Origin of the sequence: Delftia sp. Cs1-4 (assembly GCF_000214395.1) — a bacterium.
In the GTDB taxonomy this organism is placed as follows: Bacteria; Pseudomonadota; Gammaproteobacteria; order Burkholderiales; family Burkholderiaceae_C; genus Comamonas; species Comamonas acidovorans.
In genome coordinates, this window is the sequence record NC_015563.1 from 6484517 (window position 1) to 6540990 (window position 56474).

At 67.9% G+C, this 56474-nt stretch carries 50 protein-coding genes (2 of these 50 running past the window's edge); 28 read left to right on the top strand and 22 right to left on the bottom strand.

Annotated features, from left to right (window positions below; translation table 11 throughout):
- The 8 genes from trpC to DELCS14_RS28540 all read right to left on the bottom strand — a co-directional run.
- Positions 1–258, bottom strand: partial view of an indole-3-glycerol phosphate synthase TrpC gene (trpC, locus tag DELCS14_RS28505; RefSeq protein WP_013804670.1) — the 5' portion only. It extends 546 nt beyond the left edge of the window; only the first 258 of its 804 coding nucleotides appear in the window; its start codon is at positions 256–258; its stop codon lies off the left edge, out of view.
- A gap of 50 nt (positions 259–308) precedes the next feature.
- On the bottom strand, positions 309–1343 hold the full coding sequence (gene trpD / locus DELCS14_RS28510; RefSeq protein ID WP_013804671.1) for an anthranilate phosphoribosyltransferase: 1035 nt from the start codon (positions 1341–1343) through the stop codon (positions 309–311).
- A gap of 29 nt (positions 1344–1372) precedes the next feature.
- The gene (locus tag DELCS14_RS28515) at positions 1373–1960 is read right to left on the bottom strand and encodes an aminodeoxychorismate/anthranilate synthase component II (RefSeq protein WP_013804672.1); all 588 of its coding nucleotides are present in this window, start codon (positions 1958–1960) and stop codon (positions 1373–1375) included.
- Positions 1961–2358: 398 nt separating this feature from the next.
- Positions 2359–2982 (bottom strand): hypothetical protein, encoded by a 624-nt coding sequence (locus DELCS14_RS28520; RefSeq protein WP_013804673.1) that lies wholly within the window; start codon positions 2980–2982, stop codon positions 2359–2361.
- Between the two features lie 28 nt (positions 2983–3010).
- Entirely contained in the window at positions 3011–4621 is a 1611-nt protein-coding gene (locus DELCS14_RS28525; protein WP_013804674.1) for a VWA domain-containing protein, read from the bottom strand.
- Between the two features lie 2 nt (positions 4622–4623).
- Complete coding sequence (locus DELCS14_RS28530; RefSeq protein ID WP_013804675.1) at positions 4624–5868, bottom strand: toxic anion resistance protein; 1245 nt, start codon at positions 5866–5868, stop codon at positions 4624–4626.
- Between the two features lie 22 nt (positions 5869–5890).
- A complete protein-coding gene (locus DELCS14_RS28535; protein ID WP_013804676.1) occupies positions 5891–7003 on the bottom strand; it encodes a hypothetical protein in 1113 nt (370 codons plus the stop codon).
- 167 nt (positions 7004–7170) lie between these two features.
- A complete protein-coding gene (locus DELCS14_RS28540) occupies positions 7171–8667 on the bottom strand; it encodes a hypothetical protein (protein WP_043796514.1) in 1497 nt (498 codons plus the stop codon).
- 379 nt (positions 8668–9046) lie between these two features.
- On the opposite strand from DELCS14_RS28540, the gene DELCS14_RS30935 reads away from it, so the two are divergent.
- The 10 genes from DELCS14_RS30935 to DELCS14_RS28585 all read left to right on the top strand — a co-directional run bounded on the left by DELCS14_RS30935 (position 9047) and on the right by DELCS14_RS28585 (position 22367).
- Positions 9047–9211, top strand: a complete 165-nt coding sequence (locus DELCS14_RS30935) for a hypothetical protein (RefSeq protein ID WP_157158325.1) — start codon at positions 9047–9049, stop codon at positions 9209–9211.
- 15 nt (positions 9212–9226) lie between these two features.
- The gene (gene fabI / locus DELCS14_RS28545; RefSeq protein ID WP_013804678.1) at positions 9227–9994 is read left to right on the top strand and encodes an enoyl-ACP reductase FabI; all 768 of its coding nucleotides are present in this window, start codon (positions 9227–9229) and stop codon (positions 9992–9994) included.
- 33 nt (positions 9995–10027) lie between these two features.
- On the top strand, positions 10028–11503 hold the full coding sequence (locus DELCS14_RS28550) for an efflux transporter outer membrane subunit (protein ID WP_013804679.1): 1476 nt from the start codon (positions 10028–10030) through the stop codon (positions 11501–11503).
- 17 nt (positions 11504–11520) lie between these two features.
- Complete coding sequence (locus DELCS14_RS28555) at positions 11521–12612, top strand: HlyD family efflux transporter periplasmic adaptor subunit (protein ID WP_013804680.1); 1092 nt, start codon at positions 11521–11523, stop codon at positions 12610–12612.
- Positions 12609–15365: a ribosome-associated ATPase/putative transporter RbbA gene (rbbA, locus tag DELCS14_RS28560; protein WP_013804681.1), complete on the top strand. Its 2757-nt coding sequence runs from the start codon at positions 12609–12611 to the stop codon at positions 15363–15365. The genes DELCS14_RS28555 and rbbA overlap by 4 nt, the downstream gene beginning before the upstream one ends.
- Before the next feature lies 1 nt (position 15366).
- The gene (locus DELCS14_RS28565; protein ID WP_012202690.1) at positions 15367–16497 is read left to right on the top strand and encodes an ABC transporter permease; all 1131 of its coding nucleotides are present in this window, start codon (positions 15367–15369) and stop codon (positions 16495–16497) included.
- Positions 16498–16550: 53 nt separating this feature from the next.
- Positions 16551–17060, top strand: a complete 510-nt coding sequence (locus DELCS14_RS28570) for a hypothetical protein (protein ID WP_013804682.1) — start codon at positions 16551–16553, stop codon at positions 17058–17060.
- Between the two features lie 137 nt (positions 17061–17197).
- Positions 17198–19681 (top strand): DUF3141 domain-containing protein, encoded by a 2484-nt coding sequence (locus DELCS14_RS28575; RefSeq protein ID WP_013804683.1) that lies wholly within the window; start codon positions 17198–17200, stop codon positions 19679–19681.
- On the top strand, positions 19678–21138 hold the full coding sequence (locus DELCS14_RS28580) for a bifunctional enoyl-CoA hydratase/phosphate acetyltransferase (RefSeq protein ID WP_013804684.1): 1461 nt from the start codon (positions 19678–19680) through the stop codon (positions 21136–21138). The genes DELCS14_RS28575 and DELCS14_RS28580 overlap by 4 nt, the downstream gene beginning before the upstream one ends.
- Positions 21135–22367: an acetate/propionate family kinase gene (locus DELCS14_RS28585; RefSeq protein ID WP_013804685.1), complete on the top strand. Its 1233-nt coding sequence runs from the start codon at positions 21135–21137 to the stop codon at positions 22365–22367. Before DELCS14_RS28580 ends, DELCS14_RS28585 begins: the two co-directional genes overlap by 4 nt.
- Here the strand turns inward: DELCS14_RS28585 and DELCS14_RS28590 are convergent.
- Complete coding sequence (locus DELCS14_RS28590) at positions 22364–22714, bottom strand: chorismate mutase (protein ID WP_013804686.1); 351 nt, start codon at positions 22712–22714, stop codon at positions 22364–22366. The genes DELCS14_RS28585 and DELCS14_RS28590 overlap by 4 nt on opposite strands.
- Positions 22711–24210, bottom strand: a complete 1500-nt coding sequence (trpE, locus tag DELCS14_RS28595; RefSeq protein ID WP_013804687.1) for an anthranilate synthase component I — start codon at positions 24208–24210, stop codon at positions 22711–22713. Before trpE ends, DELCS14_RS28590 begins: the two co-directional genes overlap by 4 nt.
- 357 nt (positions 24211–24567) lie before the next feature.
- Between trpE and DELCS14_RS28600 the strand changes: the two genes are divergently transcribed.
- From DELCS14_RS28600 to DELCS14_RS28615, 4 genes are all read left to right on the top strand, one after another.
- Positions 24568–24963 carry a hypothetical protein gene (locus DELCS14_RS28600; protein WP_013804688.1) on the top strand — a complete coding sequence of 132 codons (396 nt, stop codon included), beginning with the start codon at positions 24568–24570 and terminating at the stop codon, positions 24961–24963.
- A complete protein-coding gene (locus DELCS14_RS28605) occupies positions 24960–25409 on the top strand; it encodes a hypothetical protein (RefSeq protein ID WP_012202682.1) in 450 nt (149 codons plus the stop codon). Before DELCS14_RS28600 ends, DELCS14_RS28605 begins: the two co-directional genes overlap by 4 nt.
- Positions 25409–26389, top strand: coding sequence for a CBASS cGAMP-activated phospholipase (locus DELCS14_RS28610; protein WP_013804689.1), 981 nt, complete (start codon positions 25409–25411; stop codon positions 26387–26389). Before DELCS14_RS28605 ends, DELCS14_RS28610 begins: the two co-directional genes overlap by 1 nt.
- A 501-nt stretch (positions 26390–26890) precedes the next feature.
- Positions 26891–27487 (top strand): chalcone isomerase family protein, encoded by a 597-nt coding sequence (locus tag DELCS14_RS28615; protein ID WP_013804690.1) that lies wholly within the window; start codon positions 26891–26893, stop codon positions 27485–27487.
- On the opposite strand, the gene DELCS14_RS28620 is transcribed toward DELCS14_RS28615, so the two are convergent.
- The 7 genes from DELCS14_RS28620 to DELCS14_RS28655 all read right to left on the bottom strand — a co-directional run bounded on the left by DELCS14_RS28620 (position 27462) and on the right by DELCS14_RS28655 (position 34251).
- Positions 27462–28877 carry an ATP-binding protein gene (locus DELCS14_RS28620; RefSeq protein WP_013804691.1) on the bottom strand — a complete coding sequence of 472 codons (1416 nt, stop codon included), beginning with the start codon at positions 28875–28877 and terminating at the stop codon, positions 27462–27464. The two genes, DELCS14_RS28615 and DELCS14_RS28620, sit on opposite strands and share 26 nt — an antisense overlap.
- The gene (locus DELCS14_RS28625; protein ID WP_013804692.1) at positions 28846–29532 is read right to left on the bottom strand and encodes a response regulator transcription factor; all 687 of its coding nucleotides are present in this window, start codon (positions 29530–29532) and stop codon (positions 28846–28848) included. Before DELCS14_RS28625 ends, DELCS14_RS28620 begins: the two co-directional genes overlap by 32 nt.
- Positions 29510–30010 (bottom strand): hypothetical protein, encoded by a 501-nt coding sequence (locus tag DELCS14_RS28630; protein ID WP_013804693.1) that lies wholly within the window; start codon positions 30008–30010, stop codon positions 29510–29512. Before DELCS14_RS28630 ends, DELCS14_RS28625 begins: the two co-directional genes overlap by 23 nt.
- A gap of 170 nt (positions 30011–30180) precedes the next feature.
- Positions 30181–30873 carry a hypothetical protein gene (locus tag DELCS14_RS28635; RefSeq protein ID WP_013804694.1) on the bottom strand — a complete coding sequence of 231 codons (693 nt, stop codon included), beginning with the start codon at positions 30871–30873 and terminating at the stop codon, positions 30181–30183.
- Between the two features lie 243 nt (positions 30874–31116).
- Positions 31117–32412, bottom strand: a complete 1296-nt coding sequence (gene speE, locus DELCS14_RS28640) for a polyamine aminopropyltransferase (RefSeq protein WP_013804695.1) — start codon at positions 32410–32412, stop codon at positions 31117–31119.
- A gap of 146 nt (positions 32413–32558) precedes the next feature.
- Entirely contained in the window at positions 32559–33236 is a 678-nt protein-coding gene (locus DELCS14_RS28645; protein ID WP_013804696.1) for a phosphoglycolate phosphatase, read from the bottom strand.
- 538 nt (positions 33237–33774) lie between these two features.
- Entirely contained in the window at positions 33775–34251 is a 477-nt protein-coding gene (locus DELCS14_RS28655) for a chemotaxis protein CheW (RefSeq protein ID WP_013804697.1), read from the bottom strand.
- A gap of 333 nt (positions 34252–34584) precedes the next feature.
- Here DELCS14_RS28655 and DELCS14_RS28660 point away from each other — a divergent pair, with 333 nt between their 5' ends.
- The 6 genes from DELCS14_RS28660 to DELCS14_RS28685 all read left to right on the top strand — a co-directional run bounded on the left by DELCS14_RS28660 (position 34585) and on the right by DELCS14_RS28685 (position 42397).
- A complete protein-coding gene (locus tag DELCS14_RS28660; protein ID WP_013804698.1) occupies positions 34585–36282 on the top strand; it encodes a methyl-accepting chemotaxis protein in 1698 nt (565 codons plus the stop codon).
- 74 nt (positions 36283–36356) lie between these two features.
- Positions 36357–37592 (top strand): HD-GYP domain-containing protein, encoded by a 1236-nt coding sequence (locus DELCS14_RS28665; protein ID WP_013804699.1) that lies wholly within the window; start codon positions 36357–36359, stop codon positions 37590–37592.
- Positions 37593–37860: 268 nt separating this feature from the next.
- On the top strand, positions 37861–38232 hold the full coding sequence (locus tag DELCS14_RS28670) for a response regulator (RefSeq protein WP_043796517.1): 372 nt from the start codon (positions 37861–37863) through the stop codon (positions 38230–38232).
- Entirely contained in the window at positions 38232–38996 is a 765-nt protein-coding gene (locus DELCS14_RS28675; RefSeq protein ID WP_013804701.1) for an HD domain-containing phosphohydrolase, read from the top strand. The genes DELCS14_RS28670 and DELCS14_RS28675 overlap by 1 nt, the downstream gene beginning before the upstream one ends.
- Before the next feature lie 9 nt (positions 38997–39005).
- Positions 39006–39845, top strand: a complete 840-nt coding sequence (locus tag DELCS14_RS28680; protein ID WP_013804702.1) for an ABC transporter substrate-binding protein — start codon at positions 39006–39008, stop codon at positions 39843–39845.
- Between the two features lie 26 nt (positions 39846–39871).
- Positions 39872–42397 carry an ATP-binding protein gene (locus tag DELCS14_RS28685; protein ID WP_013804703.1) on the top strand — a complete coding sequence of 842 codons (2526 nt, stop codon included), beginning with the start codon at positions 39872–39874 and terminating at the stop codon, positions 42395–42397.
- 32 nt (positions 42398–42429) lie between these two features.
- Here DELCS14_RS28685 and DELCS14_RS28690 read toward each other — a convergent pair whose 3' ends face one another.
- Positions 42430–45033: an EAL domain-containing protein gene (locus tag DELCS14_RS28690; protein ID WP_013804704.1), complete on the bottom strand. Its 2604-nt coding sequence runs from the start codon at positions 45031–45033 to the stop codon at positions 42430–42432.
- A gap of 243 nt (positions 45034–45276) precedes the next feature.
- Positions 45277–46191: a LysR substrate-binding domain-containing protein gene (locus DELCS14_RS28695; RefSeq protein ID WP_013804705.1), complete on the bottom strand. Its 915-nt coding sequence runs from the start codon at positions 46189–46191 to the stop codon at positions 45277–45279.
- Positions 46192–46373: 182 nt separating this feature from the next.
- On the opposite strand from DELCS14_RS28695, the gene DELCS14_RS28700 reads away from it, so the two are divergent.
- From DELCS14_RS28700 to DELCS14_RS28725, 6 genes are all read left to right on the top strand, one after another.
- On the top strand, positions 46374–47123 hold the full coding sequence (locus tag DELCS14_RS28700; RefSeq protein ID WP_013804706.1) for an SDR family NAD(P)-dependent oxidoreductase: 750 nt from the start codon (positions 46374–46376) through the stop codon (positions 47121–47123).
- 64 nt (positions 47124–47187) lie between these two features.
- Positions 47188–48189, top strand: coding sequence for a TRAP transporter substrate-binding protein (locus DELCS14_RS28705; protein WP_013804707.1), 1002 nt, complete (start codon positions 47188–47190; stop codon positions 48187–48189).
- A 17-nt stretch (positions 48190–48206) separates the two neighbouring features.
- Positions 48207–48761 carry a TRAP transporter small permease gene (locus tag DELCS14_RS28710; protein ID WP_013804708.1) on the top strand — a complete coding sequence of 185 codons (555 nt, stop codon included), beginning with the start codon at positions 48207–48209 and terminating at the stop codon, positions 48759–48761.
- A 13-nt stretch (positions 48762–48774) separates the two neighbouring features.
- The gene (locus DELCS14_RS28715; RefSeq protein WP_013804709.1) at positions 48775–50034 is read left to right on the top strand and encodes a TRAP transporter large permease subunit; all 1260 of its coding nucleotides are present in this window, start codon (positions 48775–48777) and stop codon (positions 50032–50034) included.
- A 33-nt stretch (positions 50035–50067) separates the two neighbouring features.
- Positions 50068–50928: a transketolase gene (locus tag DELCS14_RS28720; protein ID WP_013804710.1), complete on the top strand. Its 861-nt coding sequence runs from the start codon at positions 50068–50070 to the stop codon at positions 50926–50928.
- Positions 50925–51932, top strand: a complete 1008-nt coding sequence (locus DELCS14_RS28725) for a transketolase C-terminal domain-containing protein (RefSeq protein ID WP_013804711.1) — start codon at positions 50925–50927, stop codon at positions 51930–51932. Before DELCS14_RS28720 ends, DELCS14_RS28725 begins: the two co-directional genes overlap by 4 nt.
- A gap of 43 nt (positions 51933–51975) precedes the next feature.
- Here DELCS14_RS28725 and DELCS14_RS28730 read toward each other — a convergent pair whose 3' ends face one another.
- Positions 51976–52668: a winged helix-turn-helix domain-containing protein gene (locus DELCS14_RS28730; protein ID WP_012202658.1), complete on the bottom strand. Its 693-nt coding sequence runs from the start codon at positions 52666–52668 to the stop codon at positions 51976–51978.
- Between the two features lie 33 nt (positions 52669–52701).
- Positions 52702–54120 carry a hypothetical protein gene (locus tag DELCS14_RS28735; RefSeq protein WP_228676831.1) on the bottom strand — a complete coding sequence of 473 codons (1419 nt, stop codon included), beginning with the start codon at positions 54118–54120 and terminating at the stop codon, positions 52702–52704.
- A gap of 482 nt (positions 54121–54602) precedes the next feature.
- Here DELCS14_RS28735 and DELCS14_RS28740 point away from each other — a divergent pair, with 482 nt between their 5' ends.
- Positions 54603–55649, top strand: coding sequence for a porin (locus tag DELCS14_RS28740; RefSeq protein WP_013804713.1), 1047 nt, complete (start codon positions 54603–54605; stop codon positions 55647–55649).
- A gap of 159 nt (positions 55650–55808) precedes the next feature.
- Positions 55809–56135, top strand: coding sequence for a CzcE family metal-binding protein (locus DELCS14_RS28745; protein WP_013804714.1), 327 nt, complete (start codon positions 55809–55811; stop codon positions 56133–56135).
- A gap of 66 nt (positions 56136–56201) precedes the next feature.
- Here DELCS14_RS28745 and rpe read toward each other — a convergent pair whose 3' ends face one another.
- Positions 56202–56474 carry the end of a ribulose-phosphate 3-epimerase gene (rpe, locus tag DELCS14_RS28750; RefSeq protein ID WP_012202654.1) on the bottom strand. 411 nt of this gene lie beyond the right edge of the window, so only the last 273 of its 684 coding nucleotides appear in the window; its start codon lies off the right edge, out of view; it ends in the stop codon at positions 56202–56204.

The following is a 56474-nucleotide window of genomic DNA, read 5'->3' on the forward strand; positions in this document are numbered from 1 at the left end:
GCCATCGGCATAGCTTTGCGCGATGTCGGCGGGGATGAAGTCCTCGCGGATCACGCCCTTGCTGGGGCTGGCCTTCTTGATCTCGGCGATCACGCCGGCATGGCTGGCGGCGATCTTGGCGCGCAGCGCGCCCACGAAGTCGCGCGTGAGCACGCGGCTTTCGGCGTCGCGGCGCATGTCCGCGAAGGGCATGCGCTTCTGGGCGGCGGCCACTTCCTGCACTTTCACGTCGCAGATTTGCTTGAGGATGTCGGACACGTTGCTTTCCTTGGTTTCTTGTATTCGGTGGTCGATGGGGGCTGCGCGGCTCAGGCCGTCAGCCGGGCCGTGTAGGCCACGAGTTCGTTGAGCTTGGCCAGGGCAGCGCCGCTGTCCAGCGCCGCCTGGGCGCGGGCCATGCCGTCCTCGATGCTGGAGGCCACGTTGGCCGCATACAGGGCGGCACCCGCGTTCAGGCAGACGATGTCGCGCGCGGCACTCTTTTCGCCATGGAGCACGCCCAGCAGCATGGCCTTGGATTCCTCGGGATTGTCCACCTTGAAGGCGCGCGTGCCCACCATGCGCAGGCCGAAGTCCTCGGGATGGATCTCGTACTCGCGCACCACGCCGTCCTTGAGCTCGCCCACCAGGGTGCCCGCGCCCAGGCTGATCTCGTCCAGGCCGTCGCGGCCATAGACCACGATGGCGTGCTCGGCGCCCAGGCGCTGCAGCGCGCGCACCTGGATGCCGACCAGGTCCTCGTGGAACACGCCCATGAGGATGTTGGGCGCGCTGGCCGGATTGGTCAGCGGGCCCAGGATGTTGAAGATGGTGCGCACGCCCAGCTCCTTGCGCACGGGCGCCACGTTCTTCATGGCCGGGTGGTGGTTGGGCGCGAACATGAAGCCGATGCCCACGTCGGCGATGCTGCGCGCGATCTGCTCGGGGCTGAGCTGGATGTTGACGCCCAGCGCCTCCATGGCGTCGGCGCTGCCGCTCTTGCTGCTGACGCTGCGCCCGCCGTGCTTGCTGACCTTGCCGCCCGCCGCCGCGATCACGAAGATGGAGCAGGTGGAGATGTTGAAGGTGTTGGCGCCGTCGCCGCCCGTGCCCACGATGTCCACCAGGTGGCGCTTGTCCTCCACATGGACCTTGTTGGAGAACTCGCGCATCACCTCGGCCGCGGCCGTGATCTCGCCGATGGTCTCCTTCTTCACGCGCAGGCCGGTGACGATGGCGGCCGTCATCACGGGCGACAGCTCGCCGCGCATGATCAGGCGCATCAGGTGCAGCATCTCGTCGTGGAAGATTTCGCGGTGCTCGATGGTGCGCTGCAGCGCTTCCTGGGGGGTGATCTGGGTCATTGCGGTGTCTCGGTTGGGTGCCGGCCTGCTCAGGCCTTCTGTTCCAGGAAATTCTTGAGCATGGCGTGGCCATACTCGGTGAGGATGCTCTCGGGGTGAAATTGCACGCCCTCGATGGCCAGGCTGGTGTGGCGCACGCCCTGGATCTCGCCGTCCTCGCTGGTGGCCGTGATCTCCAGGCATTCGGGCAGGCTGGAGCGAGCAATGGCCAGCGAGTGGTAGCGGTTGACCGTGAACTGCTCGGGCAGGTCGGCGAACACGCCCTTGCGGTCGGTGGTGATGACGCTGGTCTTTCCATGCATCTGCTGGCCCGCGCGCACGATGTCGCCGCCGAAGGCCGCGCCAATGCTCTGGTGGCCCAGGCACACGCCCAGGATGGGCAGGCGGCCTGCAAAGTGCTGGATGGCCGCCACGGAAATGCCGGCCTCGGCCGGCGAGCAGGGGCCGGGCGAGATCACCAGGCGGTCGATCTTCTCGCGCTCGACCAGGGCGATCACCTCGTCCAGCGTGGCCTCGTCATTGCGCACCACGGTGACATCGGCACCCAGCTCGCCGAAGTACTGGACGATGTTGTAGGTGAAGCTGTCGTAGTTGTCGATCATCAGCAGTCTGGTCATACCGGCTCCTGGGTCTCAAAGGGAAAAACGGGTGGCGCGGGCATGCCGCAGCGAAGGCTGGCGCGGGAATGCGCGCAATGCTGCCTGGGTCTGGAAGGGGGAATCTGAGGGCATCTGGGCAATCTCCTGGGTTCTGGGAGCCGCCGTGCCGGGGAGCCATCTGCTGGGTGAGCCTTGCTGCCGTCACGGCGGCAAGGCGCGGTACGCAACCGCAACGACGTGCCGCTTCCTTATTGGAAGCGCCACCACTGTGCAACGATGATCGAAACGGGCGTACCGTTCATGGCTGTCTTGGATCGAGAGTTCAGGTGTCTGGAAGACGGGAATGCAGCAGGCTGCATGGCGGAGCATGCTAACACAGGGTCCGCGCAGCGTGGCGGGACGACCCTGCGGCCGCCTCACTTCAGGAAATCCGGCTGGTCGAACTTCTGCTTCAAAAAGCGCCCGTTGGCCAGCAGCGCCTGCGCATCGCTGGCCGCCACATGGGCCACCACCTGCTGCATCTGCCCGGCCAGCAGCGCCAGCTGCTCGGTCAGCAGTTGCCTGGCCGTCTTGCCGTCCTGCACGGGCTGGGTGACACGGAACAGCGGCGGCAGCGCCGCATAGTGCGACAGCGTGGCGGGCAGGTACTGCAGCACCGTCTCGCGCACGGTGAACAGGCCGTCGTTGAAGACCGGGCCGGCCTCGGCCAGCGAGGGCAGCACCTCGTGCACCGAGCCGCGCACGCTGTCCAGGTGCTTTTGCATCTCGGGCGTGAGCATCGGGCGGGCCTTTTGCACCAGCTCGTCGATGCGTTCGCGGATGTCCTCGGCGCTCCAGTGCTGCTGCAGCGCCCGCTCGAAGCTGGCGCCCGCGGGCTGCAGGGCCCAGCCCAGCAGCAGGCCCGCGACGTACAGCCCCAGCGTGATCCAGCCCCAGCCGCCGCCGATCACGCCCGCGAACAGCAGCACCGGCCCCAGCAGGGCCAGCGCCAGGCCGGCGAGGTTGCCGTTGCCGTAGAAGAAAAGCTGCAGGCGGCGCATCAGGCGGGTCCGATCGGTGGCGGCGCTGTCACTGGTAGCCCCGGATTTCCTTGAACACCAGCGGCAGCCCGCTCTTGCCGGTGTTGCGCGCATCGAAGGCGCGCCCGCCCGTCAGCGCGGCCAGGGCCTGCATTTCGCCGGACTGCGCCTCGCCAAAGATGATGGGAAAGACGCGCACCAGCGGCGCGCCGCCGTCGCGCGCCATGCGCTGCTCGCGCTCGAATGCGGCCCAGTCGCGGCCGGCCGTGTTGGCGCCATCGGTCAGCAGCACGATGCTGACGAAGCGCTCGGGATCGGCCCGCAGTTCCTGGCGTGCCTGCTGCTGCGCCAGCGTGAGCGCGTCATAGATGGCCGTGCCGCCGTCGGCCACCAGGCTGTCGGCATAGGCCAGCACCTGGGCGCTTGCGGCCTGCAGGTCGCCCGCCGCAAACTGCACGCGCGCGGGCTGGCCGACCAGGCCCGAGAACGGAATCAGCAGCACGCGCTCGCGCGCCTGGAAGGCGGCATAGCGCTGGCTGGCGGCCGAGGCCTCGGCGCCGGACAGCAGCTTGAGCGCCTCCTTCATCTGCGCCAGCCGCGCACCCTTCATGGAGCCGCTCACGTCCAGCACGAAGATGCTGGTGGCCGGGCGGCGCAGATCGCTCTGGTAGGCCGAGAGCACGGCATCGATCACCTCCAGCCGGTTCGGAAAGCTCAGCTCCACCACGGGCGCCGTGGGCAGCACCGGGCTGGCCTGCGCCTCGGGGCTGGCGGGGCGCAGCTGGGCCTGGCGCAGCGGCTGGCCCTGGAAGGCGGGGGCCTTGAACTGGGCGACCAGCCGGTCATAGTCTGCGCGCCGCGCAGCGTTGAGCAGCATCAGCGGATAGTCGGCCGAGATCACGCCGTCGCGCGGGTAGACCAGGGTGAGCCGGTCGGCGGCGGGCAGCTTCTCGTTCAGGCGCAGGATCACGGCCTCGTAGTTGACCAGCGCATCGACGGCGCCGGGCTCGCGCTCGAAGGCCTCGGCCAGCCAGCCGGAGCTGCCTGCCGTGAGCTTCTGGCCCGACAGAAAATCCTTGAGCACCTTGGCGTTGACCTCCCTGGCGTCCAGGTCCTCGGTCTTGCCGGCCACGGCCGAGGCCACGGCGAACAGCGCGCTCATGCCGGTGTTGGAGCTGGCCGGATTGGTCATGCCGTAGCGCAGCCGGCCCTGGACGGCAGCGCGTGCGATGTCGGCCCAGGTGGGCGGTGCCTTGTCCCAGCCCAGCTTTTGCAGCACGGGGGCCTTCACGCCCAGGGCCACGCGCGAGTAGAAAAGCTTTTCGCGCGCCAGCGGCTTGTTCGCCAGCGCCAGCGCGGGATAGGCGCCATTGGGCGGCAGGATGGCGTCGTACTGCTCGCCCGCATTGATGCGCTCGACCATCTCCAGCGTGCCCGCATAGCTGAGCTTGAGCGGCACGCCCGCCGCCGTGGCGGCCTGCTCCAGCGCGGGCGCCACGTCCTTGAGCTCGGAGCCGGCCAGCACGGTGAATGCACCCTGGGGACCGGCGGACGGATCGGACTTGGCGGCGGCCTGCGGCGCGGGTTCGGGCGACTTGCCGCAGCCGGCCAGGGCCAGCGCAAGGCCCAGCAGCCACCAGGCCGCCAGGCGCCGGAACATGCTCACAGCACCACCTCGCCGGCGGGCGCCTGCAGCGCCTCGCGCACGTCCTCGCGGCGGCTCTTTTCCAGATAGGCGCGGGACTTGTCCACCTCCTGCGACAGCGTGTCCACCGTGGTCTGCATGGAGGCCAGGGCCTTGACCTTGAAGTCGGCCATGGCGTCCATGGTCTGGTAGATGTTGCCGAAGGCCTGCTGCAGTTTGGCGATGTCGATGGTGCTTCTGGCCGCCTGCTCGTGGATCTTCCCGCTTTGCTCGCGCAGCAGCTCGCTGGTGCCGGCGATCAGGTTGCCCGTGGTGGTGTTCAGCGCCGTGATCTGGTCCAGCACCAGTTTCTGGTTGGCCAGCGCCTGCGCCACGATGACGGCCGTGCGCAGGGCAGAGACCGTGGTGGTGGTCGCGCGGTCCACGCCCTTGGCCAGTTCGAGGTTGTTCTTGCGCACCAGGTCCAGTGCCAGGTAGCCCTGCACGTTCACCGCCATCTGGATGAGCAGGTCGGTGACCTTCTGGCGTGCGTAGAACAGCATGTCCTCGCGCACCACGCGCGCCTTTTCCGGGTCGCTGGCGTCCAGCTGCGCCGCCTTGGCCTCCAGCGCCGCGTCCAGCTTCTTGCCGATGTGGATGTATTTCTCCAGCCGCTCCATCAGGCCCCACAGGTTGGCCTTTTCCTGCTCGATGGCGGCGTTGTCGCGCAGCAGCTCGTCCTTGCCGCGCTTGAGGCTGTCGATGATGGCGTTCAGGTGGCTCTGGCTGGACTGGAATTTGTCGAAGTAGTCCACCAGCCTGTTGCCCATGGGGATCAAGCCCAGCAGCTTGCGCGGCTTGAACAGGTCGTCCTGGCGCGAGGGGTCCAGCGCCTCCACCTGGCGGCGCAGGTCGATCAGGCCCTGGCCGATCTGGCTGCCCTGGTCGAACAGGCCGTTGTTCAGCGTCTTGACGGGACGCTCCAGCATGCGGTTGGAGACGGCGGCAGCGGCCTGCACCTCCTTGTTGCCCATGCCGTGGATGCGCTCGACCGCGCCCTTGAAGGCGGGCGACTGGCTGTCGTTGGCGGTGATGTCGTCGATGAACTGCGCCACCTGCGCGTCCAGCTGCTGCACTTCCTCGGCCTTGAGGCGGACCTTGCCGCTGGCCGACTCGATGGGCACGGGCAGGGCGGGCGCAGGCGGCTCCAGCACGAAATCCTGCTCCTGTGCAGGCACGGCCACGGCGGCGCTGGCAGCGGTGGTCTGGGGGGTGTTGCTCATCGGTTGCTCCTGGAACGTTCGGTCATTTGAAGCGCTGCTCCATGTCCACGATCATTCGCTCCAGCCACTCCTGGCTGGGCGGTTCGATCACATCCACCAGCTGCGCGGGCGCCTGCACGCCCTGCCCGGCCCAGCGCTCGGGCCCGTGCGTGTCGCCGCCGGTGCGAAAGCCGTATTCCTGCGCCAATGCGCGCAGTTGCGGATCGGATTCGAGCAGCTGGCCCACGCGATCGCCTGCAGGCGTGTAGGGCACGAGCACATGCTTGGAATACAGCGTGGGCTGCGGGTAGAGCATCACCATCTCGCCGCTCCTGCGCTGCGGGTGGCGCAGCAGGAACTCCACCAGCTGCGATTCATAGGCCACCAGCAGCGGCGCCTTGCCCATGCCCAGGGCCAGGTAGTCCTCGAACGGCCCGGCCGACGAGCTTTCCTGGAAGCCCTGGCGCAAAAACAGCGGCGCCACCTGCGGCATCACGCGCTCCAGGTCGGCCGGGCTTTGCACCACCTGCTGGCCGTTGAGCACATAGCTGGCCAGCGCCAGGTACATGGCCGCGCTGTTGGAGCTGCGCACATCGGTGCTGGCGGGCAGCACGGCCTTGCCGGTGGCAAAGGCGCCGGAGGCCTTCAGGTCACGCCAGCGCGTGCCCTTGCCGGCCATGGCCAGCAGGGCGGGAAGATCGGTCACGTAAAAGAAGTCGCCCTGCTTTTGCGCAACGCCGTTGGCGATCAGGATCTCGGCAATGGGCCGCCAGCTGGCGAACACGATGGGCGTGTAGAACGGCGTGTAGACCGTGCCGGCCCTGGCCGCCGCCTTGAGCTGGGCCGCAGCCGGCGCCCCCGAGGGAAAGCCGAAGTCGTACTGCTTGGGGTCGTAGCTGTTGGCAATGCTGCGCGAGCCGGCCTTTTGCACCGTCACCGTCACGCCGTGGCGCGCCAGCACGTCGCGCACGCGCTCGTCCTGGAAGAAGGCTTCCTTCTCGGAGCCGATCAGGCCGCGTGCCGTCACGGACTGCTGCTGCGTCAGCTGCGCCTGGCGGTCCTGCACCAGGGCCGTGCGCGAGTACCAGATACCGCCGCCCACGGCCGCCAGCAGCAGCGCCGCCAGCGACGCCGCCAAAGCACGGCGCGCGTTCATTGAGAGGCTCCGCCCTGGATGACGGCAAGATGAAATTCGGTCATGAACGCGCGGGCCGTTGTCATGTCTTGTTCAAAAAAACTTCTTATACGGAAGTTTTGTGACACAACGACGACACGCGGCCCGGCCCGCGCCGCGACTAACTCAACGCGACTATCTCAGCGCGACTACCTCAGCGCGAGTTGCTCAGTGAAGCTGCGCTCACCGGGCGTTTCGCGGTGCTGCTGGGTGCGGTGCTCCACCAGCTGGTCCCACGTCTGCATCTGGCGCTCTTGCGTCTTGCGCAGCGCGCCGGTGACCTGCTTGCCGGCTGTCTCGATCAGCGTGGTGATGGTGCGGCTGTCCTGCACCTTGGTCAGGTCATAGTTGCCCGACTGCAAATCCAGCATGCTGCGGTTGCGCGCCTTTTTGGATTCGGCGTTCAGGGACTCGGTCACCACCTGGGCGATCGACTCGCCCTCCCTGCCGCGGGACTGCCGGGTGGTCTTCTGGCCCACCTGGTACTCGGCGCGGCCGATTTCGGTCACGGCGCCGAATTCGTTGGTGTTCTCGAAATCACCGCTGAAGCTGGCCTGGAAATCGGCCAGGCCGCTTTGCAGGGACTGCACGGAACGCTCCAGCCCGGAGAGCGCGACGATGGCGCCCGGCGCGGCCGGCGCCTGCGCGTTGTGCAGCTGACTGAAGGCACTCTTGAACATGTCCACCAGCGCCGCATCCGCACGGCCGCGCTGCGCGGCGGCATCAAAGCGCTTCAGATGCTGGTCCAGCGCGGCCTGGCGCTGCGAAGCGCTGGCGCCCACGGGGGCATCGGACTCCAGGTTGACGGCCAGCTCGCCCGCCGCGCCCTTCATCGCCACCGATCGGCCATCGGCGCCCACATGCAGGCTGAACGAGGACAGGGGCTGCGAAGGCTTGGGGTTCTTGATGTCCAGGTCCAGGCCGGACAGCACGCTGCGGTCGAAGTCCAACAGCTTGCCCAGTTCCAGCTGGGGCTTGCCCGGCTTTCCCAGGCCTTCCAGCGCTTCGTCCAGCCCGTCGGCCAGCTGGGCAATGGCCGCGCTCTCGGCCTGGCTCAAGGTGCCGGAACTCTTGACCTCGACCCGCAGCCCGCTGCTGCTGCCCGCTTCGCTGCCGTCGTTCGTGGCAATCCGCAGCTCCACGGTCTGGCCCGATTGCGTGCGGATCTTCAGGCTCACGGTGGCAGCGCCCACGGTCACATCGCTCAGTGCGGACTTGTCCAGGGCCTGCGCATCCGCGCTGCCTGCGACGGAGTCGGCCGCCGTGGGCGCCTGGTACTCCGCCACCGCCTGTTGGTAGTCCGACGGCGTGGCCGCAAAGCGCGACAGCAGGGCGCCGCCCAGGCCGCGCCAGCGGTCGGCCAGGCTGGCCGACGGGCCCAGGCCCAGGTTGCGCGCCATCAGGGTGCTGATGTCGTCCCTGTCTTGCGAGGCCCAGGCCCGGGTCAGCCTGAACTGCCCCAGTTCCACGGGCTGCGGTTTGGCATAGATGACGCTGGACCCTGTGGACTGGCCCAGCGTGACCTGCGTGCCCGGGTCGGCGGGTGCAGCAGCTGCCGTGGTCGCTGACGACCTCACGGACACCGTGGGCCGCATGCCCGCTGCGCTGGCGGCAAAGCTGGCGCCGGTGGATGAAATGCTGGTCATGGATTGATCGTCTTCCTTCGGTCTTGTCTTGACTGAATGGCGGCCCCAGGCCTTTGCAGGCAGGGGATTTTCTCTGTTCATGGACCATCGGCAGATTTCCGGTTTTCTTTACCCCCGTGCACCAATATGGTGTGAAAACCTTGTATTCATTGAAATCCGGCCAATACCGGGAATGTTCGGCTGTTGGCGCAAAAAGACGCTATTGCTCTACTGGACGCAGCGACTGGCGGCAAGCGACATCCTCTCAGTGAGGCCGCCCTCTTTGACCTGAGTCAAGCCTATGGAGTGAACTGCATCGATATAACGAAACGGCATCGCCAAAATCGGTCGCTGCAGTGCAACATAGATAGAATGAAAAAGACCAGGAGACGATATTGGCATGCAAACCTTTGATTTGCATTCATCAAAACAAGCTATCAAAAGCTTCGTAGTCACAGGAAATACAAACATTCGCCGTGGCGCATATGTCGGCAATGCCGCGCCATGCCCCGTGATTCCTGACGAAGCCGCCCCAAGGCGGCCTGTTTCCCGGCAGACCTTCTGATCTGGAGCATTCGAGATGACGCTATTGGCTGGCAAAAAGGGCCTGATCGTCGGCATCGCCAACCGCGACAGCATTGCCTGGGCCTGTGCCCGGGCCATGCATGCGGCGGGCGCCGAGATCGGCGCGACCTGGCAGAACGACAAGGCCCGTGTGCATGTGGAGCCCCTGCTCGACGAGATCGGTGCCGAGCTGCGCATGCCGCTGGACGTGGGCGATGACGAGCAGATGCGCGCGCTGTTCGATGCCGCCGCCGTGCGCTGGGGCCGGCTGGACTTCGTGCTGCACGCCGTGGCCTACGCCCCGCGCAAGGACCTGCAGGGCCGCGTGGTGGACAGCTCCCGCGAGGGCTTTGCGCTGGCCATGGACATCTCCTGCCACTCCTTCATCCGCATGGCCCACCTGGCCGAGCCGCTGATGGCCGCCAGCGGCGGCAGCCTCATGACGCTGAGCTACCTGGGCGCCAGCGAGGTCATGCCGCACTACGGAATCATGGGCCCGGTCAAGGCCGCGCTGGAGTCCACCACGCGCTACCTGGCGGCCGAGCTCGGCCCCTCGCGCATCCGCGTCAATGCCGTCTCGCCCGGGCCCATCGCCACGCGCGCGGCCTCGGGCATTGCCGCGTTCGATGAACTCGTGGCCGACAGCGTGCGCCGCTCGCCCATTGCCGGCGAATTGCAGCCCGACGACGTGGGGCCGCTGTGCGCCTTCCTGGCCTCGGACGGGGCGCGCGCCATCACGGGCTGCACGCTGTATGTCGATGGCGGCCACCACATCCTCAACTAGCGGCTGCCGCACCGGCACCCCGCAGCACTGCAGATGACCCTCCCATTCCCCCGAACCGCCGCCGCCGCGCTGGCAGCCGCACTGGCCGCAGCCCTGGCGGGATGTGCCTCCCTGGCGCCGCCGCACGAGCCGCCGCCCCTGCCCACGCCCGAGGCCTGGCCTGCCCATCTGCAGGCGGGCGCCCAGGGTGTCGCCGCCGCCGGCCTGCCCTGGCGCGACTACTTCACCGACCCCGCGCTGCGCCAGCTGATCGCCACCGCGCTGGAGCACAACCGCGACCTGCGCGTGGCCGCGCTGCGCGCCGAAGAGGCGCGCGCGGCCTTCCAGATCCAGCGCTCCGAGCTGTTCCCGGCCATTGGCGTGGGCGGCCAGGCCGCACGGGCGCGCGTGCCTGGCGACCTCAACCTCTCGGGCCGCTCCGTGGTCAGCGGCGAGTACCGCGCCGAGGTCGGCTTCAGCAGCTGGGAGCTGGACCTGTGGGGTCGCGTGCGCAGCCTCAAGGACGCGGCCCTGCAGACCTGGCTGGCCAGCGATGCGGGCCGCCACGCCGTGCAGACCGCGCTGATCGCCCAGGTGGCCGACGGCTACCTGGGCCTGCGCGAGCTGGACGAGCGCGTGGCCATTGCGCGCGAGACGCTGGCCACGCGCCAGGAATCCTTTCGCATCTTCACGCGCCGCGAGGCCGTGGGCGCCAGCTCGCGCCTGCAGCTGGCCCAGGTCCAGACCCTGCTGACCCAGGCGCAGGCCCTGCTGGCCCAGCTGGAGCTGGCACGCGCGCAGCAGCTGCATGCCCTGGCCCAGCTGGTCGGCGCCCACCCGGGCCCGCTGCCCGCCGCCGCACCCTTTGACGACGCCCTGGTGCTGGCCGAGCTGCGGCCGGGCCTGCCCTCGGAACTGCTCACGGCGCGGCCCGACATTGCCGCGGCCGAGCACCAGCTGCGCGCGGCCCGGGCCCAGATCGGCGCGGCGCGCGCCGCCTTCTTCCCGCGCATTGCGCTCACGGCCCGCTGGGGCACGGCCAGCGCCGAACTCGACGGCCTGTTCGACGGCGGTAGCCGCGCCTGGGCCTTCGTGCCCACGGTGTCCCTGCCCATCTTCGACGGCGGCCGGCGCCGCGCCAACCTGGAGCTGGGCGAGATCCGCAGCGACATGGCCGTGGCCCAGTACGAGAAAGCCATCCAGACCGCCTTCCGCGAGGTGGCCGATGGCCTGGCCGCACGCCGCTGGCTGTCCGAGCAGATCACCGTGCAGCGCACCGCCGTGCAGGCCCAGGCCGAGCGCGCGCGGCTGGCGCAGCTGCGCTACGACAACGGCTCGGCCGCCTACCTGGAGGTGCTGGACGCCCAGCGCGACCTGCTGGCCGCACGCCAGCAGTTGGTGCAGGCGCGGCGCGCCCTGCTGTCCAGCCAGGTGGGCCTGTATGCCGCCCTGGGCGGCGGCAGCGGCGCGGAACCTGCCGCGCTGCCCGCCACCCTGCCGGCCACGCCTGCCGATCCCCCGAATTCCTGAAGCCTCCGGACCCGCCCATGGACAAGAACACCTCTCTGAAGAACAAGATCGTGCCGATCGCCGCCGTGGCGGTCCTGGCCCTCGTGGCCTGGTGGGCCTGGAAGACCTTCACGCCCAAGGGCCCTGGCGAGGGCTTCGTCGGCAGCAACGGCCGGGTCGAGGCCACCGAGATCGACATCTCCACCAAGCTGCCCGGCCGCGTGGAGGAAATCCTGGTGCGCGAGGGCGACTTCGTGCAGGCCGGCCAGCCCGTGGCGCGCATGCAGATCGACACCCTGCGCGCCCAGCGCCAGGAAGCCGACGCCATGCGCCAGCAGGCCGAGCACAGCGTGGCCGCGGCCGAGGCCCAGGTCACCCTGCGCCGCAGCGACCTGGCCGCCGCCCAGGCCCTGATCGTGCAGCGCGAGACCGAGGTGGACGCCGCGCAGCGCCGCTTCAAGCGCTCGGAAACGCTGGCGCGCGAGGGCGCCTCCTCGGTGCAGGAACTCGATGACGACCGCGCCCGCGTGCGCGGCAGCGAGGCGGCGCTGGCCGCCACGCGCGCCCAGGCCGCCGCTGCCCAGGCCGCCGTGAAGGCGGCCGAGGCCCAGGTGGTCGGCGTGCGCTCCCAGGTGCAGGCGGCCACGGCCACGGTGGCGCGCGTGCAGGCCGACATCGACGACGGCGTGCTCAAGGCCCCGCGCGACGGCCGCGTGCAGCTGCGCGTGGCCCAGCCCGGCGAGGTGCTGGGCGCAGGCGGGCGCGTGCTCAACCTGCTGGACCTGTCCGATGTCTACATGACCTTCTTCGTGCCCGAGACTGCCGCCGGGCGCATTGCCCTGGGCAGCGAGGTGCGCCTGGTGCTGGACGCCGCGCCCGAGTACGTGATCCCGGCCCGCGTCTCCTTCGTCGCCAGCCAGGCCCAGTTCACGCCCAAGACCGTGGAGACCGCCAGCGAGCGCCAGAAGCTGATGTTCCGCGTGCGCGCCCAGATCCCGCCGGAGCTGCTGCGCCGCCATCTGGAACAGGTCAAGACCGGCGTGCCCGGCATGGCCTGGCTGCGCACCGATGCCAGCCATGAGTGGCCCGCCAACCTGACCATCAAGCTGCCAGCCCAGCCCGCGCAATGAGCGAGAGCACGACGCCCCATGCCAGCGGCTGGGTCGTGCGCCTGAAGGGCGTGCACCAGCGCTATGGCCAGGTCCAGGCGCTGGCGGGCATAGACCTGGACATTCCCGAAGGCCGCATGGTCGGCCTGATCGGGCCGGACGGCGTGGGCAAGTCCAGCCTCATGGCGCTGATCTCCGGGGCACGCAAGATCCAGGAAGGCAGCGTCGAGGTGCTGGGCGGCGACATGGCCCAGCGCCGGCACCGCGAGGCCGTCTGCCCGCGCGTGGCCTACATGCCTCAGGGCCTGGGGCGCAACCTCTATCCCACGCTGTCGGTGGAGGAGAACCTGCAGTTCTTCGCGCGCCTGTTCGGCCATGACGCGGCCGAGCGGCGCCGCCGCATCGACGATCTCACCCAGGCCACGGGCCTGCGCAAATTCCTGGAGCGGCCGGCCGGCAAGCTGTCGGGCGGCATGAAGCAGAAGCTGGGCCTGTGCTGCGCGCTGATCCACGACCCCGACCTGCTCATTCTTGACGAGCCCACCACGGGCGTCGACCCGCTGGCGCGCGCCCAGTTCTGGGACCTGATCGCGCGCATCCGCCGCCAGCGCCCCGGCATGAGCGTGCTGGTGGCCACGGCCTACATGGACGAGGCCCAGCGCTTCGACTGGCTGGTGGCCATGGACGAGGGCCGCGTGCTGGCCACGGGCACGCCGGCCGAGCTGCTGCAGCGCACGGACAGCCGCTCGCTGGAAGAGGCCTTCATCGCCCTGCTGCCCGAAGAGAAAAAGCGCGGCCATGCGCCCGTGACCATCGCCCCCCTGCCTGCAGGCGGCGAGGACGACATCGCCATCGAGGCCAGGGACCTGACCATGCGCTTTGGCGACTTCGTCGCCGTGGACCATGTGTCCTTCCGCATCCGCCGCGGCGAGATCTTCGGCTTCCTGGGCTCCAACGGCTGCGGCAAGAGCACCACCATGAAGATGCTGACCGGCCTGCTGCCGGCCAGCGAGGGCCAGGCCTGGCTGTTCGGCCAGCCCGTGGACCCGCGCGACATCGACACGCGCCGCCGCGTGGGCTACATGACCCAGGCGTTCTCGCTGTACGGCGAGCTGACCGTGCACCAGAACCTGGTGCTGCATGCGCGCCTGTTCGGCGTGCCCGAGGCGGACATTCCCGCGCGCGTGGCCGAGATGCTGCAGCGCTTCGACCTGCAGGCCGCGCAGCACAGCCTGCCGGCCGCCCTGCCGCTGGGCATGCGCCAGCGCCTGTCGCTGGCCGTGGCCATGGTGCACAAGCCCGAGCTGCTCATCCTGGACGAGCCCACCTCGGGCGTGGACCCCGTGGCGCGCGACGGCTTCTGGCGCCTGCTGGTGGAGCTGTCGCGGCGCGACCGCGTGACCATCTTCATCTCCACCCACTTCATGAACGAGGCCGAGCGCTGCGACCGCATGTCCATGATGCATGCGGGCAAGGTGCTGGACAGCGACACGCCCGCGCGCCTGGTGGCCAAGCGCGGCGCGGCCACGCTGGAGGAAGCCTTCATCGGCTACCTGGTCGAGGCCGGTGGCGGCGAGGCCCCGGCCGAGGAACAGCAGGCCGCGCCTGCCGCCCCCGCTGCCGTGGAAACGCACACTGCGCGCCGCCGCCATTTCAGCGCCCAGCGCATGCTCAGCTATGTCTGGCGCGAAGCGCTGGAGCTGCAGCGCGACCCGGTGCGTGCCACGCTGGCCCTGGTGGGCTCGCTGATCCTGATGTTCGTGATGGGCTACGGCATCAGCCTGGACGTGGAGGACCTGCGCTTTGCCGTGCTGGACCGCGACCAGACCACCATCAGCCGCAGCTATGCGATGAGCCTGTCGGGCTCGCGCTACTTCATCGAGCAGCCGCCGCTGACCGACTACGACGCACTGGACCGCCGCATGCGCAGCGGCGAGCTGACCCTGGCCATCGAGATTCCCCCGGGCTTTGCGCGCGATGTGCTGCGCGGCGGCTCCGTGCAGGTGGGCGCCTGGTTCGACGGCGCCATGCCCACGCGCGCCGAGACCGTGCGCGGCTACCTGCAGGGCATCCACCAGCACTGGCTGACCGAGCAGGCGCGCGAACGCCTGGGTGTGACGCCGGCCGGCCTGATCGACATCCAGACGCGCTTTCGCTACAACCCCGACGTGCGCAGCCTGCCGGCCATGGTGCCGGCCGTCATGCCCCTGCTGCTGCTGCTTTTGCCGGCCATGCTGACGGCGCTGGCCGTGGTGCGCGAGAAGGAAAGCGGCTCCATCACCAACCTCTACGTCACGCCGGTCACGCGCACCGAATTCCTGCTGGGCAAGCAACTGCCCTATGTGGTGCTGGCCATGCTGAACTTCCTGCTGATGTGCCTGATGGCCGTCACCCTGTTCGGCGTTCCCGTGACGGGCAGCTTTGCCACGCTGGCCCTGGCGGCGCTGATCTTCAGCGGCGCCTCCACGGGCTTCGGCCTGCTGGCCTCCACGCTGACGCGCAGCCAGATCGCCTCGATGTTCCTGGTGCTGATCGGCACGCTGATCCCCACCACGCAGTTCGCGGGCCTGGTCGATCCCGTGTCCTCGCTGGAGGGGGCGGGCCGCATCATCGGCGAGGTCTATCCGGCCAGCCACATGATCGCCATCAGCCGCGGCGTGTTCAGCAAGGCGCTGGGATTTCGGGAGCTGGCCGGCTCGTTCGGGCCGCTGCTGCTGTCCGTGCCGGTGATCCTGGGCCTGGCCATTGCACTGACCAGAAAGCAGGAGAGCTGACATGCGCACCCGCCTTTTCTCCAACATCTACCGGCTGGGCGTCAAGGAGCTGTGGAGCCTGTGGCGCGACCCCGTGCTGCTGGTGCTCATCGCCTATGTGTTCACGGTCTCCATCTACACGGCGGCCACGGCCATGCCCGAGAGCCTGCACAACGCGCCCATCGCCATCGTGGACGAGGACGGCTCGCCGCTGTCGCAGCGCATCGCGGGCGCCTTCTATCCGCCGCAGTTCGCGCCACCGGCCATGATCGACCGCACGCAGATGGACCCGGGCATGGACTCGGGCACCTACACCTTCGTGCTCAACATCCCGCCCAACTTCCAGCGCGACGTGCTGGCGGGCCGCGCCCCCGAGCTGCAGCTGAACGTGGACGCCACGCGCATGAGCCAGGCCTTCACGGGCAACAGCTATGTGCAGCAGATCGTCACGGCCGAGGTCAGCGAGTTCGTGCGGCGCTTTCGGGGCGCCACCGCCCTGCCCGTGGACCTGGTGGTGCGCGCGCGCTTCAATCCAGCGCTGGACAAGGTCTGGTTCGGCGGGCTGATGCAGATCATCAACAACGTGACCATGCTGTCCATCATCCTCACGGGCGCGGCCCTGATCCGCGAGCGCGAGCACGGCACGGTGGAGCACCTGCTGGTCATGCCGGTGACACCGACCGAGATCATGCTGGCCAAGATATGGTCCATGGGACTGGTCGTGCTGGTCACCGCCTTTGCCTCGCTCAACCTCGTGGTGCGCGGCGCCCTGGGCGTTCCCATCGAAGGCTCGCTGCCGCTGTTCCTGGCGGGGGCCGCGCTGTGCCTGTTCGCCACAACGTCGCTGGGGATCTTCCTTGCCACGCTGGCGCGCAACATGCCACAGTTCGGCATGCTGCTGGTGCTCGTGCTGCTGCCGCTGCAGCTGCTGTCGGGCGCCATGACGCCGCGCGAAAGCATGCCCGAGCTGGTGCAGAACATCATGCTGGCCGCGCCGACCACCCACTTCGTCGAGCTGTCGCAGGCCATCCTCTACCGCGGAGCGGGGCTGGACGTGGTCTGGAAGCCCTTCCTCGCGCTGGCCGCGATCGGCTCCGTGCTGTTCGCCCTCACGCTCACCCGTTTTCGCAAGACCATCAGCCAGATGGCCTGATTTCGTTCCCGCCGCCAAGGCATCTTTCCATCTCAACCAGCAAGGAGTTTCATATGAGCGCACAGACCATTCCCCTCCATCTGCTCAAGGCACAGCTTGAACTGCAGTTGCACCTGAGCCGGCTGCTGCAGGAAAGCGGCCAACAGTGGCTGGAGCATGCCGCACGCAACGGCCCCGAGCGCATCGCCGAGACCGGCAGCGAGATCGAGGGCGTGCAGCAGACCAGCAGCTGGCAGGAGCTGGCCACCCTGCCCGCCCAGGCCTTCTGGCGCCACGCCCATCTGCGCATGGGCCATGCCCAGGCCCTGGCCCAGACCGCCATGGCCAGCCAGATGACCCTGGCCCAGGGCGTGCAGCAGGCCGTGCACGACTGGCAGCAACAGGTGGCAGCCACGCTGGGTAACAGCACCCAGGGCGCAGCCGACACCGCCGTGCCGTGGAGCGACCTGCTCGCCCGCTGGACCTCGGCCGTGCAGTCCGTGGCCCAGCCCGCCCATGCGGCACAGCAGCCCATTGCGGCAGCCGCCGCCGAAACGGCCCGCGACGCCACAGCCCAGGGCTGACGGCTCCCAAGGAAGCCGCCACGCGGTCCCGCAGGTGCGGGGCCGCATGGGCGCGGGGCGGCCATCCGCACCCAGCCACAAGCAATCACACGCAATCTAAGAGCAGGGCATGACATGCCGGTAAAGGAGTGGGCCAGATGAACGAGAACCTGCAGAGCCACGGCACCGTGGACGTGGGAGGGATGTGGGGCGATCCGATGAAGCTGTCGCAGGCAGCCGCGCAATACGCCACCGATGCCTGGCAGCGTTCGCTGCTGTATGCCGACATCCGGCGCCAGCGTGGCAACCAGTACCGCGAGCATCTGGCCGAGGAAGTGCCCAATGTGCTGAGCTTCCGGGCCGAGATCGTGATGTCGGGCCTGGACCTGCCGCGCCCCGTCAACTACGGCCTGGCACGCATCGCGCCCATGGAGGGCACGGTCATCGACCCGGCCAAGCGCCCCTTCATCGTCGTCGATCCGCGCGCGGGCCACGGCCCCGGCATCGGCGGCTTCAAGCCCGACAGCGAGATCGGCGCCGCGCTCAAGGCCGGCCATCCCTGTTACTTCGTGGGCTTCCTGCCCGACCCCGTGCCCGGCCAGACCGTCGAGGACGTGATGCGCGCCGAGGCCCAATTCGTGCGCAAGGTCGCCGAGCTGCACCCCGAGAGCCGGGGCAAGCCCGCCGTCATCGGCAACTGCCAGGCCGGCTGGCAGATCCTCATGACGGCTGCCGTCTGGCCCGAGCTGTTCGGCCCCATCATCGTGGCCGGTGCGCCGCTGTCGTACTGGGCCGGCGACAACCCCATGCGCTACGGCGGCGGCCTCATGGGCGGCAGCTGGATGACGGCGCTGACCAGCGACCTGGGCGCGGGCCGCTTCGACGGCGCATGGCTGGTGCAGAACTTCGAGAACCTCAACCCGGCCAACACGCTGTGGGAAAAGCAGTACCAGGTCTATGCCGACGTGGACACCGAGGGGCCGCGCTACCTGGGCTTCGAGAAGTACTGGGGCGGCTATGTCTTCCTGGAAGGCCGCGAGATGCAGTACATCGTGGACAACCTGTTCATCGGCAACCGGCTGGCCACGGCCGAGCTGACGACCTCGGACGGCGTGCGCATCGACCTGCGCAACATCCGCTCGCCCATCGTGGTGTTCTGCTCGCATGGCGACAACATCACGCCGCCGGGCCAGGCCCTGGGCTGGATCACCGACCTGTACCGCGACGACGAGGACATCGCCGCCCACGACCAGACCATCGTCTTCGCCACGCATGACAGCATCGGCCACCTGGGCATCTTTGTCTCGGGCGCCGTGGGCCGCAAGGAGCACCGCGAGTTCGCGGCGCACATCGACATCATCGACCTGCTGCCCGCCGGCATCTACCGCGCCGAGATCGCCGACCGCCCGGCCGGTGTGCCGGCACAGGATCTGACCGACGACGCCTACCTGATGAAGATCCGCCGCAGCGACCTGGCCGAGGTGCGCGCCATCGTCCGGCCCGACCCCGAAAGCGAGCGCCACTTTGCCGCTGCCGCGCGCGTCTCCGAAATCAACCTGGCCCTGTACCGCAACACCGTGCAGCCCTGGGTGCAGGCACTGTCCACGCCGCTGTCTGCGCGCTGGCTGCAGGCCATGCACCCGCTGCGCGTGGGCTATGAATGCTGGTCGGACTCGCACCCGCTGGCACCCGTCGTGGCCCAGGCCGCCGAGCATGCGCGCGAGGACCGCCACCCCGTCGAGCCCGACAACCCCTTCCTGAAGGCGCAGCAGGCCATGTCGCAGGCCGTGGTACATCTGCTCGACACCTACCGCGACCAGCGCGATGCCATGCAGGCGCGGCTGTTCCACGCCATCTATGGCTCGCCCCTGGTCCAGGCCCTGGCCGGCCAGAGCCGCCAGGACGACGGCCCGCCGCGCCCGCACCCCGGCGAATCGCCCGAGCACTGCCAGTACATGCGCCAGGAGCTGGCGCGGCTGCACGAAAGCGTGGCCCAGGGCGGGCTGTACGAGGCCGTCATCCGCGCCCTGTTCCACGTGCTGCGCGCACGCGGCGAGGCCGATGAGCGCCACTTCCGCCACGCCTGGCGGCTGCTGCAGGACCACCTGGGCGGCGTGCCGCCCGACATGGCGCAGTTCCGCCGCATCGTGCGCCGCCAGGCCCTGCTGATGCAGCGCGAGCCCGACGCCGCCATGGCCGCCATCCCCCGGTTGCTGGCCGCCTCGCCCGCCGCCGACATCCGCTGGGGCATGACCACGGTGGACGAGCTGGCCAACCAGGGCGGCAACCTCAGCGATGCCGAGCACCAGCGCCTGCTGCAGGCCATGGGGCATTTCGTGCAGGCGCTGGAGGCCGCCGAGTCCAGGCAGGCGAAAGAGCCGGCCGAGCGGCACCCGGCCATCGCGCCAGCCTCGGTGGCCGAGCCTGAGCCCGCACCCGTGACGGCACCTTTGACGGCACCCGTGACAGCTCCTTCGGCAGCGCCTCTGACCGCTCCTGTTGCGGCTCCTGTGGCCGCTCCTGCTGCAGCTCCTGAACAGGCACCCGAGCCCGCACCTGTTCCCGACTCCGCGCCTGCCGCCAAGCGCCCCGCACGTGCCCAGGCCAGCCGCGCACACCCCAGCCCCCGGAAAAAGCGATGAACCTCTCCCCCGATTCCGATGCGGCCCTGCCGCCCGAAGACCTGGCCCTGCTGCGCAACCACAGCTTTGACGAGCTGGACGTGGGCGACAGCGCCAGCCTGGAACGCACGCTGAGCACCCAGGACCTGCGCCTGTTCGCCGCCCTGTCGGGCGCGGCCGTGGCCGACGGCACTGGTGCCGGTGCCGGTGCTGGCACGGTTGCCGGCGCCGACGATGACGACACGGCCCTGATCGCCCACGGCATGTGGGGCGGCATGCTGCTGGCCTCGGTGCTGGGCACGCGCCTGCCCGGCCCCGGCACCACCCTGGTCGGCCAGACGCTGCGCTTTCTGGCGCCGCTGGCCGCAGGCGACCGGCTGACCGTGCGCGTGGAGGTGCTGGCCAAGCAGGCCGAGCAGCGCCAGGTGACGCTGGCCGTGGCCTGCACCAACCAGCATGGCGCCGCCGTGATCGAGGGCCAGGCCACCGTGCATGCGCCTGCGCGCCACATCGAGCGCCAGCGCACCAGCCTGCCCGAGATCCGCCTGGAAGCCGGTGGACGCGACGGCCTGCAGCGCCTGCTGGCCCATGTGGCCGGCCTGCCGCCCATCCGCGTGGCCGTGGTCCATCCCTGCGACGAGCCCAGCCTCTCGGCCGCGCTGGACGCGCGCCGCGAAGGCCTGATCGACCCCGTGCTGGTGGCCCCGCGCGCGCGGCTGGAGGCCGTGGCGGCCGAGCACGGGCTGGACCTGGGCGGCCTGCGCATCGAGGACGTGCCGCACAGCCACGCCGCCGCCACGCGCGGCGCCGAGCTGGCCGCCTGCGGCGAGGTCGAGGCCATCATGAAAGGCAGCCTGCACACGGACGAGCTCATGGCCGAGGTGGTGGCCGCCGCCGCCGGCCTGCGCACCAAGCGCCGCGTCAGCCACTGCTTCGTGCTGCAGACGCCGCACTACCCGCGCCCCTTCATCGTCACCGATGCGGCCATCAACCTCGCGCCCGACCTGCAGCAAAAGGCCGACATCGTGCGCAACGCCATCGCCCTGGCCCATGCCATCGGCGTGCCCGAGCCCAAGGTCGCCATACTGGCCGCCGTGGAGACCGTGAGCCCGCACATGCCGGCCACGCTGGACGCCGCCGCGCTGTGCAAGATGGCCGACCGGGGCCAGATCGAAGGCGGCGTGCTCGACGGGCCGCTGGCCTTCGACAACGCCGTGTCCATGGCCGCCGCGCGCACCAAGGGCATCGATTCGCCCGTGGCGGGCCAGGCCGACATCCTGGTCGTGCCCGACCTGGAAAGCGGCAACATGCTGGCCAAGCAGCTCATGTACATGGGCGAGGCGGCCAGCGCCGGCATCGTCATGGGCGCCAAGGTGCCCGTGATCCTGACCAGCCGCGCCGACAGCCGCGCCTCGCGCATCGCCTCCTGCGCCATTGCCCTGCTGCTGGCCCACCGCTACCGGAACTCCCCGCCATGATCCCTGCCCACACCGCCTCCCCTGCCACCCGCGAACTGGTCGTGGTGCTCAACTGCGGCTCGTCCAGCATCAAGTTCGCCGTCTTCGACGGTGCCCAGCGCCCGCTGCCGCGCAAGCCGCTGTGGAACGGCAAGGTCCAGGGCATAGGCGGGCCCGCGCCCGACTTCGGCGAGAGCGGCGTGCCGCCCTTTGCCATCGCCCTGGATGCCGCCCACCCCTACCGCGCCGCGCTGCAGCTGATCCGCGAGCGCATCACCGCGCGCCTGGCGCAGCTGGACGGCGCCCGCGTGGCCGCCGTCGCCCACCGCGTGGTGCACGGCGGCAGCCGCTACTTCGAGCCCGTGCGCGTCGATGCCGGCGTGCTGGCCGACCTCAAGGCCTTCATCCCGCTGGCGCCGCTGCACCAGCCCTTTGCGCTGGAGGCCATGGACATCCTGCTGCGCGAGCGGCCCGAACTGGTGCAGGTGGCCTGCTTCGACACCGCCTTCCACCACACGCTGCCCAAGGTCGAGCAACTGCTGCCCCTGCCGCATGCGGCCTGGGAACGCGGGCTGCGCCGCTACGGCTTCCACGGCCTGTCCTACGAATACATGGCCACCGCCCTGCCCGAGCGCCATGGCGACCTGGCGCGCGGGCGCACCCTGGTGGCCCACCTGGGCAGCGGTGCCAGCCTGTGCGCCATGCAGGGCCTGCAAAGCGTGGCCACGACCATGGGCTTCTCGGCGCTGGACGGCCTGATGATGGGCACGCGCACCGGCGCGCTGGACCCCGGCGCCGTGATCTACCTGATGGAAATCGAAAAGCTCAGCCTGCAGGAAGTGGGCCGCATCCTGTACCACGAGTCCGGCCTGCTGGGCGTCTCGGGCACCTCGTCCGAGCCGCGCGTGCTGCTGCCGCTGGAGTCAGGCGACGATGCCCAGGCCGAGCGTGCGCGCGATGCGCTGGCCCTGTACGTGCGGCGCGTCGTGCGCGAGATCGGCGCCCTGGTCGCCGTGCTGGGCGGCCTGGACCTGCTGGTGTTCACCGCAGGCGTGGGCGAGCACAGCGCCGAGATACGGCGGCGCGTGTGCGAGGGCCTGGGTTTTCTGGGCCTGCGGCTGGACGCCGAGGCCAATGCGCGCGATGCGGCCGTGATCTCGGCCACCGGCAGCGCCGTCACCGTGGGCGTGGAGCCCACGAACGAGGAATGGGTGGCAGCGCGCCATGCGCTGCGCTGGCTGCCGGGCTAGGAACGATCGTCCTGCGCACCGCCCTCGCGCAGCCGCACGAACTCGCGGTGCTCGTAGGCAATGCATTCCTCCATGAGGTGGCGGTACACCGCCTCCATCATGTCGGGCTGGCCGCCCTCGGCGGCCGTGCGCTCGCGCACGCGGCGCACGATGGCCTCGATGCGGCCCTCGTCGCGCACCTGGGCCGCATCGGCCTTGATGCGCGCGGCCTGCTGCATGTAGCCCATGCGCGTGACCAGCAGCGGCACCAGCACATCGTCCAGCGCATCCACATTGCGGCGCACATCCAGCATGTCGGTGCAGTGCTGCACCAGGTCGATGGCCTGCTTGGCGCGGTCCGTGCTCATTCCAGTCCTTCCTCCACCAGCTCGGCCGCGCGCATCAGTGCGCGCGCCTTGTGCTCGGTCTCTTTCCATTCCATCTCGGGCACGGAATCGGCCACCACGCCGGCGGCGGCCTGCACGTAGAGCGTGCCGTCCTTGATCACGCCCGTGCGGATGGCAATGGCCAGGTCCATGTCGCCCGCAAAGCTCAGGTAGCCGCAGGCGCCGCCGTAGATGCCGCGCTTGGTGGGCTCCAGCTGGTCGATGACCTCCATGGCATGCACCTTGGGCGCGCCCGTCAGCGTGCCGGCCGGGAAGGTGGCCTTGAACACGTCCATGTTGTCCATGCCGTCGCGCAGAATGCCCTCCACGTTGCTGACGATGTGCATGACGTGGCTGTAGCGCTCCACGGCAAAGGCCTCGGTCACCTTCACGCTGCCCGTCTTGGCGATGCGGCCGATGTCGTTGCGCGCCAGGTCGATCAGCATCACGTGCTCGGCGCGTTCCTTGGGGTCGGCCACCAGCTCCTTTTCGGTGGCCTTGTCGGCCTCGGGCGTGGCGCCGCGTGGGCGCGTGCCGGCCAGCGGGCGGATGGTGACCTTCTGGCCCTCGTCCGTGTTCTCCTGGCGCACCAGGATCTCGGGGCTGGCGCCCACCACATGGAAATCGCCCAGGTGGTAGTAGTACATGTAGGGGCTGGGATTGAGCGAACGCAGCGCGCGGTACAGGCTCAAGGGGCTGGCCGTGAAGCGCTTGTGGATGCGCTGGCCCACCTGCACCTGCATGAAGTCGCCCGCGGCGATCAGCTCCTTGGCCTTCTCCACGGCCGCCAGGTAGTCTTCCTTGGCAAAGCTGCGCTGGGCCGGGTGGCTCTCGCCGGCCTTGATCTGCGGCGCGCTGACCGAGTAGCGCAGCAGATCCTTCAGCTGCCGCAGCCGCTTCTTGGCGCGCGTATAGGCCTCGCTCTCGCCGGGGTTGGCATAGACGATCAGGTACAGCTTGCCCGACAGGTTGTCGATCACCGCCACTTCCTCGCACTGCAGCAGCAGGATGTCGGGGCAGTTGAGCGTATCGGGCGGGCAGGAATCTTCCAGCTTCTTCTCGATGTAGCGCACGGCGTCGTAGCCGAAGTAGCCGGCCAGCCCGCCGCAAAAACGCGGCAGCCCCGGACGCAGTGCCACCTTGAAGCGCTTTTGGTAGGCAGCGATGAAATCCAGCGGATTGCCCTTGGCCGTCTCCACCACCTGGCCATCGGTCACCACCTCGGTGCATGCCGCATCGCCGAAGCCGCTGGCGCGCAGCAGCGTGCGTGCAGGCAGGCCGATGAAGCTGTAGCGCCCGAAGCGCTCGCCGCCCACCACGGACTCCAGCAAAAAGCTGTGCTTGCCGTCACCGCCCGCATGGGCCAGCTTGAGGTAGAGGGACAGGGGGGTTTCGAGGTCCGCAAACGCCTCGACCATCAGAGGGATGCGGTTGTAGCCCTGCGCAGCAAGGCTCTTGAATTCGAGTTCGGTGATCACGGGGGAAGGCTCCGGATTGCGTGGCGCTGGCAGACCTGGTGTGGGTGCGGGCTGCGTATGGATTGCGCCGATTCATTCGATTGGCCCGTAGGGCCTCGGGTGCACGCCGGGTCGCGCCCCGGGTGCTTCAGCTGTTCAGTTGGACAGGCTTGCGCCAGGGCCAGGCTCCCCGGTCTCCACAACCTGCAATGAACATGCGATGAATGAACATAGCGGGCAAGTGTAGCGCAGACGCGGCTGGGTACAAGTGCGGACCGGCGCCTTGCGGGGGCGCCGCAGGGGCCTGCCATGGCCACAATTGACACCCTGGTCAGCCTGACCAACAATGGCAGCACAACCTGACCAGAAAGGTCGACCATGCCGTCCCATTTCTCTGCCCGCACCGACGCTGCCTTGCCCGAGGGCGAACGCGACCCGCTGAACCGCGCCCTGCGGGACCTGAGCCACCAGGTCGGCTCGGCCATGCCGCGCAACACCACGCCCATGCCGATCTCGGTCTTCAAGGCGCAGTACGGCGCGGTGCTCAAACAGGCCGACCACGACGGGGTGGCCCTCATCTCCCAGGGCCGCAAGCGCTACGTGATCGTCAGCGAGGAGCACATGGTGGCCCTGTCCGCCAACGAGCGCGCCCCCCGCACGGTGGCCGACATCTGCCGGTCCCTGCCGCTGCCGCGCCAGGCCGTGGATCTGTCCGCTGCGCAGATGTCCGGGGCGCGCGGCGATATCGACGTACCCGCCCGGCGCGCGCCATGAGCCGCTACCTGCTGGGCCCCCGCTGCCTGCTGTGGATGGCGAACCAGGAGCCCGCGACCCTGGAGTGGTTCTCCACCATCCGGCCTCTGGACTGCATCGTCAGCGACCTGTCCATGGCCATCGCCAAGGCGGCCGTGGCCGAGGCATTCCACGACCTGCGTGACCGCAACGAATGGTTCTCCCTGCTCGATGCGCTGTATGCCAACCTGCGCGCCGAAGGCGCCTCCATGCTGACCAGCGTGGACAACAAGGTGCTGGAGCGCTTCATCGAATGGCGCAACTTCGCGCCGCTGGACAGCCAGGGCCCGCGGGGCACGGCGCCCCTGGCGCAGGACCTGCGGCTGCTCATCGCCACGGCCGACCTGCTCAAGGTCTGCTACACCGAACCCGCCAACCTCTACCTGACGCAGGCCGCCGCCCGGGGCGTTGCCGTGCACGCGCTGTGATGGACTTCGACGTACCGCCCCTGTCCAGCGCGGTGCGCCAGGGCCTGCGCCGGCGCCGGGTCGTCCTGAGCCTGTCGGGCGGCGGCTATCGCGGCCTCTTCAGCGCCCATGTCCTGGAGCGCATCCACCGCGAATTCGGCAACGGCGACCTGCTGGAGAAAGTGGACCTGTTCGCCGGCACCTCCATCGGCGCCATCATCGCCACCGCCCTGGCCAGCGGCTGCCAGCCCGCGCGCATCAAGCAACTGCTGCTGGACCATGGCCCCGCCATCTTTCCCTCCAAATGGCTGCCCGGCCTGCGCCAGGCCATGGGCAAGGCGCTCTATGACAGCGCCCCGCTGCGCGCAGCGATCAAGGAGGCCATGCCGCAAGCGGAGCAGTCCGCCCTGGGGCAACTGCAGGTGCCGCTGCTGCTGCCCGCCGTGAACTGGAATTCATCGCAGCTGCACGTGCTGGCCAGCGGCGCCCTGCCCGACAGGGACCGGCTGGGCCTGACGCTGATGGACGCCATGCTGGCCTCATCGGCCGCCCCCACCTACTTTCCCGCGCACGCCGCAGCAGGCCATGTCTTCGTGGACGGCGGACTCGCCGCCAACGCGCCCGACCTGCTGGCCCTGCAGGCCGCCCGCCAGCTCTGGGGGCCGGCCGCCGACATCGTGATGATCAGCATAGGCACCGCCAACCCCCAGCAGGGCCAGGACCCCGTGGCCATGCCCCGGCGCGGGCTGACCCTGGTCAAGCCCCTGCTGGACCTGGTCATGGCCGCCCAGGAGGTCCAGGCCGTCAAGGCGGCCCGCCAGGAACTGGGCACCAGCAGCTACCTGCGCCTGAACTTCACGCAGCCCGCAGCCCAGCAAAAGCGCCTGGGCCTGGACATCGCCAACGCCGACAGCACCCGGCTGCTGCAGGCCCTCGGCGACGAATGCATCGCCGCCCTCACGGAGCAGGAAAAGACGCTGCTGAAGAACGTCCTGGGCTGAAACGCCCAAGGCTTCTCGCCCACCCGGCCGAGCGCAGCGAAGGCCCGGGCAAACTCCCCGTATGTCAGCGCCTGCGCCGTGGCGGTTGCGGGGTTGCAGCCCTGCCGAAGGACAGGACTGCTTCGTCATCTGACTCGCCGTGATTGTTTGAACGTAGCGCGCAGCGCGAAGTGAGTTTCACGGCGAACCCCGCAACCGCCACGGCGCAGGTTGCCCCGCAGCGCAGCGAAGGGGTCGCGGACATTCGGGTCGTCTTTCTTTTGCCTCCTTTTCTTTGACGAATCAAAGAAAAGGAGGTCGGCCGCCGGGCCGAAACCCGGCCTCGAAAAGAAACGCCCCGACAGGGGCTTACAAAGAGAACCAGCGCGGAAACGCCGCCAAAGCAGCGCCATCCACCGGCCCGCGAAAACCCTGTTGCCACCCCTCTCCAATCCCCACAACATCTCGCCCGGACGTAACAAACCGCAACCGGGCCACAGCCCGCCCCCCGCAGGAGACACCATGACCGCCTTGCCCCGCTGGATGAAGACAGCCGCCCTGGCCATGGCGCTGGCGATGCCGCTGGCCGCCACTGCCCAGGAGCCGCCGCGCACCGTCGCGGGCGTGGCCTATCCCGCCCAGGCCGGGGTGGGCGGCCAGACGCTGCAGCTCAATGGCGCGGGCATTCGCTACAAGGCCATCTTCAAGGTCTACACGGCGGGCCTGTACCTGGAAAAGCCGGCCGCCAGCCTGCAGGAAATCGCGGCCCTGCCCGGCCCCAAGCGCGTGAGCGTGACCATGCTGCGCGAGATCGATTCGGCCGAGCTGGGCAAGCTGTTCGCGCGCGGCATCGAGGACAACATGGAGCGCGCGCGCTTCTCGCGCCTGGTGCCCGGCGTGCTGCGCATGAGCGACATCTTCACGCAGCACAAGAAGCTGCTGCCGGGCGAGAACTTCTCGGTGGACTGGGTGCCGGGCCAGGGTGCCCAGGTCTTCGTCAAGGGCCAGGCCCAGGGCGCGCCCTTCCAGGAGCCCGAGTTCTTCCAGGCGCTGCTGGGCATCTGGCTGGGCCCGCACCCGGCCGACGACCAGCTCAAGAAGGCATTGCTGGGCGGTTGAACGGCTGCGCGGGCTCCTGCACCGGCCCGGCAAAGCGCGCCTGGATCTCCAGCCCCGTGGCACCGGGCAGGGCCGTGAGCGTCCAGCCGTGGGCGCGCGCAATCTCCAGGCAGATGGGCAGGCCCAGGCCTGCGCCCAGGTCGCGCCGCTCGCTGCTGCGCCAAAAGCGCTCGAAGATGCGCGGCAGGTCCTCGGGCGGCACGCCACGGCCCTGGTCCAGCACCGAAAAGCCCAGGCCGCAGGCCTTCACGGTGACGGTGGCGCCCTGCGGGCTGTGCTGCACGGCGTTCTCGATCAGGTTCTTGAGCAGCACGAAGAGCGCGCCCCGGTCGGCACGCCAGGCAGGCGAGCCGTCCTTGACCTCGCAGTGGATGTGCACGCCGCATTTTTCGGAGGCGCGGGCCATGAAGTCGCAGACCTCGCCAATGATGTCGGCCGGCGCAATGTCTTCCATGCGGTAGCGCTGGTGTTCGCAGACCTCGGCCAGGTGCAGCAGCTGCTGGACCTGGCGCGCCATGTGGTCCACGTCCTTGAGCAGCTCGGGGCTGCGGCGGTCCTCGGGCTCCAGTTCGATCTGCACGCGCATCAGGGCCAGCGGCGTCTTGAGCTCATGCGCGGCCATGGACAGGAATTCCTGCTGGTTCCTGAAGCCGGCCTGCAGCCGGTCCAGCACATGGTTGAAGGCCTCGACCAGGGGCGCGAACTCGCGCGGCAGGTCCTTGGGCTGCAGGCGCGTGCCCAGCGTCTGCGGGGTGATGCGCTGCGCATCCTGCGCGGCCACGCCCAGCGGCCTGAGCATGCGCTGCAGCGTGCGGTGCGTGGAGAACAGGAACACGACCAGGAAGACCACGCCGATGGCCACCATGCCCCGCCACAGCGCGGGCAGGCCCACCGATTCGCGCAGCCAGTCCACCATGCGGTCGCTGACGGCTATCTGCACGTGCCACGTCGTGCCGTCGTGGACCAGCGTGGCCGTGCCCGCGCGCATGACCACGCCGCCGCGCTCGTAGGCAAAGGCCTTGAGCTCGGGGTCGAAGCCCTGGCCGGTCTGCGTCAGCGGCTGCATTTCGCCGTTGGGGGCGAAGACCACGCGGCCGCGGGCGTCGGTGATGCGCAGCTGCATTTCCTCGCCCAGGCTGGTCAGCATCCAGGCCTTGAGTTCACGCTCGCTGAAACCCTGGGGCACGCCCTTGGCATCGAAGCTCACCCACTCGGCCAGCTTTTCGGCCGCATGCCCCATGCCGCGCTGCAGCGCATAGCTGTCGAAAGGCTTGGCGACGAGGATCACCAGCGCGCCGACCAGCAGCGCGCTGAACACCATGCTCAACCCATAGACGGCCAGCAGCCGCGAGCGCAGGCTACCGGGCCAGCAAAGGTTCGCGAAGCGCATAGCCCTGACCCCGGATGTTGACGATTTCCATGCACGAGCCGGCCGCGGCCAGCTTGCGGCGCAGCCGGTGCAGGGCCACATCGAGGGCGTTGGGCGTGACCACGCTGCTCATGCCCCAGGCCGCCGCCTCCAGCGTGGAGCGGCGCACCGTGGCGCCGGCCTTGCGCACCAGGCTGAGCATGATCTGCAGCTCCGCCGGCGGCAGCGCGATGGCCGAGCCCGCGCAGTGCATGCAGGCCTGCTGCGGGCTGATGCTGATGTCGCCCAGCTGCGGCGCCAGCTCCTGCACCAGAGCCGGGCGGCGCAGCAGGGCGCGCACGCGGGCGATCAGTTCTTCCATGGGAAAGGGCTTGGTCAGGTAGTCGTCGGCACCGGCCTCCAGGCCGCCCACGCGGTCGCTGAGCGCGTCACGGGCCGTGAGCATCAGGCAGGGGGTGGAGCGGCCTGCGGCGCGCAGGCGCTGCACCAGTTGCAGGCCGTCGCCATCGGGCAGGCCGCGGTCGATGACGATGACGCCGTAGTCGATGTCCTGCAGGGCCAGCCAGGCCGTGGAGATCTGGTGGAAGACGTCGGTCTCTATGCCGGAGTTGGCCAGCGAGCGGCTGACCAGCGTAGCCAGCCTGGCATGGTCCTCAATTAATGCGATGCGATTCATGGTTTCCGTCGTTGCCGCACAGGGACAGCAAATGCTCCCTGATCCCGGTGATGCGCTGCGGCGCCATGGGCTCGACCAGCACATGGATGACCCACAGGTCCTCGACCATGGCGCGGCATTGCAGGGCAATGTCCTCGGACACCAGATCGTCGGCGCAGGCCGCGTCCACGAAATCAAACCATATGTTCTGGAATCTTGCGCGGGTCAGCAACTGTGCGGCCGTCTTCTGGCCGCGCTGGCGGGACAGGGCATGCTCGCAGACGCAGCGGATATAGGCGCGCAGGTGGCGTGCGGGGCCTGGGGGCTCCTCGGCCAGCGCCTGCAGCAGGTCCTCGCGGAACTTGAGGATGACCAGCTCGAAGATCGTCTCCAGCCGCACTGCACGGTGCTGGCTGCATTCTTGGAAGCGCGAACCCAGGGAATACGCCTGGCCCGCCGCCTGGATACCTATCACGTCCTGGTAGATGGAGGCTTGCATTGCGATGGCACGTTCTGTCGTTTCAGGCTCCGTCGGTCCGCCGCGAGAGCGGCAAACCTGCGGGGAAAACGGCCATGCTCCCCGATTGCGTCTTACTGGCGACTTACCGGCCCCTGAATCTGCCCCATTACACCGGGAATATGCAGGCGGCCGGTTTGATCAATATTGGCTCAAATATCTTCCTGCCAGCCAGCAACATACCTGACCAGCGCCCACTGTGCCAGCCACAGTGCCATATAGCCAAAGGTCTCCACCAGTTCCTCCAGCACGATCACCTGATAATCAAACCATTGCTGCAGGACAATGAAGCCATGACCTTCCGCATTGGTGGATATCACCATGGCCGCGACAAATATCGCCAGGCTGAATATCGGCAGCGCGTTCTCGCGCACCAGGCGCTTGATGACCTTGTTCCAGACACCGTGGCGCACAAACCAATAGCAGCACAGCAGCAGCATGGCACCCACCACCCATTTGACGGCGGGCCGGTACCACAGCACCTGGGAGCTGATCACCGGCCCCCACTTGCCAGCCTCCAGGCTGGGCAGGAAAGCCGCGCCCCAGGCCAGTTCACGCCCCAGAAAGGCCAGCCAGAACAGGGAGGCGATCCACCACAGTGGCGCTGCAAAGGAGCCCTTTTGCCGCCGCGCCGCAACCAGGGCCGCCACCATGCCCAGCAGCAGGGTCACGGCCTGGATATTCTCCAGGAATCCATTTTCCCAGCTCAGGCTTTGCGGCAATACAAAGCTCAGGGGAAAGCTCAATATCAGTCCCGCCAACAAAGCCCAATTCCAAAGCCGCAGCAAGGAATCATCATGGTATTTGGACGCGGATATTCTTGTTTTTGAAAGGGAAGCAGTCATTTTGATACAGGGCGTCTGGCGCTTTATCTGTTGATATGGTTTTTGCAAGCACGCAATATCCCGGAATACTTACCAGGAAGCCGGAAAAATGGCGGGCGCACGGGCCTTCCCGCCGTTTTTCATTACAGCAGACTTGCCACCAGATTGCAGCACTGTGTCAAATTTGCCCTGCCGGGCGCGCAGTTGCCACCGCAGCCCGGCCAGGGCGGGCCGGGCGCGGCCCGTTGCCCGAACGGGCTGGGCTCAGGCGACGCGGACCGCGCGCGGGGGCAGCGCCGCCAGGGGCGCGGGCTGCACCAGGTCGCGGTAATAGTTGGGCAGCGCGAACAGTGCGGGGTGCACTTCGGCGTTGTAGTAGCGCAGGTCGGGCAGGCGGCGCTCGGCCAGGCGCTGGCGCAGCTGGGCGGGGGGCAGCGCCGCCGCATCCAGCGTGTCGGAGGCCACGGCCAGGCCCCAGTAGGCGCCGTACAGGGGGATGTAGAGGCCGTAGCAGCGCACGATGGCAAAGCGCTCGCGCAGGCTGGCCACCAGCCGCGCCACCTGCTCGCCATGGAAGACGGGACTGCCCAGGTGCAGCACCAGGGCGCCGCCCGGCGCCAGCACGCGCTTCATGCGCGCCAGGGCCTGGTCGGAGTACAGCGCGCTGGCAGGCGTGTCGGGGTCGGTGAGGTCCATGAGCGCGAGGTCGAAGCGTTCTTCGGTGCGCTCCACCATGGCCATGCCGTCGCCTATGCGCAGCTGCAGGCGCGGGTCATCGAACACGCCCCGGTGCACCTGCTGCAGGTGCGTGCGCGCAGCCTGGACCACGGCCTCGTCCAGCTCGGCCACCACCACCTGCTCCATGGACGGGTGCTTGAGCAGCTCCTCGGCCGCGCCGCCATCACCACCGCCCAGGATCAGCGCCTTACGCGGCGCCGGGTGGGCCAGGGCAGCGGGGTGGACCAGGGCCTCGTGGTAGAAGAATTCCTCGCCTTCGGAGGTCATGAAGCGCCCGTCCAGGCGCAGCACCTTGCCGAACTGCGGCGTATGCAGCAGCTCCAGCTCCTGATGGGGCGTCTGCACGGTTTCGCGCCGCGTGGCGCGCCAGCCAAAGCGCGCATGGGGCGTGAGCGCCTCCAGCGCCCAATCGCCCTCATCGGCCGCCGCCTCGTCCTTGGCGCCGGGGCCGATGTCGCCGCGCATGAGTTGCTGGCGCACGACGCGGCCCGGCGCGTAGGCGGCGATCACGCCCTCCATCAGCGCGCGGGCCTTGCCCGAGTTGTCGGCGGAGAAATTGCAGACGTAGACATCGACGGTGACGCAGCCGGTCTCGGGCCAGGTGTGTATGGCCAGATGCGATTCGGCCAGCAGCACGGTGCCGGTGACGCCGCCGGGCTGGCCCTGGTAGTCCGGGAACTTGACCCAGCGGTCCTCCACCAGGGTCAGGCCGGCCTGCGCGGTCTGTGCGCGGCACAGGGCGGCAATGGCATCGGCGTCGAGCATGTGGCGCGCGTCGCCCTGGCATTGGTAGAGATCGGCGGTCAGGTGCAGTCCGTGCATGTGGCGTGCTTCCTCCTTGTCTGTGGCCGGATCGCGGCCAGGATGGCAAAGCAGACGACTCTAGCAAAAACATAAATCGCACCGTCAAAGTGCGTTAACCATCGCCAAATCCCATTCTTTTTCCAAAAAACCTGGAACTGTGCAAATCAGGCCAGTTCGGTCAGCGCATCGACAAAGCCATCGGCATCGACCTGGCGCACGGGCTGGCCGTGGTTGTAGCCGTAGCTGACCAGCACCACGGGGCAGCCCGCGGCGCGCGCGGCCTGGGCGTCGTTGCTGGAGTCGCCCAGCATCAGCGTGCGCGCGGGGGAGGTGCCCAGGGCCTCGCAGGTCTTGAGCAGGGGCAGCGGGTCGGGCTTCTTGCGCTCGAAGGAGTCCCCGCCGAAGACCTGCTCGAACAGCGGCGCCAGGCCTTTTTGTGCCAGCAGCGGCTGTGCGAAGGACAGCGGCTTGTTGGTCAGGCAGGCCAGCCGCAGGCCGCGCGCGCGCAGGGCCTGCAGGCCTTCGAGCACGCCCGGATAGACCTCGGCGAACTGGCCGTTGAGCTGCAGGTAGTGGTGCTCGTAGCGCTGCCAGGCCTGGCCGTAGATGGCATCCACATCGGCCGCGCCCACATGGGCCAGCACCGATCGGATCAGGTGCTCCGAGCCCTTGCCCACCATGTTCTCGATGGCCTGCGGGGCGATGGCCGGCAGTTGCAGGTCCGCCAGCATGCGGTTGAGGGCTTCGGCGAAGTCGCCCAGGGTGTTGACCATGGTGCCGTCGAGATCAACGATGGCGGCGTCCAGTTGCTGTGGGTTCAACGGAATGAGGTTTGAAATCATGAAATGGGGGTGTCGAAAGCCGGGGGCTGCCTGCGCAGGAACAGCGTTGAAAATATCAGAACTTGCGCGGGCCCTGGGACTTGGGCCTTGCGTCCCCTGGCAGCCCCTGCATGGCCGTGGCCCCGTATCCCGGTGTGCCGCGATGCGGTCCGACGAGCGCCAGGGCCGCACGCAAGGGGGAGGTTGATCAGAACGACACCCAGTCGTCCCGCTCCTGCGCTTGCTTGTGCACGGTCTGCACGGGCTGCACGGCGCGGGCAGCCTGGCGTACGGGGAGCGCCGCTGTCGCGGGTGCCGGCTTGCGCGCCCGCACCGTCGGTTGCGGGAGCGGTGGGGTTGAGGAAAGCTGCGCCGCATGGCCTCCCAGCTGGAAGATCGACACGGCCTGCACCAGCTGCTGTGCCTGGAGCTCGGTCAGCCAGGCCTTGACGTCGGCGTGTGCTGAGGTGAGAGCGCCTTTCTCCGCCTCCAGGTCTGCGGGCGATATGAAAATTTGCGGTGTACGAGCGGGAGAGCGGGACGTGCCGGAGCAAATTGCTCAGTTCGCAGCGCAGTCCGGCAGGGCTGCCGTGGCCGTCGCCAGGAGCTTGTCGGCATCGATCAGCAGCAGCGAGCGCTCATTGAGCACGCCCATGGCCAGCAGGCAGTCATTGACCAGGCCCCCGCCCATGGCGGGCACGGCGCGCAGGTCCTGCGGCATGAGCGTCACCACGTCGGTGACCCCCTCCACCACCATGCCCGTCACTCCGCCGGGCAGGCGCAACATGATGGTCACGGTGCAGGCGTCGTACGGCTTGGGCGCAAGGCCCAGCCTGAGCCGCAGATCGATGACGGGAATGACGTCTCCGCGCAGTTCCAGCACGCCGTTGAAGTAGGCAGGGCCGTTGGCAATGCGCATGGGCGACTCGTAGGACCGGATCTCCTGCACTTGCAGCAGATCGATGCCGAACTCCTCATCGTCCACGCGGAAGGAGAGCCATTGCTTGGTGGTGTCGGTCTTCAGTGCATGCGGCATCTTTATCACTCCAATCAAATTTATTTGATGAATTTGATAGAAATTTAACAGAGAGCAAAGAGCAGCACAACCGGTTGTTACATTTCTGGTGGGGCTGGTGCCTCGCCGCGCGGCCAGCCGGAACGCGTCGCCAAGCGCTGCTGGACTGTGGTGACGGCTCATCCAGAGAGGTAGAGGACTGCGTGATGGCTCGGGCGCAGCGCATCCCGGAGCAATGGCCCAGTGGAACAAAATTGATAAATTCAATCGCTCAAGATGGGCGCAAGCTTGGTAAATTATCAAATAAATCATATTGATCAAAAATTACCAACCGCATCCCAGGAGCCCCCCACCATGTTCCTCCGCCTTCTGTCCATCCGCACACGGCTCATCGTTGCCTTCACCCTGCTCCTGCTGCTGCTGAGCACGGTGGCGGCCATCGGCTCCCTGCAGATCGCCCGGGTCCAGTTCAATGCCAACGACCTGGGCACCAACTGGCTGCCTTCCACCAATGTGCTGGCCTCGATCCGGGCCACGGCCAATGAAGCCCGCCGCGCCACCCTTCGCCATGTGATTGAGGAGTCTGTACTGGGCAAGCAGGCTCAGGAGGAGGCACTGGCGAAGGCCGAGAAAGCCCTTGAGTCGGAGTTCTCCACCTACGAAAAGCTCATTTCCTCCCCAGAGGAAAAGAAGCTGTACGACAAGATGCGCGTAATTTGGGCCGCCGTCGTACTGGAGGATAGGAAGGTGCTGGAGCTGTCCAAGGCCGGGCCGGAGCAGTCGGCCCAGGCGCGTGGCCAAGCCACGGGATCTGCGACCCAGGTCTTCACCGAGTTCATGGACATCGTGGGCCAGGACATCGCGCTGAACCAGGAAGGCGGGCGCAAGGCCACCGAGCAGGCCGAGAAGGACTACCACCTGGCGCTGTACCTGCTCGGCGGCCTGGCCGCCCTGGCAGTGGTCTTGGGCACCGTGCTGGCCTGGGCGATCACGCGCTCGATCACCGAGCCCCTGCGCATGGCGGTCTCGGTGGTGGACACCGTGGCGCACGGCGACCTCACGGCCAACATCGTGGTGCAGGGCAGGGACGAGCCAGCCCAGTTGCTCTCCGCCATGAGCAGCATGAACGACAAGCTGCGTGAAATCATGGGCCGTGTACGCCAGAGCAGCGACTCCATTGCCACGGGATCGAGCGAGATCGCCTCTGGCAGCCTGGACCTGAGCCAGCGCACCGAGCAGCAGGCCAGCAACCTTGAGGAAACGGCTGCCTCGATGGAGGAACTCACGGCCACGGTGCGCACGAATGCAGACACGGCACAGCAGGCCAACAAGGTGGCCTCGGCCGCCTCGGCCTCCGCTGTCGAGGGGGGCAAGTCCGTGGCCCTGGTGGTGCATACCATGCAGGACATCTCGGAGGCCTCGCGCAAGATTGCCGAGATCACGAACGTCATCGACGCCATTGCCTTCCAGACCAATATCCTGGCGCTCAACGCGGCCGTGGAGGCCGCGCGGGCCGGCGAGCAGGGCCGGGGCTTCGCGGTGGTCGCCAGCGAGGTGCGCGCGCTGGCCCAGCGCTCGGGCACGGCGGCCAAGGAGATCAAGGAGCTGATCGGCGCCAACCTGCAAAAGGTCGAGCAGGGCACCGAGGTGGCGACCCGGGCCGGCGAGCAGATGGGCCGCATCGTGGAGCAGGTGCGCAGCGTGGACACCATGATCAGCGAGATCTCCAGCGCATCGGCCGAGCAGGCGGTGGGCATCCGTCAGGTCGGCGAGGCGGTGAGCCAGCTGGACCAGATGACGCAGCAAAACGCGGCGCTGGTCGAGCAAAGCTCGGCCGCTGCAGGCAGCCTGGAGCAGCAGGCCGCCGCCCTGGCGCAGATCGTCTCCACCTTCAAGATGCATCCCGAGCACGGCGCAAGCCAGCCTGGCGGGCCGCGCGCCGCGACCGCCCAGGCCATGGCCCCCAGGCAAGCGCAGCCCTCCAGGCCGCAACGCCTGTCGCCTGTCCGTGCGCAGCCGCAGGTCAAGGATGAGGAATGGGCGGCCTTCTGACCTGGATTCGTACAGAAGCAGGCAAAAGGCGGCAAGATGGTGCATCCAAGTGAACCGTTGCGGGGTCCGAGTTCATGATCAAGCGCATCAGCGTGCGCCAGTTGCGGCTGGGCATGTTTCTGGAAAGCCTCTGCGGCAGCTGGATGGAACACCCGTTCTGGCGCAGCCGCTTCAAGCTGGAAGACCCTGCCGACCTGGCGAGGATCCTGCAGTCCCCCATTCAGGAAGTGTGGATCGATACCGCCAAGGGCCTGGATGTTGCGCAAGGCGGGCCGTCTTTCACCCGCGAGCAGGTGGACACCGTGATCGACGCCCAACTGTCCGAGATCTCTCAACTGGCCGAGCTGGAGTGCGAGCTGCGGCCCGTTGCCTTCGAGGAGGAGGTGAAGCGGGCCGCCCACATCTGCCACCAGTCCAGGCAGGCGATCACCGCCATGTTCCGCGAGGTGCGCATGGGCAGGGAGATCAACCAGGACGAGGCCCGCTCCGTGGTCGCCGAGGTGTCCGATTCGATCATCCGCAATCCCAGCGCCATGATCAGCATCGCCAGGCTCAAGACCAGCGACGACTACACCTACATGCACTCGGTGGCGGTCTGCGCCCTGATGATCGTGCTGGCACGCCAACTCGACCTGCCACCGCAGCAGGTGCGCGAGGCGGGCTATGCGGGCCTGCTGCACGATATCGGAAAGATGGCGATCCCCGCCCCCATCCTGAACAAGCCGGGGCGCCTGACCGACAGGGAGTTTGCCGAGGTCCGTGAGCATCCGGCGCGAGGCCTGGAGTTGCTCAAGGCCGGTGGCGTCGATGACCCGGTCGTGCTGGACGTCTGCCTTCACCACCACGAGAAGGTGGATGGCACGGGCTACCCCCACAGGCTGCGCGGCGAGGACATCAGCCTGTTCGCGAAGATGGGCGCGGTCTGCGATGTCTACGACGCCATCACCTCGGACCGCCCCTACAAGCGCGGCTGGGATCCTGCGGAGGCGGTGCACAAGATGGCCGAATGGAGTGCCGGCCACTTCGACAAGACCGTTTTCCAGGCCTTCGTCAAAAGCATAGGCATCTATCCGGTGGGCTCCCTGGTGCGGCTGACCACGGGCAGGCTGGGGGTGGTCATCGACCCTGGCCGCCAGTCCCTGACCTGTCCGCAGGTCAAGGTGTTCTATTCCACGGCCAGCGGCATGCGGATGGCACCGGAGACCGTTGACTTGGCCCGGCCTGGGTGCACGGAGAAGATCGTCAGCCGGGAAGACCCTGCGAAATGGGGCTTCACCGACCTCGATGCACTGTGGAAGGACGAGGCCTAGGAACGGGCCCTGCGCACAGGCGCAGCGGCAGGTCTGCAACGAACCTGCCTCAGGGCTGCCACCTGCCCGGCTGGCGGCTCAGTTGCGCCTTCTGCCGCCCCAAGCGTTTTGCCTGCCTGCGACTTGTCGCGATCGTGCATGGGTCGCGCCCATCGGAGCACCTTGCCCGGCACGGATCTGATAGAAAAATTCAATAAAATTTGATGAAATTGATATTTATGATTCACATGTCGGATCAAATTTCCGTTTCGGCATGAAAGATCTCCCCATGCAAAAAATACTCATCGTCGAAGACCATGCAGACATCCGCAAGCTGCTGCGCATGACGCTGGAACTCCGTGACTTCGAAGTCGTAGAGGCTTGTGACGGCGATGAAGCCTGGACGATGGCCCAGAGGCTCAGGCCCGACATCGTCCTGCTCGACATCATGATGCCGGGCACCATCAATGGCCTGGAGGTTTGCAGCCGCATCAAGAGCTCCTACGAGCTGCTGCATACGCTGGTCATCCTGCTGACGGCCCGGGGCGGCGCCGAAGACCGCAAGGCGGGCATCCTCGCCGGAGCCGACGAATACCTGGTCAAGCCCTTCAGCACATTGAAGCTGCTGGAGACGATCGAAAGCCTGCAGAGGATCGCCTGATGGCCCAGTACCAGACCGGCACCCCGAGGGAGCCATCGCGACGTTTCGATCCTGCGGCCGTGGAGCAGATGGAGCTGCTCATCCAGGACTTCGGCCGCATGTACCGCGAGCGCAACGATCTTCTCAAGGAAGTGACACGTGCCCACCACGAGACCCTGCTGCGCCTGGCCATGGCCGCGGAGTTCAAGGACGACGACACGGGCTCGCACATCGTCCGCATCGGCTACCTGTCGGAGGCCCTGGCCCTGCGCCTGGGCTGCCGCATCGAATTCGCCAGCCTGCTGCGCAAGGCGGCCCCGATGCATGACATAGGCAAGGTCGGCATTCCGGACACCATCCTCAAGAAGGAGGGCCCCCTGGGTCCCGAGGAGCGCCTCGTCATGAACCGGCATGCCGAGATCGGCGCACGCCTGCTGGGCCAGTCACGCATCCCCTTGTTCCAGATGGCCGCCGAGATCGCCGCAAGCCACCACGAACGCTTCGACGGCAAGGGCTATCCGCAGGGATTGGCAGGCGAAGAAATCCCGCTGTCGGCTCGTATCACGTCCATCGTCGATATCTTCGACGCGCTCACCATGGACCGGGTGTACCGGCCGGCGTTCGGGCTGGAGCAGGCCCTGGAGATGATCGCGGCGGAACGGGGCAAGGCCCTGGATCCCGGAATCGTCGACGCTTTCATGGACAACATCGAAGAGCTCGATGCGCTGCGCCTGGCGCTGACCCGGCAGGCTCCGTCCTTCACCGAACTGATCGACACACCCTGAAAGCCCGCCATGCGCCCATCATCGACCTGTTTCGGCGCACCGCCTCAGCGGCGCGTGCTGGCCCGTCTGGCAGCCGCTGCCGGATTGCTGCTGTGTCTGGTGCCATGGTCCGGCTCTGCCGCAGCTGGCGAGGTGCTGGAGCGGATTGCATCCACGGGCGCCCTGCGTGTGTGCATATGGCCAGACTACTACGGCATCACGTTCCGTGACGCGCGCACAGGCAGGCTGACGGGCATCGATGCGGAGCTCTCCGTGGAGCTGGCCAAGGACCTGGGCGTGCGGGTGCAGTATGTGGACTCCTCCTTTCCCAGGCTGATACCTGACCTGCTGGAGTCGCGCTGCGATGTCGCCATGTTCGCCGTGGGCATCTTTGCCCAGCGCCAAAAGCAGTTGCGCTTCACGCAGCCGTATCTGAGCAGCGACATCTACGGTGTGACCACCAAGAGCAATCAGACCGTGCAATCCTGGGCGGACATCGACCAGCCTGGCGTGCAGGTCGCCGTGCAGCGCGGCACCTTCATGGAGCCCGTGATGCGCGAGACGCTCAGGCACGCGCGCCTCGTGCCCATCGAGCCACCCCAGAGCCGGGAAAAGGAACTCATGGCGGGGCGCGTGGACGTGTTCATGACCGACTACCCCTATAGCCGCAGGCTGCTCGACAGCTCCGACTGGGCCCGGCTGATCGCCCCGCCCAAGCCGTTTCATGTAATTCCATACGGCTACGCGACCAGTCCGGCCGACACCCAGTGGCTCGCTCGCCTGGACCAGTTCGTCTCCGACATCCGGCGCGACGGCCGGCTGGCCCGGGCGGCGCGCAACAACGGCCTGACCGCGATCGTTGCCCCCTGACCCTCCTTGCGCAGGAGCCCATCACCATGCCGCACAGAGCCGCCATGCATCGCTTCCTGGGGGCCAGGCGCAGCGCCCACATCAAAGCCTGGATCCTGAGCTTTGCGCTGTGCGTGCTGGCGGGGCTTGTGCTCTTCATCTGGGGCCAACTGCACACCAAGGCCGAGCAAAGCAGATCCCAGGCCGCACTGCTCAGCCGTGTACTGGAAGATCAGACCGGCAAGACCTTCGAGACCGGCGATGTCGCCCTGGCGAGCCTGGCCCACAATCCGGTCATCCTGTCCGCCGACAGCCCGCGCGCCGCGCGCGAGGCGGCCATGGCGCAAGTGGTCGCCCAACTGCCGGTTCTGCGCAGCATGGCGCTGCTCGATGGCCAGGGCCACATCCTGGCGAGCACGCAGGCGGGCGAAGCCGGCCTGCAGATCGAGGTGCAGCAGTTGCTGCCGGACAATGCATCGGCTCCGCTCCTGGGCAAGGTGCAACTGGGACGCCTTGTCAGCGGCCGCAGCCTCTCTTCCCTGACATTGGCCCCGCATGCAATACCGCGGGGCGTCCACTACCTGCCCCAGATCCTGGCCTTCGAAAACGACAGCGGCGCACCCGCCGTGCTGGTGGGCCTGGTCAATCCCGATGCCGTGGCCAACTTCTACCAGGCCACGCTGGAAACCCTCAGCTACGAGGCGGTGCTGCTGAGCTACGACGGCCAACCGCTGGCCAGCACGAACGCAGGCGGGGGCGTACAAACGGCCTCTGCACGCAAGACCCCCATCTTCCAGAAATGGCTGCCAGGCAGCGAATTCGGCTCCTACATTGGCGCCGGCCTGCTCGGCCCCCATGAGATCGTGTCCTTTCGCACGGTCCGCAACTGGCCCCTGCTGCTGGTGGTGGAGGAGCCCTACGCGGCGGTGATCGCGCGCTGGCGTGACGATGCCTTCGCCTTCTTCGTTGCAGGACTTGCGCTTCTTGCCCTGGTGCTGGGCCTGAGCGCGTCGGTGCTCAAGACCCGCAGGGTGCAGAAGTCGGCCCAGCAGGCCATGGAAAAGGCCCAGGCGCGCATAGCCCGCAGCGAGCATGAGATGGCCGTGCTCATGCGCAGCGTGCAGGAGCTGATCTTCCGCACCGACAGCCACGGCCGGCTGACCTTCGTGAACGCCCGCTGGGAGCAGTGGACCGGGCAGCCCAGCGCCGAGGCGGTAGGGCAGCCGCTGGAGGGCATCGTGCATGAAGCCTGCAGGCCCCAGATCCAGGCACTGCTCGACCCCCAGGCCAAGCTGGCCCTGCGCAACTGCCAGGCGCGCTTTCGCCTTCCCGACGAAAGGGAAATACTCTGCGACATCGCCGTGGTTCCCCTGCTGCGCGAGGGCCGGCTGGTGGGCTTTGCCGGCAGCGCCGTGGACGTGACCGCCCGCTGGAAGGCCCAGCAGGAGCTGCAGACCCAGCTGGCCTTCCAGCACCTGCTGTTCGAGACCACGCCCCTGCCCATGCTGGTCACGAACGCGGGCCAGCGCGTGGCCCTGGTGAACAAGGCCTGGGAAGACTTCTTTGGCAGGTGCCGCTACGCCGTGCTTGGCCATGAAGTCGAGGGCCTGCACTCTGGCGACCATGACCTGCTGCAGATGCACGGCAATGAGGATGTGATGCGTTCAGGCCAGCCCATGGTGCTGGAGGCCCGGCTGCCCCATGTGGACGGCAGCTACCGCGACGTGCAGATCTCCAAGGCGGCAGTCAAGGATGCCCAGGGCCGGATCACCGGCGTGCTCAGCATTTTTGTGGACGTGAGCGAATTCCGCGCGGCCGAGCATGCCATCCACGAAGCCCGCGACGCGGCCGAAGAGGCCTTCCGCGTGAAATCGGAATTCGTGGCCAACATGAGCCACGAGCTGCGCACCCCGCTGCAGTCCATCATGGGCTTTGCCGAGCTGGGCGGCCTGCGCTCTCTCGGCAATGCCGCGATGGCAGACATGTTCAACGACATCCATGCAGCCGGCCAGCGCATGCTGGCCCTGGTCAACGACCTGCTGGATGTCGCCAAGCTGGAAAGCGCCGTGGGAACCATCCACCTGGAACGCACCGACCTCAGAAGCCTGATACGGCCCGTGGTCCGCGAGCTGGAGCCGCAGCAGCAGCACAAGCTCATCGACCTGCGGCTGGAGCTCGACGACACGCCGCTGATCGCCAAGGCCGACCCCGTGCGCTTTCAGCAGGTGGTGCGCAATGTGCTGGCCAATGCCATCAAGTTCTCGCCCATCGGCGGGCGCATCGATGTGCAGGGCCGCATCGACGGACAGGGCGATATCTGCATTGCCGTCTCCGACCAGGGGCCGGGCATTCCGCCGCAGGAACTGGACAAGATCTTCCAGCCCTTCGTGCAGTCCAGCAAGACCAAGGACGGCTCGGGCGGCACGGGCCTGGGCCTGGCCATCTGCCGCAAGATCATCGACACCATGGACGGCACCGTCGTCGCCAGCAACGGCCCCGCAGGAGGGGCCCTGTTCTGCATCACCTTGCCCACCCGCAATGCCATGGAAACCCGTCCAGCCGAGTTGACATAGCCGGCACCGGCACCGGCGCCGGGACGCGAAGCTCAGGCCTCGGACGGCATATGCCGCCCATGCGCCAGCCAGTTGTCCCCGGCCTGCCAGCGCGCGGCCCAGGCGGGCAGCTGGTCGGCGGGCATGGGCCGGGCGATGCCGTAGCCCTGGGCCACGTGGCAGCCCATGTCGCGCAGGCGGCGCGCATGCTTGGGCGTTTCCACGCCTTCGGCCACCGATTCGAGCTGGAAGGTGCTGGCCAGCTGGATGACGCCTTCGACGATGCCCAGGTCGTCCGGGTCGGCCAGCATGTCGCGCACAAAGCTCTGGTCGATCTTGAGCGACTGCACGGGCAGCTTGCGCAGGTAGGTGAGCGAGGAGTAGCCGGTGCCGAAGTCGTCCAGCGCAAAGCGTATGCCCAGCTGCCGGCACTGGCCCATCACCTGGATGGCCTGCTCCATGTCGGCAATGGCGGCGCTTTCCAGGATTTCCAGCTCTATCAGGTGCGGCGGCAGGTCCGGGTGGCGGGCCAGCACCTGGGCCATCTTGGCGTGGAAACCGCCGTCCAGCAGCTGGTTGGCGCTGACGTTGATGCTCACGCACAGGTCCAGGCCCTGGCCGAACCAGCGCGCCGCCTGGGCCACGGCCTCGCCGATGACCCAGTCGCCCAGCGGCCGCTCCAGGTCGCTGCCCGCGATGAAGGGCAGGAATTCGCCCGGCGCGCGCAGGCCCTGGCGCGGGTCGTGCCAGCGCAGCAGGGCCTCGGCGCCCACCAGCTTGCCGCCGCCCAGCTCCACCTTGGGCTGGTAGTGCAGCAGGAATTCGCCCTTCTCCAGCGCCTGGCGCAGCCAGCCCAGCTGCAGGCGGCGCGCATGGGCCTTGCGGTCGTTTTCCGGATCGAACAGCTGGTAGCGGTTGCGCCCGGCCTGCTTGGCCACGCACATGGCCTGGTCGGCATGGCGCAGCAGCAGGTCGGGGTCGGCCTGGTCGTCGGGGTAGAGGCTGACACCCACGCTGGCGGTCACGGACAGCACCCGGTCCTGCACGGGCACGGGACGGCTGGCCGCCTCCAGCACCCGGTCGAGGATGGTGGAGCAGTGCTCGGCCGAGCCGATGTGCGACAGCAGCAGCACGAACTCGTCGCCGCCGAGCCGGGCCAGCGTGTCCTCGGAACGCAGCACGCTCTTGAGGTGGGCGGCCACGCCCACCAGCAGCGCATCGCCCGCGGCCGCGCCGTGCAGGTCGTTGATTTCCTTGAAGCCGTCCAGGTCCAGGAAGCACACGGCCAGGGAGCGGCCCTCGCGCGCCGTGCGCAGCATGGCCTGGTTGAGCCGGTCGATCAGCAGGCGGCGGTTGGGCAGGCCGGTGAGCAGGTCGTAGTGGGTGACGCGCTCGAGCTCGGCCTCGTGGGCCTTGATGTGGCTGATGTCGGTGAAGACGCCGATGTAGTGCTCGATCTCGCCACCGGCGCCCTGCGCGGCGGAGATGGACAGCATCTCGGCGAAGATCTCGCCCGTCTTGCGGCGGTTCCAGATTTCGCCGTGCCAGAAGCCGTCGCGCGCGATGCAGGCCCAGATCTGCCGGTAGAACTCCGGGCCGTGCAGGCCCGAGGACAGCACGCGCGGCGTCTTGCCGATCACGTCCTCGGGCGCATAGCCGGTGATGCGGGTGAAGGCCGGATTGACGCGCGTGATGCGCCGCCCCGGATCGACCACCATGATGCCCTGGTGGCTGCTGTCGAACACCACGGCGGCCTGGGCCAGTTCGCGCTCGAAGCGCTTGCGCTCGGTGATGTCCCGGGAGATGCCGAACAGGCCCGCGATGTGGCCTGCGGTGTTGCGCACCGGGCCCTTGGTGACCAGGAGGTCCAGCGTCCTGCCCGGCTCCACCGTCAGCTGCTCCTCATGCGTGGCCACCTCCTGGCGCAGCACAGCCTGGTCCTTCCTGCGGATGGCGCTGGCGATGCCGAAGGGAAAGAGCGCGAAGTCGTCCTTGCCCACGATGTCCTCGGCCTGGCGGCCCACCAGGCTGGCGGCGGCCCGGTTGACCAGCAGGTAGCGCCCGCGCAGGTCCTTCACGAAGACGGCGTCCGAGGTGCCCGAGATCACCGAGTCGAGCAGTTGTCGCTGCATGTTGGCCTTGCGCAGCGAGCGCTGCAGCGTCTCGGCCAGCACGCTCACGGCCAGGCCGTTGACGGCCACCACCCCCCACTGCGCCCAGTCGCGCACGGCGACGCCGTCGGTCTGGTCCAGGCTGTAGGCGGCAAAGGCCGTGGCCAGCAGGCCCGGCCCCAGGCCGCCGATCAGCGCACTGACCAGCACGGGCAGCATGAACAGCAGCAGCAGCGAGCGTTCACCGAAATGGCTGGCCAGCGTGCTGCTGGCGGCCAGCACGGCCAGGCTCATGGCCAGGGCAAACAGATAGGAGGCCCAGACCGGAAAACGGCGCGGCCCCATTTCCTGGGTGATGGCGGAGGCGCCGCCGCTGTGCGCGGCCGGCACCGAGCACAGCGCGAAGAACAGGAGGAAGTCCGTGGCCAACACAAAGAACAGCCCTTTGACGACGGAAAGCCAGCCGATATCCGCATTCCCTGCCAATGCGAACAACAGCTTGTCGGACAGAAGGATCCAGCCGAATGCGAACAATCCGTAGCTCACCGTGATCAGTCCGATAAATCGGCGTCTTGCTGATTTGGCCATTTCAGCGTGGCACTCCCTGTGTGTATGGCTGTCCCGAATTATTGCCAATCCCTGCTGGCAATCACGTCGTCATTCACCGAAAACAGGGGCAATAAAACTATTTGCCGCACACTGGCTCATTCATAGAGAAATTGCATCGCAGGTTTTTCGCAATGGATGCAGGAATATCCGTTCTGCCCTTTTTCGGGGCTGGCGGCCAACTCATTCCGGGCTCTGGCGGCAGGGCTGCTGCTCGGTGCGGGCAGCCTCGGCATGCAGCCAGGCCAGGAAGGCCGCCACGGCGGGCCGCCGGGCGTTGCGCGCGGGGTAGACGGCAAAGTGGGCCTTGACGCGCAGGGCCCGGTCCATGCCGAAGGGGGCCACCAGCCGGCCGTCGGCAATGTGGCCGCCCGCATTCATGGCGCTTTCCAGCGCCACGCCCAGGCCCTGCGTGGCCGCGTCCAGCGACATCTGGGCGCGGTCGAAACGCACGGCAAAGCGCTCTGGCGCGCGCAGCTGCGAGAACGAGTGGAACCAGTCCGACCACTGGACGATGCTGACGTTGCTCTGGATCAGCGGCACATGCAGCAACTGCTGCACGCGCTGCAGCCCATGCTCGGCCACGAAGGCGGGGCTGGCCAGCGGCAGGATGTGCTCCTCGAACAGGGGCTCCACCTCCAGCTCCGGCCACTGCGCAATGCCGTAGCGGATGTCGATATCGGCCTGGCCTAACGCGAAGTCGCTGTGCGAATGCGCAGCCGACAGGTTCAGCGCAATGTGCGGGCAGGCCCGTGCGAAGTCCCGCAGCCGGGGCATGAGCCAGAGGCTGGCGATGCTGGGCGCGCAGTGCACGTAGAGGCTGTTGCTCATGCTGTGGCGCAGGTCCTCGGTGGCCGAGACGATGGCCGCCAGCGCGCCGCCCACGCGCTCCAGGTAGGCCTGCCCCGGGCGGCTCAGGCGCACGCCATGCGCGCTGCGCTCGAACAGGCGCACGCCCAGCTGCGCCTCCAGCTTGGCCACCTGGTGGCTGACGGCCGAGGCCGTCAAGTGCAGCTCGGAGGCCGCCAGCGCGAAGCTGCGCCGGCGCGCCACGGCCTCGAAGGCCTGCAGGTGGGCACTGCTGGGAATGGACGCCATGGCAAGTTCCTCGAGGACGCGGGCAGCTCACGGGCGGACACCGGGGAACACCGGAAGACCCCGGGAGACCCCGTACTTGAGCTGAAGAACCGTCATCTTAGGCTGATGAAACATCGTTTGTCTTCATGCTCGTGACAGCCCAAGATGGCTGCATCCACCACCACTACAGCGTAGACAGGCACATGCTGCTCAAGGACAGGGTCGCCATCATCACCGGCGGCGCAGGGATCAACGGACTCGGTTTTGCCACGGCGCGCCAGATGGCCGCCCAGGGGGCCCGCGTGGCCATCCTCGACCTGGAGCGGGCCGATCCGGCCGGCGCGGCCGCGCGGCTGGGCGACGGGCACCTGGGGCTGGTGGCCGACGTGACGGACAAGCCCTCGTGCGAGGCGGCGGCCGCCGCCGTGCTGCGCGCCTTCGGGCGCATCGACGCGCTGGTCAACAACGCGGGCATCACGCAGGCCGTGGGCACGCTGGAGATCGGCGGGGCCGACTACGACCGCGTGCTCGACGTGAGCCTGCGCGGCACGCTGTACATGTCCCAGGCCGTGCTGCCGGCCATGCGCAGGCAGCAAGCGGGCGCTATCGTCTGCATCTCTTCCGTCTCGGCCCAGCGCGGCGGCGGCATCTTCGGCGGGCCGCACTACTCGGCCGCCAAGGCCGGCGTGCTGGGCCTGGCCCGCGCCATGGCGCGCGAGTTCGGCGGCGATGGCATACGCATCAACTGCGTCACGCCGGGCCTGATCGAGACGGACATCACCCAGGGCAAGCTCGGCCCCGAACGCAAGCGCGAGATCTCCGCCACGATTCCGCTGGCACGCCTGGGCCGCGCCGACGATGTGGCCGGCGCCTGCGTGTTCCTGGCCAGCGACCTGGCCGGCTATTGCACGGGCATCACGCTCGATGTGAACGGCGGGATGCTCATCCACTGACTGCGCACCCCACCGGCCTGGCCATGGCGCGCATGGCCCCCCAAAAAGCAAAGGAGACAAGACCATGCAGAACAAGCATTTCCAACGCGCTGCCCTGGCCGCAAGGGCCTTGGCAGCCTGCGCCCTGCTGCTGCCGGCCCTGGCCGGCGCCCAGGCCGTGAAGCTCACGCTGGGCCACGGCGCGGCGCCCGACAATCCGCGCCACCTGGCCTCGCTGAAATTCGCCGAACTGGTGAAGGCGCGCAGCGCGGGCCGTATCGAGGTGCAGGTCGCGCCCTCGGCCCAGCTGGGCGACGACGCGGCCATGGTGACGGCCCTGCGCACGGGCGCGCTGGACCTGTCGGCCAATTCCCAGGGCGCGGTGGCAGCGGCCGTGCCCGAGTACGCGGCCTATGGCATGCCGTTTCTCTTCGCCACGCCGGCCCGTGCCTTCCAGGTGCTGGACGGGCCGCTGGGCCGGGAGCTGGCCGACAAATCGGCCGCCAAGGGCATGGTGGTGCTGGGCTACTGGGACAACGGCATACGCCACATGACCAACAGCAAGCGGCCCCTGCGCAGCGTGGACGATCTCAAGGGCCTGAAGATGCGCACGCCGCCCGACGCGGTGCTGGTGGACATCATCCAGGCCCTGGGCGCCGAGGCCCAGCAGATCAAGTTCGCCGAGCTGTACGTGGCCCTGCAACAGGGCGTGGTCGACGGCCAGGAGAACCCGCTGGCCAACTTCCACGCCAGCAAGCTGTACGAGGTGCAAAAGCACCTGACGCTGACGGGCCACATGTTCCAGATGACGCCGCTGATCATGGGCAAGCGCAGCTGGGACCGGCTGCCGGCCGCCGACCGCACGCTGCTGACCGAGGCCGCGCAGGAGGTCACGGCCTACCAGCGCCAGCTGGCGCGCGAGGCCGACGACAAGCTGCTGGACGACATCCGCGCCAAGGGCGTGGAGGTGAGCACCATCGACGCACGGGCCTTCGCCCAGGCCACAGCCAAGGTGCAGGACAAGTGGCTGGCCAGCCCTGCGGGCCCCTACATCGCCAAGGTCGTCAAGGCCGCAGGCGCGCAGTGAAGTGCAGGGAGCCATCCATGAACCTCATCGAACGCCTGGTCACGGGCCTGTGCCGCGCCGTGCTGTGGACCAGCACCCTGGTGATCTTCGTGATCCTGGTGTGCAACACCGCCCTGCGCTATGCCAGCGGCGCCAGCCTGCAATGGGCCAACGAGGTGCCCGAGCTGCTGTTTCCCTGGCTGGTGATGTCGGGCGTGGTGCTGGCCGCCGCCCATGGTGCCCACATCACCACGAGCTTTCTGGTCGAGGCGCTGCCGGCCCGCGTGCAGCGCGCCACGGCCGTGCTGGGCTGGCTGGCCGTGGCCGCCCTGTACGCCACGCTGGCCTGGTCCACGCTGAACATGCTGGAGATCGTGCATGACGAGCGCAGCCAGATCCTGGGCATTCCCGGCTCGCTGACCTATGGCTGCGTGATGGTGGGCATGGCGCTGCTGGCCTTGCTGGCCCTGCAGTCGGCCTGGCGCGCCTGCGTGGCGGGCGGGGGCCGGGCATCCGCAAGGGCTGCAGATGCGGCCGATGCCCCAAGTGCCGATGCCGAACCCGCGCGGCCCGTGGCCGCCGCGCACTGGTGAAGGGGGCAGGTCCATGTCCTTCATCATGCTTTTCGTCTTCATGGCGGGCGCCGTGATCGCCATGCCCATTGCCCACGCGCTGCTCATGGGCGCCATGGCGGCGGCGGCCACCTCGGACCGCGTGCCGCTGGACCTGCTGGTGCAGCAGATGGTGGCCCAGGTGCAGAGCTTTCCGCTGATCGCCATTCCGTTCTTCATGCTCACCGGCTCGCTGATGATGGGCGGGCGCCTGGGCGAGGCCCTGGTGGGCGTGCTGTCGGCCCTGATAGGGCGCTTTCACGGCGGGCCGGCCCAGGTGGGGGTGATGTCGTCCACGCTGTTCGGCGGGGTGTCGGGCTCGGCCGTGGCCGATGCCTCGGCCATCGGCTCGCTGATGATCCCGTGGCACAGGCGGCTGGGCTACCCGCCCGCGTTCTCGGCGGCCACGCTGGCGGCGGCGGCCACCATCGACATCCTGATCCCGCCGTCGATTCCCATGATCCTGTTCGCGCTCAGCGCCAATGCATCGATTGCGGCGCTGTTCGTGGCGGGCATCGTGCCGGGGCTGCTGATGTGCGCGGGCTTCATGGGCGTGTGCTGGTGGGTGGGCCGCAGGCGCGGATTTCCGCGTGACATCACGCCCTTTGCCTGGCCCGCCTTCCGGCGCCACCTGCTGTACGCCAGCCCGGCCCTGCTGCTGCCGGTGCTGATCATCGTGTTCCTGCGCTTCGGCATCGCCACGCCCACCGAGGTGGCCGTGCTGTCCACGCTGTATGCGGGCCTGGTGTCGGCCGCCATCTACCGCGACCTGGGCTGGCGCCGGCTCAACGATGCGGTGGTGCATGCGGGCCTGGCCACGGGCGTGGTGCTGCTGGTGATCATGGCCTCGTCGGCCATCGGCTGGCTGCTGACCTTCGACCGCATGCCCGATGGCATCGTGCACTGGGTGCAGTCGCATGTGCATTCGGCCTGGCTGGTGATCGTGCTGATGAACCTGCTGATGCTCTTCATCGGCATGTTCATCGACCTGCCGGCCGCCGTGCTGCTGCTCACGCCGGTGTTCGTGCCGCTGGCCCAGAGCATCGGCATGGACATGACCCAGTTGGGAATCATGATGGTCGTGAACCTGGCCCTGGGGCTGTACACGCCGCCCGTGGGCACGACGCTGTTCATCACGAGCTCGCTGGCCCGGGTCAAGGTGGGCCAGACCGTGCGCGAGCTGATTCCCTTCTACCTGGTGGCGCTGGCGGTGCTGGCGCTGGTGTCCTATGTGCCGGCCAGCATCCTGCGCTGAGCCACGCGCCCTTCCATCCCGAGGAGACGATGCATGAACCAAGAACTGCAACAGCGCCTGGACCGGCTCGCGGCCTGTGCCTGGCGCATACGCCGCCGCGCCCTGCAAATGGGCGAGGTGCAGGGCCAGGGCTACATAGGCCAGGCCCTGGGCTGGGCCGATGTGCTGGCCGTGGCCTATGGCGACGCGCTGCGGCTGCGGTCCGATGAGCCCGAGTGGGAGGGCCGCGACCGCTTCCTGCTCTCGCACGGCCACTACGCCATCGCCTTCTACGCGGCCCTGGCCGAGGCGGGCATCCTGTCCGACGAGGAACTCCAGACCTATGGCAGCGATGACAGCCGCCTGCCCATGTCGGGCATGGCCAGCTACACGCCGGGCATGGAGATTTCGGGCGGCTCGCTGGGCCAGGGCCTGCCGATCGCCGTGGGCATGGCGCTGGCGCTGCGCCACAAGGGCAGCGATGCCTTTGTCTACAACTCCATGTCCGACGGCGAGCTGGACGAGGGCTCGACCTGGGAGGCCGCGCTGTCCGCCGCCCACCACGGGCTGGGCCGGCTGATCTGCCTGGTGGACGTGAACAACCAGCAGGCCGACGGCCCGTCCACGCGCATGCTGGGCTTCGAGCCGCTGGCCGACAAATGGGCCGCCTTCGGCTGGCATGTGCAGCGCGTGGACGGCAACGACCTGACCCAGGTCGTCCAGGCCTTCGACGCGGCACGGGCGCTGGCCGAGGACCGGCCCCGCGTCATCCTCTGCGACACGCTGATGGGCAAGGGCGTGCCCTTCCTGGAGCAGCGCGAGAAGAACCATTTCATCCGCGTCGATCCGCCCGAGTGGCAGCAGGCCATCGCCATCCTGGACGCATCGCAACCCCTGGAGCCCGCCCTGCCATGAACATGCCTCTTGCCACCCCCAAGCCCCGGCCGACCACCTCGGCCATGATCGCCTCCATCGCCGCCGAGGGCCAGCGCGTGCAGGCCGCGCCCTTCGGCAAGGCCCTGGTGGAGCTGGCCGCCAGCCGGCCCGATGTGGTGGGCATGACGGCCGACCTGGCCAAGTACACCGACCTGCACCTGTTCGCCCAGGCCCACCCCGAGCGCTTCTTCCAGATGGGCATGGCCGAGCAGTTGCTCATGGCCGCCGCCGGCGGCATGGCCAAGGAGGGGCTGACGCCCTTTGCCACCACCTATGCCGTCTTCGGCACACGGCGGGCCTATGACTTCATCCACCAGGTGATTGCCGAGGAGAACCTGGACGTCAAGATCTGCTGCGCCCTGCCCGGCCTGACCACGGGCTACGGCCCCAGCCACCAGGCCACGGACGATCTGGCCATGATGCGGGCCGTGCCGGGGCTGACCATCGTCGACCCCTGCGATGCGCTGGACATCACCCAGGCCGTGCCCCAGATCGCGGCGCACCGCGGCCCCGTCTACATGCGGCTGCTGCGCGGCAACGTGCCGCTGGTGCTGGACGAGTACGACTACCGTTTCGAGCTGGGCAAGGCGAAGATGCTGCGCGAGGGCCGCGAGGTGCTCATCATCTCCAGCGGCTTTCTGACCATGCGCGCGCTGGAGGCCGCCCAACTGCTGGCCGCCGACAACGTGGGTGCCGCCGTGCTGCATTGCGCCACCATCAAGCCGCTGGATGTGCAGGCCATCGTGCAGGCCGTGAGCAGCGGGCCGCGCCTGGTGGTGGTGGCGGAGAACCATTCGGTGGTGGGCGGCCTGGGCGAGGCCGTGGCCGGCGCCCTGCTGGAGCGCGATGTGCGGCCCGCGCGCTTTCGGCTGGCGGGCCTGCCGGACGCCTTCCTTGATGCGGGCGCCCTGCCCACGCTGCATGAGCGCTACGGCATCAGCGCCCAGGCGCTGGCGGGGCGCATCCGTCGGTGGCTGGGCTGACCCGCCCGGCGTTGTGGCGGCGGGCGTACCAGAACAGGGCAGATCAGGGCTGCTTGGCCGGATCCCCGTCGCGCAACGCCAGCAGGTAGCCCATGCCGCGCACCGTGTGCAGCAGCTTGACCGCATAGGGATCATCGAGCTTGCTGCGCAGCCTGCACACCGCCACATCCACCACGTTGTTCAGCGCATCGACGGGCAGGCTCCAGACCTGCTGCACCAGTTCGGCGCGCGTGACCACATCGCCCTGGCGCTGCAGCAGCAGCCACAGCACGGCGAATTCCTGGCGAGTGAGGTCCAGTCGCCGGCCGGCACGCTCGACCCGCTTTTTCGACAGGTCCAGCACCAGGTCCGCCAATGTCAGGCGCAGGCCCTCCTGGCCGGCAGAGCCTCGCATCCGCAGCCGTGCACGGGCCAGGAACACCGGCAACCTGACGGGTTTGACCAGGTAGTCATCGGCGCCGTTCTGCAGGCAGAACACCTGGTCCTCCAGACTGTCGTTTGCGGTGACCACGATGGTGGGCGTGTCGCCCGCCTGGAGCAGGGTCTGCAGGACCGCACGCCCGCTCTGGCCAGGCAGGTCCAGATCCAGCACGAGCAGGCTGTAGGCGCGGCTCAGTGCCAGGTTGCGGCCCTGCAGACCGTCATGCACGACATCGACGTTGAATCCGTCCTGGCACAGGCCCTGGCACAGGTACTGCGCCGACGGCGGGTGGGCATCCACGATCAGGATCTTCATGTCTTTTCCTTCGCACGCGGGCACAGGCGAGGCTCAGGCCAGCACCTGCCGGAGGATCTGCTGCTGCCGCCTGGCCCATTTCGTGCCAATGCGAATGGCATCGCGCTGCTGTGAGGAGGCCGAAGCGAAGAAGACCGTTTCACTGATCTGCAGGCGGTGAAACAGCCGCCGCATCTGCAGGGATCGGGCCCTCAGCGAGCCTTCCGGCGCCAGGGATTCCCCGTGCTGTGCCGAGAACATGGACGCGGCCTGCTCCAGGCAGCGCTGGGCATCGGGCGTGGTCGCGGGCACGGCACGGGGCTCGCACAGCCGGGCCTTGGCCACCAGGGGGTTGTGGCCCACCACCAGCCCCCAGGGACGCATGGCGGTCGAGGGATTGACCGACAGCGCCTCCAGCTTGGTGAGCCCGAACACGCGCGCCAGGCGCAGGCGCATGGCCAGCAGCGGGGCATCTGGCTGTACGGCCTCGATGGCCGCGAGGGCCTCCTCCTCGTTGTCACCGCCCACGGGCAGCAGCAAGGAACGCAGCAGCAGCCCGGCCAGCACGTCCCCCTTGGCCGCTGCAGCATGGAGCAGGGCCACGCCCTGTTCCATGGGTTCGATGTGCGTGGCATCACGCAGCACCAGTGCACCCAGGCGGCGCTCGGCCTCGGGCAGTCCGTGACGTGCCGCCTTCTCCAGGCAAAAGCGTGCCAGGGTGGGATTGGCCACCGAGCTGCGGTAGTCGGAGCAGATGCGGAACAGGTGCAGCCAGGCGGTGACGATGCCGCCATCGGCAGCGCGCAGCAGCAGGGCTGCGGCCTTGCGCAGGTTCTGCGCATTCACGAGGTTTTCGGGAGCCAGGTGTGCACAGGGCAGCCCCGAAAGCGCCCGTCCAAGCACGTGGCAGGCGCGCACGTCGCCATTGGCGGCGCATCGGTCCAGGCTGGCTTCGATCCAGCCCACGGTCAGCTGTCCCAGGCCATGGCCCGCCACCTCCGCCTGGTGGACCAGGTCGGCAATCAGCTGCTGCATGACCGGGCCATGAGCGGCATGAGGCAGGTCGCGCAGGAGCTCCAGCATCCGCACGGCGCGGTGCGACTGGCCCTTGGCCATGGCCTGCCGGGCCTCGCAGGCCATGACTTCGGCAATGTCCAGCGGCTGTATGGCGCGCAGGATCTGCAACGCCTGCAGCAGCTCGCCGGATGTGTGCGCAGACACGCTGCTTGCCAGATGGCTTGGCAGGGCGGCGCTGCACTTGCCAAGGCACTCCAGCGCCAGATCGAGCTCCCCCCGGATGAGATGCCATGCGGCAAGCTTCTGGCGCCCGACATCCTCGTACTCCGCCGCGATCCTCAGGGTCTCCAGCAGCCCGTGCTCCAGCAACTCCCTGAGCGGCAGATGCAAGGCTATGCAGACCGAGGCCTGGCGCCTGGCCTGAGGCAGTGCGGCCTGCAGATACTCCAACCCCACCGGGATGCTCCTGGAAACGCCGGGTCCCCCGGTCAGATACGCCTCCCCGAGCTGAAGCCTGGCACCCGTGTCCCCTCGCCTGGCCAGCATCCTCAGCTTGACATCCTCGCGCCGCATTTTTCTGTCCCCTCCTATCTTGCGATACCCGCTCACAGCCGTATCAACAACCCGATACGAATTGATTTTTTCTTCTTTACCGGATTCAACCCCCGGGATGCTATCAATCTCCAGAATCCATCTACCCAACAGAAAAGTGACATTCAAGACATATTGAAGAAAGATAACTGCCATGAATGGAATTGCAATCCATTGGTGTTGGCCGGGCGGAACATGTTGAGCCCTAAAAACCTGTGATTGGCTTGCCACCCCCCGTCGATTCCTTTTCAAGGCTCCTGGCGCCGCCCTGTGAATTCTAGTATTTACAACAGCATCCGTTTTGAAATGGATGCGCATGGAATCCACATTCAATACAAGGACCAGGCATGAAATTCAATCGTATATTGGCGGCCGCACTGCCCGTCATTTCGCTGGCGGCCAGTGCGCAGTCATCCATCACCCTGTTCGGCATCGTTGACGTCAATGGGCGCTACGTGAAGAACAGCGATCTGCCCAGCAACATGACCATGAACAACAGCGGGCTGTCATCGGGCCGGTTTGGCTTTCGCGGCACCGAGGATCTGGGCGGCGGATTGAGAGCCGAGTTCTGGCTGGAGTCAGACCTCTATGCCGACACCGGCACGACAAACGCCAATGGCAAGTTCTTCCAGCGCCGCTCCACGGTGAGCTTGGCGGGCGGCTTCGGCGAGCTGCGCCTGGGCCGCGATTTCACGCCGGCCGCGCAAAATCCCACCAAGTTCGACCCGTTCAACGTGATCGGCCTGGCAAACTCCAACATCATCAGCCGCCTGCCCGGCACCTTCTCGAACTACTACCGCAGCGACAACGCCATCCAGTACTTCACTCCCAAATGGAGCGGTTTCCAGGCAGAAGTGATGTATGCCCTGGACGAAGACCCCGTGAGCAGCGCCGGCCGCCATTTCGGCAGCCGCCTGACCTACGACAACGGCCCTCTGAACCTGGCGCTCACCTATGGCTCGACCGATGTGAACGCTGCGGGCACCAAGCTCAAGCAATACGGCGCAGGCGCCTCCTACGATTTCGGCTTTGCCAAGTTGATGGGGTATTTCCAGCGCGAGGACCTGCCCTATGGCACCTATGGAACCCGCATCGCGGGCTCCGAGGACCGCTGGCAGGTCGGCCTTACCGTGCCCGTGGGGGCGAACTACATCCGCGCCTCCTATGTGCGCACCGACTCGCGCCGTGGCCCGGTGGCCTTCAATGGCAGCGATGCCAACAGGTATGCGATCGGCTATGTGCACAACCTGTCGCGGCGCACGGCGCTGTACGGAACCCTTGCACGCGTGACCAACAAGGGCGGGGCCAATTTCAGCCTCAATGGCGGCACCACCGGATTGGCTGCGGGCGGCAGCTCCACAGGCGCTGAACTCGGCATGCGCCATAGTTTCTGAAGATTTCCACGCATTTGCGGCAATATGGCTGAAATGTCATCCGGCTGCCCGGATATATAGAAGCCGATGACTCTACAGTCTCCGCCATGGACTGAATACAGTTCATGGCGGATTTCATGAATCCGCCCATGTATCCGCCCTATTTCGGAGGCATATTCAATGAAATCCATATTCATATTGGGCACCGCAGCAATCGTCATGGCTGCATTGCCGGCCCATGCGGAACGCTTTGCAAACGGCAAATCCTATTACGGATCGCCCGCGCCTGCGGGCGTCTACCGTACTGTCGATCTATCGCAGAAAGCGCCCATCAATATCGCCTGCGGCGAAACCGTGAATTTCACCAGCCAGGGCCGCACATTCGCGTGGAAGGTCAGCTCCATCCAGCACAACCATGTCCCGGTGGCGCGCTTTGCGCCGCCCGGTTTCGACACGCAGGGCAAGAGCATCTTCGTCATGCCCGGAGAGCATGAGCTGGGCGGCTGAAAGCGCCGTTGGCAACGAAAAGGGCCCGCAATTCGCGGGCCTTTTTTGCTGGAGGCAGGCCGAAGCTCAGGCCGCCAGGGCGCCGCGCATGGCGTCGATCACGGCCTTGTAGTCAGGCTTGCCGAAGATGGCGCTGCCGGCCACGAAGGTGTCGGCACCGGCATCGGCCACGCGGCGGATGTTGGTTTCCTTGATGCCGCCGTCCACTTCCAGGCGGATGTCGCGGCCGCTGGCCTCGATGCGCTTGCGCGCGGCCTCGATCTTGCGCAGCGTGCTGTCGATGAAGCTCTGGCCGCCGAAGCCGGGGTTCACGCTCATCAGCAAGATGAGGTCGATGTC

Excerpts from the sequence above, each read along its gene's own strand:
- DELCS14_RS28610 (WP_013804689.1), top strand. The coding sequence starts at position 25,409 with ATGGACTTCGACGTACCGCCCCTGTCCAGCGCGGTGCGCCAGGGCCTG.
- DELCS14_RS28645 (WP_013804696.1), bottom strand. The coding sequence starts at position 33,236 with ATGATTTCAAACCTCATTCCGTTGAACCCACAGCAACTGGACGCCGCC.
- DELCS14_RS28580 (WP_013804684.1), top strand. The coding sequence starts at position 19,678 with ATGAACCTCTCCCCCGATTCCGATGCGGCCCTGCCGCCCGAAGACCTG.
- DELCS14_RS28575 (WP_013804683.1), top strand. The coding sequence starts at position 17,198 with ATGAACGAGAACCTGCAGAGCCACGGCACCGTGGACGTGGGAGGGATG.
- DELCS14_RS28590 (WP_013804686.1), bottom strand. The coding sequence starts at position 22,714 with ATGAGCACGGACCGCGCCAAGCAGGCCATCGACCTGGTGCAGCACTGC.
- DELCS14_RS28625 (WP_013804692.1), bottom strand. The coding sequence starts at position 29,532 with ATGAATCGCATCGCATTAATTGAGGACCATGCCAGGCTGGCTACGCTG.
- DELCS14_RS28670 (WP_043796517.1), top strand. The coding sequence starts at position 37,861 with ATGCAAAAAATACTCATCGTCGAAGACCATGCAGACATCCGCAAGCTG.
- DELCS14_RS28655 (WP_013804697.1), bottom strand. The coding sequence starts at position 34,251 with ATGCCGCATGCACTGAAGACCGACACCACCAAGCAATGGCTCTCCTTC.
- DELCS14_RS28585 (WP_013804685.1), top strand. The coding sequence starts at position 21,135 with ATGATCCCTGCCCACACCGCCTCCCCTGCCACCCGCGAACTGGTCGTG.
- DELCS14_RS28720 (WP_013804710.1), top strand. The coding sequence starts at position 50,068 with ATGAACCAAGAACTGCAACAGCGCCTGGACCGGCTCGCGGCCTGTGCC.
- DELCS14_RS28530 (WP_013804675.1), bottom strand. The coding sequence starts at position 5,868 with ATGAGCAACACCCCCCAGACCACCGCTGCCAGCGCCGCCGTGGCCGTG.
- fabI (WP_013804678.1), top strand. The coding sequence starts at position 9,227 with ATGACGCTATTGGCTGGCAAAAAGGGCCTGATCGTCGGCATCGCCAAC.
- DELCS14_RS28570 (WP_013804682.1), top strand. The coding sequence starts at position 16,551 with ATGAGCGCACAGACCATTCCCCTCCATCTGCTCAAGGCACAGCTTGAA.
- DELCS14_RS28740 (WP_013804713.1), top strand. The coding sequence starts at position 54,603 with ATGAAATTCAATCGTATATTGGCGGCCGCACTGCCCGTCATTTCGCTG.
- DELCS14_RS28520 (WP_013804673.1), bottom strand. The coding sequence starts at position 2,982 with ATGCGCCGCCTGCAGCTTTTCTTCTACGGCAACGGCAACCTCGCCGGC.
- DELCS14_RS30935 (WP_157158325.1), top strand. The coding sequence starts at position 9,047 with ATGCAAACCTTTGATTTGCATTCATCAAAACAAGCTATCAAAAGCTTC.
- DELCS14_RS28695 (WP_013804705.1), bottom strand. The coding sequence starts at position 46,191 with ATGGCGTCCATTCCCAGCAGTGCCCACCTGCAGGCCTTCGAGGCCGTG.
- DELCS14_RS28535 (WP_013804676.1), bottom strand. The coding sequence starts at position 7,003 with ATGAACGCGCGCCGTGCTTTGGCGGCGTCGCTGGCGGCGCTGCTGCTG.
- DELCS14_RS28660 (WP_013804698.1), top strand. The coding sequence starts at position 34,585 with ATGTTCCTCCGCCTTCTGTCCATCCGCACACGGCTCATCGTTGCCTTC.
- DELCS14_RS28725 (WP_013804711.1), top strand. The coding sequence starts at position 50,925 with ATGAACATGCCTCTTGCCACCCCCAAGCCCCGGCCGACCACCTCGGCC.
- DELCS14_RS28685 (WP_013804703.1), top strand. The coding sequence starts at position 39,872 with ATGCCGCACAGAGCCGCCATGCATCGCTTCCTGGGGGCCAGGCGCAGC.
- DELCS14_RS28600 (WP_013804688.1), top strand. The coding sequence starts at position 24,568 with ATGCCGTCCCATTTCTCTGCCCGCACCGACGCTGCCTTGCCCGAGGGC.
- DELCS14_RS28715 (WP_013804709.1), top strand. The coding sequence starts at position 48,775 with ATGTCCTTCATCATGCTTTTCGTCTTCATGGCGGGCGCCGTGATCGCC.
- DELCS14_RS28555 (WP_013804680.1), top strand. The coding sequence starts at position 11,521 with ATGGACAAGAACACCTCTCTGAAGAACAAGATCGTGCCGATCGCCGCC.
- rbbA (WP_013804681.1), top strand. The coding sequence starts at position 12,609 with ATGAGCGAGAGCACGACGCCCCATGCCAGCGGCTGGGTCGTGCGCCTG.
- DELCS14_RS28525 (WP_013804674.1), bottom strand. The coding sequence starts at position 4,621 with ATGTTCCGGCGCCTGGCGGCCTGGTGGCTGCTGGGCCTTGCGCTGGCC.
- DELCS14_RS28745 (WP_013804714.1), top strand. The coding sequence starts at position 55,809 with ATGAAATCCATATTCATATTGGGCACCGCAGCAATCGTCATGGCTGCA.
- DELCS14_RS28710 (WP_013804708.1), top strand. The coding sequence starts at position 48,207 with ATGAACCTCATCGAACGCCTGGTCACGGGCCTGTGCCGCGCCGTGCTG.
- DELCS14_RS28515 (WP_013804672.1), bottom strand. The coding sequence starts at position 1,960 with ATGACCAGACTGCTGATGATCGACAACTACGACAGCTTCACCTACAAC.
- DELCS14_RS28675 (WP_013804701.1), top strand. The coding sequence starts at position 38,232 with ATGGCCCAGTACCAGACCGGCACCCCGAGGGAGCCATCGCGACGTTTC.
- DELCS14_RS28680 (WP_013804702.1), top strand. The coding sequence starts at position 39,006 with ATGCGCCCATCATCGACCTGTTTCGGCGCACCGCCTCAGCGGCGCGTG.
- DELCS14_RS28705 (WP_013804707.1), top strand. The coding sequence starts at position 47,188 with ATGCAGAACAAGCATTTCCAACGCGCTGCCCTGGCCGCAAGGGCCTTG.
- DELCS14_RS28665 (WP_013804699.1), top strand. The coding sequence starts at position 36,357 with ATGATCAAGCGCATCAGCGTGCGCCAGTTGCGGCTGGGCATGTTTCTG.
- speE (WP_013804695.1), bottom strand. The coding sequence starts at position 32,412 with ATGCACGGACTGCACCTGACCGCCGATCTCTACCAATGCCAGGGCGAC.
- DELCS14_RS28700 (WP_013804706.1), top strand. The coding sequence starts at position 46,374 with ATGCTGCTCAAGGACAGGGTCGCCATCATCACCGGCGGCGCAGGGATC.
- DELCS14_RS28730 (WP_012202658.1), bottom strand. The coding sequence starts at position 52,668 with ATGAAGATCCTGATCGTGGATGCCCACCCGCCGTCGGCGCAGTACCTG.
- DELCS14_RS28565 (WP_012202690.1), top strand. The coding sequence starts at position 15,367 with ATGCGCACCCGCCTTTTCTCCAACATCTACCGGCTGGGCGTCAAGGAG.
- DELCS14_RS28615 (WP_013804690.1), top strand. The coding sequence starts at position 26,891 with ATGACCGCCTTGCCCCGCTGGATGAAGACAGCCGCCCTGGCCATGGCG.
- DELCS14_RS28620 (WP_013804691.1), bottom strand. The coding sequence starts at position 28,877 with ATGCGCTTCGCGAACCTTTGCTGGCCCGGTAGCCTGCGCTCGCGGCTG.
- DELCS14_RS28550 (WP_013804679.1), top strand. The coding sequence starts at position 10,028 with ATGACCCTCCCATTCCCCCGAACCGCCGCCGCCGCGCTGGCAGCCGCA.
- DELCS14_RS28540 (WP_043796514.1), bottom strand. The coding sequence starts at position 8,667 with ATGACCAGCATTTCATCCACCGGCGCCAGCTTTGCCGCCAGCGCAGCG.
- DELCS14_RS28635 (WP_013804694.1), bottom strand. The coding sequence starts at position 30,873 with ATGACTGCTTCCCTTTCAAAAACAAGAATATCCGCGTCCAAATACCAT.
- DELCS14_RS28605 (WP_012202682.1), top strand. The coding sequence starts at position 24,960 with ATGAGCCGCTACCTGCTGGGCCCCCGCTGCCTGCTGTGGATGGCGAAC.
- trpD (WP_013804671.1), bottom strand. The coding sequence starts at position 1,343 with ATGACCCAGATCACCCCCCAGGAAGCGCTGCAGCGCACCATCGAGCAC.
- DELCS14_RS28630 (WP_013804693.1), bottom strand. The coding sequence starts at position 30,010 with ATGCAAGCCTCCATCTACCAGGACGTGATAGGTATCCAGGCGGCGGGC.